The organism is Saccharopolyspora sp. CA-218241, from assembly GCF_050954615.1.
Taxonomy (GTDB): domain Bacteria; phylum Actinomycetota; class Actinomycetes; order Mycobacteriales; family Pseudonocardiaceae; genus Saccharopolyspora; species Saccharopolyspora cebuensis.
Genome location: NZ_CP191860.1, coordinates 1,685,378 through 1,742,296, shown reverse-complemented (window position 1 = coordinate 1,742,296; position 56,919 = coordinate 1,685,378). Strand labels below are relative to the sequence as shown.

The window sequence follows — 56,919 nt, the reverse complement described above, 5'->3', positions numbered from 1 at the left end:
TTCATGCGGCTCAGCAGCGCGCGGTGGGGCGAGGCCGACATCGCCGCCGGTGCGGGCCCGGAGCGGGCGCGGGCCGCGGCCGAGCGCACCGCCGCCTTCTACACCGGCTCGACCCAGTAGCGGCGGCGCGGCGAGGCATCGCCGCAGGGCGCCACCGATTCCAGCCGACCGCCGCAGCGCTCGATCACGGCCGCCGACGCCGCGTTGCCCTCGGCGCAGGTCACCAGCACCCGCTCGACGCCGTGATCGCGGGCGATCCGGAGGCCCCGCCGCAGCAGTTCGGTGCCGTACCCGCGCCGTCGGAACCGCCGCAGCACGGCGTAGCCGATGTGCCCGCCGATCCGGCGCAGGTGGTCGTTGAGCTCGTGCCGGACCGACAAGCCGCCCGCGATCTCGCCGTCGACGACCGCCAGCAGGAACGTCCCGGGCACGAATCCGGGCAGCAGGGGCGGGGCGCCGGGGGCCAGCACGGCCACGCACTCGTCCCAGGGCATGTCGGGCGTCAGGCCGGGGCCGAAGTCGAAGTCCTCGGCCGCCAGCTCCCGCTGCGCCGCCCGGAACGCCACCTCGTCCGCCGCGCGCACCGCCCGCAGTTCCAGCACGTGGTCCACGGGCGCGACGATGCCACGCGCCCCGCGCGGCGTTCGAGCGAATATCCGGTCGGGCACCCTGCCGACCAGCCGGTCCCCGCACGTCAGCGGCCCCGTGTGAGGATCGTCGGCGTGATTCCCGACCTCTCCGCGGACCGCATCGACCGGCTCCGCGACGCGTTCCAGGCGGCCCGCTACGACGCCGACGGCGTCCTCGACCTGCTCGGACCGGAAGCCCACGCCGCCCTGGGGCGCGGCGAGCCGGTCCCCGCCCACCGGGCCACCGCCGACGCGGGCGCGCTCGGCACGCTCGTCCGGTTGTTCCTGCTCGGCGAGCCCCAGCCGCGCGGCGCCGTCGAGGCCGCGCTGGCCCCGCTGCCGCTCGACGAGGCGCGGGCCGCCGGGATCGTCGTGGCCGACGGCGACGCGCTGCGCCCCGGGCTCGACGTCCGCCCGCACGGCGCCGGGGACGACTCGTGGTGGGTCGTCTCGGACCTGGACTCCGACCTGCGCGGCGGCCACCCGGTGGCGCCCGACCACGTGCTCGGCGTCGGACACGCCTCGCTGAGCCTGGTGCGGGCCACCTCGCGCCGCCCGGTCGGCTCGCTGCTCGACCTGGGCACCGGCTGCGGGGTGCAGGCGCTGCACGGCAGCGCCCACGCCCGTCGGATCACCGCCACCGACGTCTCGGAGCGGGCCCTGGCGCTGGCCGGGGCGACGTTCCGGTTGAACCGGGTCGAGGCGGAGCTCGCCGCGGGCGAGTGGTTCGAGCCGGTCCAGGGCCGCCGCTTCGACCAGGTCGTGTGCAACCCGCCGTTCGTGGTCGGGCCGCCGCGCACCGACTTCACCTATCGCGACTCCGGGCTCGCCGGGGACGACGCGAGCGCCCTGGTGGTCCGCCAGCTCCCGTCCTTCCTCGAACCGGGCGGTACCGGTCAGCTCCTGGCGTCCTGGGTGCACCGGCGCGGCGAGGACTGGCGCGAGCGGGTCGCCGGGTGGCTGCCACCGGGCGGGGTGGACGCCTGGTTCGTCCAGCGCGACATCGCCGACCCGGTGCTCTACGTGGGGACCTGGCTGCGCGACGCCGGGTACGACCCGCGCTCCCCGGAGGGCGTGCGCAAGGCGAACGAGTGGCTGGACTGGTTCGCCGCCAACGGGGTGGAGGGCGTCGGCTTCGGCTTCGTCACGCTGCGCCGCACCGACGCGGCGCAGGGGGACGTGGTGTGCGAGGACCTCCGGCACGCCTACGACGACCCGCTGGGACCGGAGTCCGACGAGTGGTTGCGCCGCGTCGACTGGCTGCGCGCGCACGGCTCGGACGAGGGCCTGCTCGCGGCCCGGCTGACCACCGCCGAGCACGCGGTGCTGGAGCAGGTCTCCGAACCCGGCGACGAGGGCTGGCGGCCGATCGTGCACCGGCTGCACCGCACCGACGGGCCGGGCTGGCAGCACGAGGTCGACGAGCTGGGCGCGCGGCTGCTGGCGGGCTGCCGGGGCGCTCTGCCGCTGGGCGACCTGCTGGAGCTGCTCGCGCTGGGCGGCGGGCTGGGCCCCGCCGAGCTGACCCGTTCCGCGCTGCCGGTGTTCCGCGAACTGATCCGGCACGGAATGGTGCTTCCCGCGGAATGGCGGGAGCAGCGATGAGGGCGGTCGCCACGCGGGTCACGCGGGCCTCGGTGAGCGTCGAGGGCACCGAGGTCGGTTCGATCGCGGAACCGGGGCTGCTGGTGCTTTTGGGCGTGACGCATTCCGATGGTTCCGGCGAAGCCGTCGCAATGGCGCGGAAACTGCACGAGTTGCGGGTGCTGCGCGACGAGGAGTCGTGCGCGACCACCGGCGCACCGCTGCTGGTGGTCAGCCAGTTCACGCTCTACGGCTCGACCAAGCGCGGGCGGCGCCCGTCCTGGACCGAGGCGGCCCGGCCCGAGCAGGCCGAACCCCTGGTCGACGCGGTGGTCGCGGAGCTGCGGCGGCGGGGCGCGGAGGTGGCCACCGGGGTGTTCGGGGCGATGATGTCGATCGAGAGCGTGAACGACGGTCCATTCACACTTTTGGTTGAGGTTTAAAAGTAACGAGGGCTCTCAGGAAAACCTCAGGCTTTGGCGCGCAACCGATGTGACCGCCATGACGTCCACCAGTCGCCGAGAGCGGGAACGAATTCGGAGCACGAGTCGTTTTCCCAGTAACGAAGCTTCGGCGCCAGGTCCTCCGCCCAGGTGGGTACTCCACCCGGTAGGAGGGTCTGGAACCCCTACAACACAGACGTCGACGTGGCACTCGGAACCCTTCACCTCCGAGCGTACGCGTCCGCAGCACCCTCGCCGTCCGGCGAAGGTGTGATTGCGCCCGCCAAGCCAGCCCGCCAGGGAGGGAGCACAATGACCGTCCCGCAGACCGCCAACCCGACCACCACCGCCCCCGAGGACCTGGACAACCAAGGCCCGTCGGCCGACTTGGTGCGCGTGTACCTCAACGGGATCGGGCGGACCGCGCTGCTCACCGCCCAGGAGGAGGTCGACCTCGCCAAGCGGATCGAGGCGGGTGTGTTCGCCAAGCACCTCTTGGAGACCGACGACACGCTGTCCCGGGAGCGGCGCTCGGACCTCAACGCCGTGGTGCGCGACGGCCGCCGGGCCAAGAATCACCTGATGGAGGCCAACCTCCGCCTGGTGGTCAGCCTGGCCAAGCGCTACACCGGCCGCGGCATGCCGCTGCTGGACCTGATCCAGGAGGGCAACCTCGGCCTCATCCGCGCGGTGGAGAAGTTCGACTACACCAAGGGCTTCAAGTTCTCCACGTACGCGACCTGGTGGATCCGGCAGGCCATCACCCGCGGCATGGCGGACCAGAGCCGCACCATCCGGCTTCCCGTCCACCTGGTCGAGCAGGTCAACAAGCTGGCCCGGATCAAGCGCGACCTGCACCAGAAGTTCGGCCGCGAGGCCACCGACGAGGAGCTGGCCGAGGAGGCCGGCATGACGGTGACCAAGGTCATCGACCTGATGGACCACTCGCGCGACCCGGTCAGCCTGGACATGCCGGTCGGTTCCGAGGAGGACGCCCCGCTCGGCGACTTCATCGAGGACTCCGAGTCCGCGGACGCGGAGAACGCGGTGATCTCCGGCTTCCTGCAGGACGACCTCCGCCGAGTGCTGGGCACGCTGGAGGAGCGCGAGCAGGCGGTGATCCGGATGCGCTACGGCCTCGACGACGGCCAGCCGCGCACCCTCGACCAGATCGGCAAGGCGTTCGGGCTTTCCCGCGAGCGGGTCCGCCAGATCGAACGCGAAGTCATGGCCAAGCTGCGCCAGGGCGACCGGGCCGACCGGCTCCGGGCCTACGCGAGCTGACCGGCGCGCCGGACGGGTTGCACCCGTTCGGCGCGTTGACGCCCCACCGCCGGGCCCCCACCCTGGGACCCGTCTCCGCACTCGCCTCGGCTCTTCGAACTCGACGAGCCGTAGAACTCAGCGGCCTCCGCGCCCTCGGACCGCGTCCTCGCGAGAAGGCCCCGCGGGACCGCGGCGCCACCTCTCGCGGGTGGCGGCGGCCCCCGTTCGTCGAAGCCCGCGGTGACAGGTCCTGAGCGGTCCGGCGCAGGAGCCCCGCGGCGAGGGCCCACCTCGTCGCCATCCCCGGGAGGCCGGACCCGCCTTCGTCGCGGGTCCGACCTCCCGATTCGCGCGTCAGGCCTCGGTCAGGAACCGCTCGCGCCACCGCTGCAGCTCCGCCTCGGTCACCCCGTGCGCCCGCAGCCAGCCCGCGGCCTGGTCGGGGTGCTCGGCGAAGCACGCCAGCACCGCTTCGATCGCGTCGACCGGCGTCGAGGCCAGCTGCATCACGTCCTCCTCGTCGACCCCGGGCGGCAGTTCGGGGGCGACGTCGAGCCGTTGCAGCACCCGGTACATGTTGCGATCGGTGCGCACGTAATCGGCGACGATCGCGTCCTCCCGGACCCCGGCCGCGCTGAGCAGCAGCGCGCTGATCACACCAGTGCGATCCTTGCCCGCGGCGCAGTGCACCAGCACCGGACCCTCGGCGGCCAGGGCGATCCGGAACACCTCGGCGACCCGCTCCCCCGCCTGGCGCAGGATCGCCCGGTACATCGCGGTCAGCTCGTGATCGCCGTCCTCGGCTTCCGCGGTGGGGTCGATCCCCGCGAGCAGCGCCATCGGGCGCACCTCGGCGATCCCGGCCAGCGGGTGCACCGCCCCGGACAGCTCGGCGGGTTCGCGCAGATCGATCACGACCGCCGGCGGCCACTCCGGGACCACCTCGGGTTCGCGGTCGCCGTCGTGCGGCGCATCGCTGCGGTACACCACGCCGGTCCGGGTCACCACGCCGTCGGACACCGGCTGACCACCCAGGTCCCGCAGGTTGACCAGGCCGCTGAGCGGCGATTCCGTGGTCGACAAGGGCACTTCTCCTCGATGTCGCGCGTCTTCTGGGCTGCCAGCCTCGCAGCCCCGCCCACCGGCGACCAGACCCACCCGGCGCATTCCCCGGCAGTTACCAACTCCACATCCCCTTGACCAGCGGCTCCGGAACACCTCCGAGTGCGCTCGCGGAGCCTCCGACGTCGTGCGACGCGCTTCCGGCCACCGCAACCCCGGGCTGGGCGCCCCGCCGCGCGCGGTGTTTATTGGGTCGGCGTACCCGAACGCGCGCAAAGGAGCGGCGACGTGACCACCACCTTCGACTTCACCGAGGTGCTGCCCCTCGGTCCCGATCCCACCGAGTACCGCCTGCTGACCGAGGACGGGGTCCGGCTCGTCGAGGCGGCCGGGCGGAAGTTCCTCGAAATCCAGCCCGGCACGCTCACCGCGCTGGCCGCCGAGGCCGTCAAGGACATCCAGCACCTGCTGCGGCCCTCCCACCTGGCCCAGCTCAAGGCCATCGTCGACGACCCCGAGGCCAGCGCCAACGACCGGTTCGTGGCCACCGACCTGCTGCGCAACGCGTGCGTGTCCGCAGGGGGCGTGCTGCCGATGTGCCAGGACACCGGCACCGCGATCGTGATCGGCAAGCGCACCGAGGCCGTGCTCACCGGGGGCGGGGACGAGGAGCTGCTGGCCCGCGGCGTCTTCGACGCCTACCAGGATCTCAACCTGCGCTACTCCCAGATGGCCCCGCTGAACTTCTGGGAGGAGCGCAACACCGGCAGCAACCTGCCCGCGCAGATCGAGCTGTCCCACAAGCCCGGCACCGACCCGGCCTACGAGTTCCTGTTCCTGGCCAAGGGCGGCGGCAGCGCGAACAAGACCTTCCTGTACCAGGAGACCAAGGCGCTGCTGAACCCGACCCGCCTCGGCCGGTTCCTGGAGGAGAAGCTGCGCTCCCTGGGCACCGCGGCCTGCCCGCCGTACCACCTGGCGATCGTCGTCGGCGGCATGTCCGCCGAGTACAACCTCAAGGTCGCGAAGCTGGCCTCCGCCCGCTACCTCGACGAGCTGCCGCGCGCCGGATCGCCCTCGGGGCACGCGCTGCGCGACGTCGAGATGGAGCAGCAGGTGCTGGAGATGACCCGGCAGTTCGGCATCGGCGCGCAATTCGGCGGCAAGTACTTCTGCCACGACGTGCGGGTCATCCGGCTGCCCCGGCACGGCGCCTCGCTGCCGGTGGGCGTGGCGGTGTCGTGCTCGGCGGACCGGCAGGCCAAGGCCAAGATCACCCCGGAAGGCGTGTTCCTGGAGCAGCTCGAACGGGATCCGGCCCGGTACCTGCCGGAGGTCGACGACGCGCAGCTCTCCGACGAGGTCGTGCGCATCGACCTGAACCAGCCGATGTCGCGGATCCGGGAGGTGCTCTCGACGCTGCCGGTCAAAACCCGGGTGTCGCTGACCGGTCCGCTGGTGGTGGCGCGCGACATCGCCCACGCCAAGATCGCCGAGCGGCTCGACGCCGGCGAACCGATGCCGCAGTACCTGCGCGACCACCCGGTGTACTACGCCGGCCCGGCCAAGACCCCGGACGGATACCCGTCGGGTTCGTTCGGCCCGACCACCGCGGGCCGGATGGACGGCTACGTCGAGCAGTTCCAGGCGGCGGGCGGCTCGCACGTCATGCTCGCCAAGGGCAACCGGTCGAAGCAGGTGACCGAATCCTGCCGCGCGCACGGCGGGTTCTACCTGGGCTCGATCGGCGGGCCCGCCGCCAGGCTGGCCCAGGACTGCATCCGCTCGGTCGAGGTCCTCGAATACGCCGAGCTCGGCATGGAGGCCGTCTGGAAGATCGAGGTCGAGGACTTCCCCGCGTTCGTCGTCGTGGACGACAAGGGCAACGACTTCTTCGCCGAAGCCACCACCCCGACCCTGCAGATCTCCTTCAACCGCTGAGCGGACCGCACCCGGCCCCGCACGGGGCCGGGTCCGCGCACCCACCTCGGCGGTTCCCCGCTGCGGGGCCGTCCTCGCGGCGGGACCGCCGAGGTGGGTGCGTCCGGAGGGACTGCTGGGGCCACCGATCGGACCGGTGGGCGCACCAGGCGGTCAGCGCGGCACCTTCACGTCCTGCTGCTCCAGGACGACGGTGCGCTGGTCCAGCGGAGCGTCCAGGCGCACCGCCACCGGCGGGTAGCGGAGATCCATCGTGCACATCCCCGGTGGCTCCGGTGTTTCCTCCACGAACCGGACGGTGACGTGCTGGGCGGTCTGCTCGGCCACTTCGGCGTGCACCTGGCTGCACCCTCCTTCCTGGCCGGTGGCGACCACCACGGTCCCCCCGTCCTGGGTCCAGACCTGGCGCGGATATCCTCGCGGCAACCGTTCGGCGTCCACTGCGGATTCCGCGATCGGTGTCCGTTCGGCCTCCGGTTTCGGTGCCACCGGCCCGGGTGGGGCGGGCGGCTGACCGCCGAAGCCGATGTCCTCTGCGGGCTGTTGAGCGCAGGCCGTCACCCCGAGGAGCAACGCCGCCGCGCCCACTGTGGTGTGCAGGCGTCTCATGCCGGGAAGACGGAAGCCGCCCCCGCACGGGTTGCGCGGCCGGGGATCCCGGTTTTCCCAGATTCCGGAACGGGTGGAATCGGGCCCGCCGCTCGTGGTGTTGTCAACGGCGGTCATCCCGTTCCGCTTGGAGTGCGCCCATGTCCTCGTCCGCCCCAGTCGACCCGCGCGTCGCTGCCGAATCGCAGGCCCCGGCCGCGACCGAACCGGCCGCGCAGGCCCTGCCGCGCCCGCAGTGGGTTCCGCTCACCGTCGGGATCGTCGCGGGCGCCGCGCTCATCGCGGGCGCCGGTGCGGTCGCCGGGGCGCAGGCCGCCGTGCTGGCCGTGCTCGGCCTCGCACTCGGCCTGACCCTGTTCCACTCCCGGTTCGGCTTCACCTCGGCGTGGCGGCAGCTCGTCTCGGTGGGCCAGACGTCCGGCATCCGGGCGCACCTGCTCATGCTGGGCGCCGCGACGGTGCTGTTCGCGCCCATCCTGGCGGGCGGGGTGACGTTCTTCGGCGGTCAGCCGGAGGGCTACGTCGAGCCGCTCGGGCTGAGCCTGGTGGTCGGCGCAGTGCTGTTCGGCATCGGGATGCAGCTCGGCGGCGCCTGCGCCTCGGGCACCCTGTTCGCCGTGGGCGGCGGCAACACCCTGCTGGTCATCACGCTGTTCTTCTTCATCTGCGGATCGGTGCTCGGCGCCCTGCACATGCCCTTCTGGAGCGCCGACGCGATCACGATGGGCTCGTTCTCGCTGGCCGAGGACACCGGGCTCGGCTACGCCGGTGCGGCGGTGCTGCAAGTCGGGGTGCTGGCGGTGATCGGCTTCATCGCCGTGCGCTGGGCCCGCCGCCACGACGCGCCCCAGGCGGGGCGTCCGCCGTCGGCGCGCGGGTTGTGGCGGATCGTGCGCGGTTCGTGGCCGCTGTGGGTCGGCGCGCTGCTGCTGGCCGCGCTCAACGCGGTGGTCCTGCTGACCCGGGGCACGCCGTGGGGCATCACCTCGGCTTTCGTGCTGTGGGGTTCCAAGGCGTTGCAGGCGCTCGGCGTCGACGTGGCGAGCTGGCCGTACTGGCAGGGCGAGAAGGCCGCGGCGCTGTCCCAGCCGGTGCTGGCCGACGCCACCTCGGTGCTGGACTTCGGGATCATCGCCGGCGCGCTGGTGGCCTCGGCCGCGTCCGGGGCGTTCGTGCTGGCCAAGAAGCTACCGCTGCGGGTCGTCGCGGCCGCGGCGATCGGCGGCCTGCTGATGGGCTATGGCGCCCGGCTGGCCTACGGCTGCAACATCGGCGCCTACTTCGGGGGCATCGCCTCGTTCTCCGCCCACGGGTGGGCGTGGGGCCTGCTGGCCCTGGTCGGCACCTGGATCGGGCTGAAGCTGCGCCCGCTATTCCGCCTGTCGGTGCCCAAGCCGACCGACTCGGTCTGCTGATCCGCCCACCCACTCGCCGATCCAGCGGGCGAGCTCGCCGGATCGGCGGGTCCAGGCGAAGTGGCCGAGGTCTCCGGGACCGGCCTGCTCCGAGGTGTAGTGCCGGTGCGTGCGCGGGGCTCGGGGCGCCTTGCCGACCAGGTGGTCGACCGACGTGGGCGGCGCCAACCAGTCGTCGGCGACGCTGACCGTCAGCAGCGGCAGCCGCAGCCGGGACAACGCGGCCTCGTAGTTGTAGGAGGAGCCGGCCAGCGCGTACCGGCCGGTCCGCGCGTTGCGGGCCCAGTCGCGCATCAGGTGCCCGGCCTGCCGCCCGCCGAACCCGAACCGGTGGCCGGGCCAGAAGCCGAGCACCGCGGAGACCCCGGCGACGAGCTGCGTGGCGGCCAGGACGCCCGCGCGGCGCGCTCGGGGGAAGCCGCGGAACCACACCGATCCGGCGGCGACCAGCACCACGCCCCGCACCCGGTGCGGGTAGCGGGCCGCGTGCAGCATGGCGACCTGGCCGCCGAGGCTGTGCCCGAGCAGGTAGCGGGGTGCGCGCGGGTAGAAGGACTCGACGAGCCCGAGCACGTCCCCGAGGTCGTCGACCAGGTGCTGGTAGCCGTAGCGCACCCGGCGCGCGGCCACCGGGGTGCTCTCCCCCTGCCCGCGCAGGTCGAAGGTGACCGCGGTGAGTCCCCGCTGGTGCAGTTGCCCGACGAAGGCCCGGTAGTACCGCGCGGGCACGCCCATCGCGGGCAGCACCACCACGACCGGCGCGCTGGCGTCCTCCTGGGCGAGGGCGCGGACCTTGAGCCGGTGCCCGCCTGCCGGGACCATGCCGAGCACGACGGGGGCGGGGGCGTCCACAGTGGTGTCGTCAGCCACGGCGCCAGATTAACGAAACTCTGTTGTTTCGGACAGGGGTGCGGGGGTCAGCGGAGTCGGCGCGGCCCGACGTCCCGTTCCCCCGGCGACGTCCCGATGCAGATCCGGGCCCCGGTCACCGCCACTCCCGCGGCCGAGGCGAGCACCGGCTGGAGCTGCAGGTCGCGCACCTCCGGCAGGTCCTCGGCGAGGACCGCCACCCGCAGCACCACGTCCTCCAGCGCGGCGAGGTCGGCCGGCTCGTCACCCCGGTACCCGGCCAGCAGCGGAGCCGCCTTGGGCGCCCGCACCAAGGCGTGCACGTCGACGTCGGTGAGCGGCACCGCGCGGTAGGCCTTGTCCCCGAGCAGCTCGCTGGCCACCCCGGCCAGGCCGAAGGACACCAGGGCGCCGAAGGACGGGTCCTCGACCAGGTCGATGACGCAGGAGGTGCCGCGGGCGGCCATCCGCTGCACGTAGACCCCGTCGCACCCGGCGAGCCGGGCGAGGTCGTGGTAGGCGGCGCGCACCGCCTCCGGCCCGCCGAGGTCCAGCCGCACCCCGGCGAGGTCGCTGCGGTGGCGCAGCTGATCGGTGCTGGCCTTGAGCACCACCGGATAGCCGAGCCCCTCGGCGGCGCGAACGGCCGCCCCGGCGTCGGCGACCATCCGGAACGGCTCGAGGTCGATGCCGTAGCAGGCCAGCAGCGCCACCGCCTGCTCATCACCGAGCCGCTCCACCCCGGCCGCCACCCACTCCTCGACCAGGGCCCGCGCCCGCTCGGCGTCGAGGCCCGGGGGTCGGGCGAAGTCGCCCTGCGGCGCGCTGCGCCACCGCGCGTACCGGGTGGCCCTGGCCAGCGCCAGGACCGCGCGTTCCGGGCTCGGGTAGGACGGCACCGACCCCTTGTCCGCAGCGGCGTCCGGGCCGGGGACGGCGAGCTCGTCGGGCACGCCCTCGGCACCGAGGAAGGTGGTCACGACCGGCTTGGAGCGGGCCGCGTCGGCCTCGTGCAGCGCCTCCCGCAGCGCCCGCGCGTACGCCGCGCCCGGCACCGCCACCGGCGGGGCGAACACGGTGACCAGGGCGTCCACGTCGTCGCGCAGCGCGGCGTCGCGGACGGCGGCGGCGAACTCGACGGGCCCCGCCGAAGCGCCCACGTCGACCGGGGTGCCCGCCAGCCGCAGGTCCTGCGCCTGCGCCACGTCGGCGGCGAGCATCCCCAGCGCCGAGGAGTTGCCGACGATGGCGACCCGGTTGCCCGCGGGCAGCGGCTGGTGCGCGAGCAGCAGCGCGGTGTCGAACATCTGCGCCACCGACTCGACGCGGATCACCCCGGACTGCTCGAACAACGCCTGCACGCTGGTCTCGTCGATCTGCACCGAGGTGGCGGCCAACCCCGCGCGCACCGCGTTGCGGCCGGACTTGACCACCACGATCGGCTTGGTGCGGGCCAACCGCCGGGCCAGCCGGGCGAACTTGCGCGGGTTGCCGAACGACTCCAGGTACAGCAGCACGACGTCGGTCGAGGGATCGGTCTGCCAGTACTGGAGCAGGTCGTTGCCGGAGACGTCGGCGCGGTTGCCCGCGGACACGAACGTCGACAGGCCGAGCCCGCGTTCGGTGGCGGTGGCCAGGATCGCGACGCCGAGCGCGCCGGACTGGCAGAAGAAGCCGGTGCGCCCCCGGCCCGGCAACCGGGGCGCCAGGCTGGCGTTGAGCCGGTGGTCGGGGTGGGTGTTGACCACGCCGAGCGCGTTGGGGCCGACCACCCGCATCCCGTGGACCCGCGCGGCGCGCACCATGTCGCGTTCCACCTCGCGTCCCTCCGGGCCCGCCTCGCTGAAGCCCGAGCTGACGATGACGAGGGCCTTCACGCCCTTGGCGAGGCAGGCGTCGAGCACCTCGACGACCCCGGCCGCGGGGATGGCGACCACGGCCAGGTCAACCTCGTCGGGGATGTCGAGCACCGAGGGGTAGGCGCGCACCCCGCGCACCGCCCGGTGCTCCGGGTTCACCGGGTAGACCGGCCCGGTGAAGTCCGCGGTGAGCAGGCTGGTGAGCACGGCGTGCCCGATCTTGGCGTGATCGGTGGAGGCACCGATGACCGCGACCGACCGGGGATGCAGCACGTTGTGCACGCTGCGGGCCTCCGCCGCCTGCTCCCGCGCCCGGGCGACCTCCAGGGACTTCTCCGTCGGGTCGATGTCGAACTCCAGGTGCACGACGCCTTCCTCCATCGCCCGGCTCACCTGGTAACCGGCGTCCCGGAAGACCCGCACCATGGTCGAGTTCTCCGCGAGCACCTCGGCGACGAAGCGGCGCAGTCCGCTCTCCCGCGCCGCTGCGGCGAGGTGTTCCAGCAGGATCGACCCCAGCCCGCGCCCCTGGTGCTCGTCCTGCACCACGAAGGCCACCTCGGCGGAGAGCTGCTCGCCGAGCCGGTCGTAGCGGCCGACCGCGACGATGTCCTCGCCGAGCATGGCGATGAGCGCGACCCGGTCACGGTAGTCCACGACGGTGAAGCGCTCGACGTCGCGCCGGGGCATCCGCGGGTACGGGCCGAAGTAGCGGAAATAGCGGGTCCGCATGCTCAGCCGACCGTGGAAGGCGATCACCTTCTCGGCGTCGTCCGGGGTGATCGGGCGCAGGTGCACGGTGCCGCCGTCGGAGAGCACCACGTCGGCTTCCCACCGGCGCGGGTACTCCGCCGGGGTCCCGTCCGGCGGCGGACCGGCACCCGGCGCGCCTTCCGCCCCCGGCGACCGGTCGGCGTTTCCTCCGGCGCCCTCAGTCACGGCTGTCCACCGGGTCCAGCCCGTGCAGCGGGAACACCGCGTGCCGGGTGTCGCGGATCGCCGTGTCGACCGGGGAATCGGTGACGCCGGCCCATGGCCGGAACTCCGGGTTCCCGCCGTCGGTCATCGACGTCGGCAGCGCGATATCGGGCGCGACCGAGACGGCGTGCGCTATCCAGTCGTCCGGCACGGTGGTGTTCGGCGCGACGTCCCGGTCCAGCAAGGTCGCCAGCAGATGCGTCCACGCCCGCGGGACCACGCGGAACAGCGAGTACCCGCCCCCGCCGAGCGCGAGCCACTTGCCGCCCGCGTAGCGCTCCGCCCACTCCCGCATCGCCTGGTAGCTGGCGCGCTGCCCGTCCACCGTCAGCCCGAGGTCGGCCAACGGGTCCTCGCGGTGCGCGTCAGCGCCGCTCTGGGTGACCAGCACCTGCGGGCGGAAGGCGTCGAGCAGCGACGGGACCACGGCGTGGTAGGCGCGCAGCCACTCCGCGTCTCCCGTACCCGGCGGCAGCGCGATGTTCACCGCCGACCCGTCCGCCGCGTCCCCGCCGACCTCGGTCGGGAACCCGGTCCCCGGCCACAGCGTGAGCGGGTGCTGGTGCAGCGACACGGTCAACACCCTCGGGTCGGCGTAGAACGCCGCCTGGACGCCGTCGCCGTGGTGCACGTCGACGTCCAGGTAGGCAATCCGTTCGACGCCCTGCTCCAGCAACCACGCGATGGCCACCGCGCAGTCGTTGTAGACGCAGAAGCCCGCGGCGTGCCCGGCCATCGCGTGGTGCAGCCCGCCGGAGAGGTTCACCGCCCGATCCGCCCGGCCCGTCACGATCTGCTCCGCGGCCGTGATCGAGCCGCCCGCGACGCGCGCCGACGCTTCGTGCATCCGGTCGAAGATCGGGTTGTCGCCGGTGCCCAGACCGTGCCCGACGTCCCAGCCGGTGTGCGGGGCTTCGCGCACCGCCGCCAGGTAGTCCGCGGTGTGCACGCGCTCGAGCTCGGGATCGGTGGCGAGCCGCGGCTCGATCACCTCGATGCCGTCCAGCACGCCCAGCGACCGCGCCAGGCGCATCGTCAGGTCGAGCCGGACCGGGTGCAGCGGATGATGACCACCGAGGTCGTAGTCGAGGAGTGCCTCATCCCACACCACGGCGCACGGAGTACCCATACCCGGACGCTACCTCTCCGGTGGTGTCCGACACAGCCTCCGGAATCGGCTCACCCCCGTTCCCGACCGGTGGCGGCCGGACGAGCCGGGTCGGCCGCCCAGTGCGACCAGGACCCCGCGTACAGGGGCGCGGGCCGGTCCGCGCTCGTCACCCCGGCGTGTTCGAGGGCGAGCACCACCGAGGAGGCCGTGATGCCCGAGCCGCAGTAGGCGCCCACCGGCTCGCCGGGTCGCACCCCGAGGTCGGCGAACCGCGCCGCGAGGTCCGCAGGCGAGCGCCAGCGACCGCGCTCGTCCACGTGCTCGGCGAACGGGGCGTTGACCGCGCCGGGGACATGCCCCGGACGCGGGTCCACCGGCTCGACCTCGCCCCGGTAGCGCTCCGGGGCCCTGGCGTCGAGCAGGCTGCCCTCCCGGGCGAGCTCGGCGGCGGCATCGGCGTCGAGCACCGGCATCGAGCCGGGGCGCACCCGGAGGTCACCGGGCGCGGGACTCGGAACGGCCGCCTCGGTGGGCAGGCCCGCGTCGAGCCAGGCCGCGTAGCCGCCGTCGAGGACGGCGACTTCGCGGTGGCCCGCCCAGCGCAGCAGCCACCACGCCCGGGCCGCCGCGGATCCGTTGTCCGCGTCGTAGACCACGACCGGCCGGTCCTGGTCCACCCCGGCGCGCCGGAGCACCGCCTCCAACGCCTCCGGATCGGGCAACGGGTGCCTGCCTGCCGGGCCGGGCGGCGCCGCCAGTTCGGTGTCCAGATCGACGAACACGGCACCAGGCAGGTGACCGCGTTCGTAATCCTGCCTCCCGGGTGGGCCGAGCAGGCTCCACCGGACGTCCAGCACGGTCGGGCGAGGCTCCCGACCGAGTCGGTCCATGAGATCATTGGTCCTGATCAACGGTTGCATGACGACCTTTCGTAGCCCGGACGGGGTCCGTCTGAGAACCGGCTAGTCAACTCCCCGACCACTGACCGCTGTCGCCCGGTGGGACTAGCATCGTGGTTGGGACTTGAATGGGGAGCCGACGTGAACGATCTCATCGATACCACCGAGATGTACCTCCGCACGATTTACGACCTGGAGGAAGAAGGCGTAGTTCCGCTGCGGGCACGGATCGCCGAGCGCTTGGAGCAGAGCGGCCCGACGGTGAGCCAGACCGTCGCGCGGATGGAACGTGACGGACTCCTCACCGTCGCCGAAGATCGCCACTTGGAGCTCACCAAGGCCGGGCGCGCCCGGGCCATCAGCGTGATGCGCAAGCACCGCCTCGCCGAACGCCTGCTCGTGGACGTGATCGGCCTGGAGTGGGAACACGTGCACAACGAGGCCTGCCGCTGGGAACACGTGATGAGCGAGGCGGTCGAGCGCAAGCTCGTCAAGCTGCTGGGCAGTCCCACCACCTCCCCGTACGGCAACCCGATCCCCGGTCTCGACGAACTCGGCGTCGACTTCACCGACATCACCGCCGAGACCGATCTCCAGCGCGTCGACGAGATCGCCCGGGCCGGCGGTGGCCGGGTCAAGGTGTGCCGCATCGCCGAGCACGTCCAGCTCGACCCCGATCTGATGACCGAGCTCAGGGAAGTCGGCGTCGTCCCCGGCAGCGAGGTCGAGGTCATGCCCGTGGTCGGACCGAACAAGCCGATCCAGCTCCGCGGTGACAACGGCGGCGCCACCGAGCTGTCGGTCGGCATCGCCCACGCGGTGATGGTGCGCGCGAAGTGACCGCCGCCGAACGCGCCGCGGAACTGTTCACCGCGGAACACGGGCACGAGCCCGACGCGGTGTGGTCGGCCCCGGGTCGGCTCAACCTGATCGGCGAGCACACCGATTACAACGACGGTTTCGTGCTCCCCTGCGCGCTCCCGCACCGCACCGCCGTCGCCGTGCGGGCGCGGGCGGACGACGTGCTGGGCATGGCCACGTTCGGCGACGATGGTCGACTGCACCGCGCGGCCGACGTCCGGCTCGCCGAGCTGCGCCCGGGCCAGCCGTCCGGTTGGGCGGCTTACCCGGCCGGCGTCGCGTGGGCGCTGCGCGAGGCCGGCTTCGCCCTCCCGGGCGCCGATCTGGTCCTCGTCGGCGAGGTGCCGACCGGTGCGGGCTTGTCCTCCTCGCACGCGTTGGAGTGCGCGGTGGCGCTGGCCCTGCTCCAGCTGGCCGGCCGGGCTCCCGGCGACCCGGGTGCGCCGAGCCGCACCGAAATCGCCCGCTTCGTGCAGCGCGCGGAGAACGACTTCGTCGGTGCCTACACCGGATTGCTCGACCAGACCGCTTCGCTTCGCTGCACCGAGGCGCACGTGCTGTTCTACGACGTGCGCTCCGGGGACTCCGAGCAGATCCCGTTCGACCCGCTCAGCGCCGGGCTCGAACTGCTGGTGATCGACACCCGCACCAAGCACTCGCACGCCGAATCCGGTTACGGCGACCGGCGACGGGGCTGTGAGCGGGCCGCGGAGCTGCTCGAGGTCGCGGCCCTGCGCGACGTCGCCGAGGCGGACCTGGGCGCGGTGCTGCCCCGGCTGCCCGAGGAGCTGCGCCCGCTGGTCCGCCACGTGGTGACGGAGGACGAGCGGGTGCTGCGCACCGTCGCGCTGCTGCGCGACGGGCACTACGCCGAGGTCGGCCCGCTGCTCACCGCCTCGCACACGAGCCTGCGCGACGACTACCGGGTTTCCAGCGCGGAACTCGACCTCGCGGTGGACGGTGCCCTGGCCGCCGGCGCCCTCGGTGCCCGGATGATCGGCGGCGGCTTCGGCGGGTCGGCGATCGCGCTGGTTCCGACCGTGTCCCGCGAGGTCATCGAGGACGCCGTCGTCGCGGGCTTCGAGCGCCGAGGGCTGGCGAGCCCCCGTCTGTTCGCAGCGATACCCTCCGCCGGGGCGGGCCGTGATCGCTGAGCGGTGCGCGACGTCCCGCTCCCGCCGCACGGCGGTCCCCCTGATCTCGCACGGAAGGCAGTACGCAGGTGAAGCTCCTCGTCACGGGTGGCGCAGGCTACGTGGGCAGCGTCAACGCGGCCCGCTTGGTGGAGGCCGGTCACGAGGTCGTCGTCGTCGACGACCTCTCCACCGGGCACGCCGACGCGGTCCCCGACGGTTGCTCGTTCGTCCGGGGCGACATCGCCGAGGTGGCCGGTGAGGTCCTGGCCAGCTCGTTCGACGGGGTGCTGCACTTCGCCGCCAAGTCGTTGGTCGGCGAATCGATGGAGGACCCGGGCAAGTACTGGCGGGGCAACGTGGTCACCTCGCTGCGCCTGCTGGACGCGATGCGGGAGCACGGCACGCCTCGGCTGGTGTTCTCCTCGACCGCCGCGACCTACGGCGAACCGGAATCGACGTCGATCCGGGAGGATGCCCCGGCACGGCCGACGAACACCTACGGCGCGACCAAGCTGGCCATCGACCACGCGATCACGTCCTACGCGACCGCGCACGGCATCGCCGCGACCAGCCTGCGGTACTTCAACGTCGCGGGTGCGCACGGTGCGTTCGGCGAGCGGCACGCGGTGGAGACCCACCTGATCCCGATCGTGCTCCAGGTCGCCTTGGGGCAACGCGACCAGGTGCAGATCTTCGGTGACGACTGGCCGACCGAGGACGGCACCTGCGTCCGGGACTACATCCACGTGACCGACCTCGCCGACGCGCACCTGCTGGCGCTGGAGCACGCGGTCGCCGGGGAGCACCGGATCTACAACCTCGGCAACGGCACCGGGTTCTCCGTCAAGCAGGTGATCGACACCTGCCGCCGGGTCACGGGCCACCCGGTGCCCGCGGCCGTCGCGCCACGCCGCGCCGGGGACCCCGCTTCGCTGGTCGCCTCCAGCGAGCGGGCCCGGCACGAGCTCGGCTGGCGGCCGCAGCGCGCCGAGCTGGACACCATCGTGCGGGATGCCTGGGAGTTCGCCCGGCAGCGCCACACCGGCTGAGCCGCGCCGCACGGCGCGGGCGATGAGCACGGCGATCACCACGCATCCTCCTCGTCCATCATGATCCGGGCGTCCTCGGCCGCATCGCGGGCGACGACCGCCAGATCGGCGGGTGTGATCCCCGCGTCCATCGCGTGCCGCAGCAGCGTTCCGAGCCGGTGATCGGGCCGGACCTGCTCGATCCGTTCCAGGGCGACGCTGGCCAACCCGCCTTCACCGCGCATGTACGCGGCGAACGCCAGCAGTGCGGCGGCGTCGGCGACCTCGGGTTCCGGTGCCTTGCGGACCAGTTCCAGCCAGAGCTGCTCCGCGGCTCCGGCCTGCTCGCTCAGCACGGTGCCGAGCATGGTGTCGCGGACCCTGGTGTCCGACAGCGCGAGCAGCACCCGGACCACGTCCTCCTCGGTCAGCGCGGCACCGGTCGCGGTGCGCTGGATCGCCCCGAAGACGGTGTTCACGTCCCGGTGCAGGATTTCGGACCCGGTTGCCTCGTCCTCGCGCTCTTCGGTGAGCGCGTCGAGCCTGGCGGCACGGCGTTGCACCGCGTCCGGATCTTCGGTCGCGACCAGCGAGCACAGCTCCTCCCGGCTCCCGAAGGTCACCGCTCCGGCCGTGGCCATCGCGGTGCCGACGGGCGAGATCAGCGGGTCGTCGACTTCTCCGGTCTCGCCGTCGAGGTAGCCGTGGTACGCGGCACCGGCGCGGATCTCCGGTGCCCACAACGCTTGCAAGACCGTGATGCCCCGGGCGCGGAACCGCCGCACGAGGTGGTCGACGAGCACCGCGTTCGGTGGTGAACCCGGCTCGTCGGGTGGACAGCACGTCTCCCCGCACGGGTCGCGTTCGGGCGGGTGCCCGACCACGACCAGGAACACCGCGCTGGTCCGCTGGGTGCGCAGCGGGCCGCGCAGCAGCATCTCGGCGACCGCGCCGCGCCCGCCCGGGCACGGCAGGTCCACGCGCACGGTCACGCCGAAGGACGGTGCGCCCCCGGGGTCGTCCACGGTGATGACGATCAGCGAATCGGCCGGCGCGAAGCCGACCAGGTGCGGAACGGCGGCGAGCAGTTCCGCGTCGGAGGTGACGGGAATGGGTGTGTTGATCCGAGCAGCCATGACACGACGATGCGCGCTCCGCGATGGCCAGCGGTAGGCCCATTTCCAAATCTGTGGACGAAGACGGTCCCCTGTGGATGGCCACTTCGGAGGACAGCATCATCTCCACTGTGGAGTGTCACCGGATACGGTATTGTCATCACCACAACAGGTGCACACTCAACGCAACTCACCCATCAGGGTAGTCGGCCGAGCACCGGCAGCGCGAGGCTGCTCCGACGCAACTCCAACGCCAGCTCCGTTCCCGGCGGCGGCCGCAGGGTGAAGTCGTGATCGCTGGAGAGCACCGCGAAACCGATCCGGTGGCCCGCGCCGAAGACGTGGTCGTCCGGTTGCAGCGCGACATCCACGGAATACCGCTTGCCCGGCACGACGGGGGACGTGCGGTCGAGGGCATGCCGGTTCTGCGGATCGGTCCACCCCCGAGTCACGATCTCCACCGTGCCGTCCGGCGCGTGGTCCACCAGCAGCGCGGTGACGTTCGCGGCGGGCGCGCCGAAGCGCAGGGCGAGCTCGGCGCGCGCGGTTCCGCTCAACCGCACCGGCGCGTCCAGGGGCTCGGTCGTGTAGGAGAGCCGGTGCGGTGAGCTCGCGGCGGTGACGAGGTCCTCGGCACGCATCGCGGCGTCGTCACGCAGCACCTCGACGACCGGGCGGCCGCCCCGCTCCGCGGTCAGCCCGCCTCGCCGGTCACCACCCGCGGTGGGCCGCAGCACCACCTCGCGGGCCCCTGGTGCGGGCCACTCCGGCTCCTCCACCCAGCTCCCGTCCGCGCGCTGGATCGTCGCGCGGGGTTCCTGCTCGACGCCGTTGCGCACGCCGTGCAGGTACCGGGTGAACCAGCGGTTCAGCGTGCGCAGCCATTCCCGCTCGCGCAGCGAGATCGGATCGACGTGCCCGCCTTGGTGCCACCAGATCCGGTGCGGCACGTCGTGCTCGCGCAGCGCGGCGTACCACTGGGCGGCCTGCCGCGTCTTGACGTTCCAGTCGTTGAGCCCGTGCACCGCCAGCACCGCGGCACGCACCTCGTCGGCGTCGTCGAGGTAGTTGCGCTCGTCCCAGAACTCGTTGTAGTCCCCGGTGATCCGGTCCTGCGCCGCGGTCAGCCCGTCGATCACCGGACGGCACGGCTCCCGGTCCTCGCGGGTGTGCACGTACTTGGCCAGCACGTCGGCGTCCTCGCCCTGGTACCCACCGGGTGCCACGACCGCCCCGTCGGAGCGGTAGTAGTCGTACCAGTTGGAGATCGCCGCGATGGGGACGATCGCCTCCAGCCCCTCCACCCCGGTGGTCGCCACCGCGTTGGGCAGCGTTCCGTTGTAGGAGACGCCCATCATGCCGACCCGTCCGGTCGCCCAGTCGGCCTCGACCGGACGTCCGTCGCGGTTGCGGGCGGAGGCCCGGCCGTTGAGCCAGTCGACCACGGACTTGGCCCCGATCGTCTCGTTCTCCCCTCCCGCGGTGGGGCACCCGGTCGACTCCCCGGTGCCCAGCGATTCGGCGTAGACGACGGCGTAGCCCCGGGCCAGCAGGTAGTCCTCGTAGCGCCAGTCGATCTCCACCGCCCGCCGCGAGGACGACGCGACCCGCGGGCCGGGACGCGACGGCACGTGCAGTTCGGTGTCGACGTCGTGGTGGGGCACCTCGTTGGTGTCGGCGAAGTACGGGCTCATCCGGTAGACCACCGGAACGCGCAGTCCGCGCTCGGTCCCGGCCGGTCGCACCACTTGCACGTGCACCTCGTCCGGCCGCCCGTCGCGGTCGGAGTCGGTCGGTGCGGCGACGAACAGCTCCTCGCGCGCCGCGCGGGCCGGATCGAAGACCGGCTGGGCTTCCCCGTCCTCGAACACCGGCCCGCCCGGAGGCGCGGCGGCCGCGGGTACCGCGGACAGCGGAAGGGCGCACAGCAACGCCAGCAGAACACCTCGGACACGACGCATGCGGCCTCCCTCGGTCTCCGACATCAGCACCCTTCTCACCTGCGGCGGAGAAGTCAACGACCACCGTGGCGGGTTTGCGCCAAGACCACGCGGCCGGATGCTGAGTACAGTCGGCCGCAGCCGTCGGAGGAGAGCGCATGTCCGTACCGCCCAGCCTGCTGACCTCGACCGGACTCATCGGCGGCTTCGCCGTCGCACGAGCCGCTCGGCACCGCCGCTGGAGCGGCGCGGTCGCCGCCGCGGGCGGCCTGGGCGCAGCCGAGCTCTGCCGCAGGCGCAGCGGACTCGGGCCCGCACTCCTGCTGGGCACGACCTACGGCGCGGCGCTGGCCGGATCGCACCCGCTGGCCAGGAAGATCGGTGCCTGGCCCGCGGTGCTCACCGCGACCGCGACCACCGCTGCCGTGGCCGGGTTGCTGTCCCGGCGGAACCGCCCGACGAGGTAGCGCGGTGCTGCGGCACGGACGCGATCCCCGCCGGGACCACGCCGCGCACGGTCGAGCCGCGCAGGCGCTCGGCGGACGACCTCGCCGACCGAGCCACCGCCGGGGCCGTGGCGCCGTGGGCTCGCGGTGCGCCACCACTGGGCCCGCTGCGGACGAACGCACAGCACCGGACGTGCGCCGCGGCGTCGAGGACCAGACCGGCCACCGCCCCGGTGCCCGCGAGGCTGCGGATGTGCCCGCGGCCGGGCCGCACCACCACGCAAGCACCGCCGAGGTCCGGCGCTACGTCGCCGACCGGCTCGAACGCGAGCAGCCGGTCTTCCGCCGCGCCGTGGCGCGCGGCGAACTGGCCGCCGACGTCGACCCCGCGCTCCTGGGCGACCTGCTCGCCGGAGCCGCCTGGCTGCGCGTCGTCTTCCGGCACGTCCCGGCAGGCGACGACTTCGTCGTCCGAGCCGTGGACACCGTGCTCGCGGGGGCGGCGAACCGTGGTTGAGCCGAGGTGGGCACGCGCGCTGGCGCACGTGGCGGCCGCCGCACGGGGCGAACCGGTACCGCCGGACGCGCGCGTGACGGTGAACTTCCACCCGGACCGGTCGGCGGGCGGGCGCCCCTTGCTCGCGCGGCTGGCCGAAGACGGCCTGTACCGCTCGCAGTTCGAGACCGGCACCAGCAACGGCGGGCTCACCGCGCATCCCGGCGGCGACCGGTGGCGTTGGGAGAGCCGCATCTTCGGCGGTGCCTACGACGACGGCCCGCCGGCAGCGCGGCCGCGTTACGGAGCGCTGAACTTCCGCGCGGCCCCGGCCGGGGCCGCGCCCCGGTTCGGCTCAGCGCACCTCCGGCTCACCGCGGACGTGCTGGAGCGCTCCACCTTCTGCTATCCCGACAGCGTGACCGAACCCGTCCACTTCGGAGTCGCCGCCCGGATGCCGCTGATCGCGCTGGCGGAGGCCGCCGCGGGCGAGGTGGACGCGCTCGACGACTACGTCGAAGCGCACGTCCACGGACCGGTGCGGATCGACCGGGACGTCGAGGCGCTGGTGCTCGACCCGTGCTTCCGCGGGACCGAGGTCGCCGACCTGGCCGCGGCGCTGCCCTGCCCGCTCGAATGGCACCGCGGTTTCCGGCTCACCACCGGCGAACTGCGCCGCCACCCCGACTACCGCGGACCGGGCATCGTCGCGCTCGGCGAGCGGCTCGCCGTCGACGGGCACCTGGACGCCCGCATCGTCGGAGCGGCGGCGCTCACCGGTGAGCACCACCCGCAGGAGCTCAAGTACCTGTGGCACGCCATCGCCCGGTTCGGTTGATCGCCGCCCCGGTCGCCGCGGCGACGTGGTGACGCAGGCGTCCGTCCAGCGCGGCCGGTCCGGATCGGCGGCGAGACCCGCCGCCGATCGCGGGCGGTCACGACGGCCAGCGGTACCCGAGCTGCGCGGCCCACTCCTGCGAGCCGCCGCACACCTCGCCGATCTCGCGGGGATCCGACGCCAGGAGCAGGCCGGCGATCCGCTCGGTCTGGGCCGCCGGCTCGGCTTCGAAAACGCGCAGCACGAGCCTGAACTGCAACCAGGGACAGCCGCGCTCCCACCGACGCGGATGCCGGAAGTACAGGGTGATCCGGTCGCGCTCCCACGGATAGGCGCGCACCGAAGGAGAGCGGCCTTCCCACCGTTCGAGCCATTGGACCTGCCGGTGGAGGTCCTGCTCCAACAGCCGCGCCACGGTGGCCGCCGACCATTCCCAGCTGCGATCCGACCAGGCCCGGTCGAGCTCCGACTGGTACTGCTGCGCATCGAACCGGAACTCGGGCAGGCTGTTCTCGCGGATGGCGGGAGAGTCCCATCCGGACCAGACGACGTGCTCGCCATCGCGCCGGATCGTCACGTACAGCGCACCGCAGCACTGCTCGGTGCACTCGGCCTCGGCGAGCCGCACCTCGTGCGGTTCCGCCGCGGCCATCAGCGGGCCATCCGGCCGCAAGAGCTCATCGGGACCCGCGGCCCGCTCCTCGGGGCAGTCCACGGCCACGACGTCCACGCCATCGACCATCGGCCGGACCTGGACGACCGCACCCGCAGCCGACGGGTCGGGGACGACGATTCGCAGGGCGAAGTGGCTGATCTCCTCGGTCACCGAAGCAGTGTGCTGCCCGGGACACCGCCGACGCCACGCGGCGGCGGGACGGACGCGGAAGGCACCCCCGAACCGGTGGACTTCGCCCCGCACCGCGCTGAGGGCGACACGCGCAGAGGGTGGCCCGGCGTGACACCGGACCACCCTCTGCCCTGCCTACGTCCTGCTGCTCGCGGTTGACCGGCGTGGCATCACACGCCGACCGGCGTCAGCTGCAGCCGGAAGTGGAGCCGCAGCCCTCGCACAGGTAGCACGAGCCGGACGGGCGCATCTTCGTCCCGCAGGTCATGCACAGCGGAGCGTCGGCGGCCTTGCCCAGCCGCAGCTCCAGCAGCTCGGTCGAGCTGCCCGCCTGCCGCTCGTCCGACGCCGGTTCGGCCTGCGGGTAGTCCACCGTGGACCGCATGGTGTCCATGTCGTCGTCCGCGGGCGCCGGCTCGATGCCGGAGACCTGCGCCTCGCGTTCGGCGGCGGTGAACACGCCGAGCTGAGCGCGCTTCTCGTAGGGCAGGTAGTCCAGCGCCAGCCTGCGGAACAGGTAGTCCAGCACGCTGCTGGCCATCCGGATGTCCGGGTCGTCGGTCATCCCGGCCGGCTCGAACCGCAGGTTCTGGAACTTGGCGACGTAGAACTCCAGCGGAATCCCGTACTGCAGGCCCACCGAGATCGACATCGAGAAGGCGTCCATCACGCCGGCCAGCGTCGAACCCTGCTTGCCCAGCTTCACGAAGATCTCGCCGAGCCCCGCGTCCGGGTACGACCCCGCGTGCAGGTAGCCCTCGGCACCGCCGACCGTGAACGACACCGTCTGGCTCGGGCGCTTCTTGGGCAGGCGCTTGCGGACCGGGCGGTACTCGATCTGCGTCTCGACCTTCTTCTCCGCCTCGCCCTGCTCGCCCTTGCCCGCCGACAGCGGCTGGCCGACCTTGCAGTTGTCCCGGTAGATCGCCAGGGCCTTGAGGCCGAGCTTCCAGCCCTCGAAGTAGAGCTGCTCGACGTCCTCGATGCTGGCGTGCTCCGGCATGTTGACGGTCTTGGAGATCGCACCGGAGATGAACGGCTGCACCGCGGCCATCATCCGGACGTGGCCCATCGCGGCGATGGAGCGCTCGCCCATCGCGCAGTCGAAGACCTCGTAGTGCTCCGGACGCAGACCCGGCGCGTCGACCACGTGGCCGTGCTCGGCGATGTACTCCACGATCGCCTCGATCTGCTCGTCCTGGTAGCCCAGCGACTGCAGCGCGCGCGGCACGGTCTGGTTCACGATCTGCATCGAACCGCCGCCGACGAGCTTCTTGAACTTCACCAGCGCGAGGTCCGGCTCGACCCCGGTGGTGTCGCAGTCCATCATCAGCCCGATGGTGCCGGTCGGCGCCAGCACCGACGCCTGCGCGTTGCGCCAGCCGTTGCGCGCCCCGACCTCCAGCGCCTCCTGCCACACCTTCGTCGCGAGGCGGTGCACGGCGACGTCGTTGCGGTGGTAGGTGCGGACCAGGTCGTTGGCCGCCGCGTGCTTGCGCATCACCCGCTGGTGCGCCTCGGCGTTGCGGGCGTAGCCCTCGAAGGGCCCGACCACGCCCGCCATCTCCGCGGACCGCTTGTAGGCGGTACCGGTCATCAGCGAGGTGATCGACGCCGCAAGCGCCCGCCCGCCGTCGGAGTCGTACGCGTGCCCGGTCGCCATCAGCAGCGCGCCGAGGTTGGCGTAGCCGATGCCGAGCTGGCGGAACTTGCGCGTGGTGTCACCGATCGACTCGGTCGGGAAGTCCGCGAAGCAGATCGAGATGTCCATCGCGGTGATGACGAACTCGACGGCCTTCTCGAAGGTCTCGGCGTCGAAGGTGAGGTCCTCGCGGAGGAACTTCATCAGGTTCAGCGAGGCCAGGTTGCAGCTCGAGTTGTCGAGGTGCATGTACTCCGAGCACGGGTTCGAGGCGGTGATCCGGCCGGTCTCCGGCGCGGTGTGCCAGTCGTTGATCGTGTCGTCGTACTGGATGCCGGGGTCGGCGCACTCCCACGCCGCCTGCGCGAGCCGGCGGAACAGGTGGCGGGCCTGGACGGACTCGATGACCTCGCCGTCGGTGCGCGCGCGGAGGCCGAACCCGCCGTCGCTCTCCACGGCCCGCATGAACTCGTCGGAGACGCGCACCGAGTTGTTGGCGTTCTGGTACTGGACCGAGGAGGAGTCGGCACCACCGAGGTCCATGTCGAAACCGGAGTCCCGCAGCGCGCGGATCTTGTGCTCCTCGCGCGCCTTGGTGGAGATGAACTCCTCGATGTCCGGGTGGTCGACGTCGAGCACGACCATCTTGGCCGCGCGGCGGGTGGCGCCGCCGGACTTGATCGTCCCCGCCGAGGCGTCCGCCCCGCGCATGAAGGACACCGGGCCCGACGCCGTGCCGCCCGAGGACAGCAGCTCCTTCGAGGAGCGGATGCGGGAGAGGTTCAGCCCCGCGCCCGAACCGCCCTTGAAGATCAGGCCCTCTTCCTTGTACCAGTCGAGGATCGACTCCATCGTGTCGTCGACGGAGAGGATGAAGCAGGCGGAGACCTGCTGCCGGGACGCGGTGCCGACGTTGAACCAGACCGGGGAGTTGAAGCTGAACACCTGGTGCAGCAGCATCCAGGTCAGCTCGTGCTCGAAGACCTCCGCGTCGGTCTCGGTGGCGAAGTAGTCGTGCTCCACCCCGGCGGCGACGTAGGTCTTCACGACCCGGTCGATGAGCTGCTTGAGGCTGCTCTCCCGCTCCTCGGTGCCCACCGCACCGCGGAAGTACTTGCTCGTCACGATGTTGACCGCGTTCAGCGACCAGGACTCGGGGAACTCGACGCCGCGCTGCTCGAAGTTGACCGAGCCGTCCCGCCAGTTGGTCATCACCACGTCGCGGCGCTCCCAGCGCACCTCCTCGTAGGGGTGCACGCCCTCGGTGGTGTAGACACGCTCCACCCGGATGCCCTTGCGGGCACCTGCTTCCGGCTCCCCCGCTGCGCCGGCCGGGCTACCGACGGTCTCTGTCATGACCTGACCCTCTTCTCTGTTGCTCACTCGTGTGCTGCCCCCGTCCGGGCTCCCCGTCCGGTTCGGTCGTGCCTCTCCGCCCGGCGGCGTCCCACCCCGGGACCTCCGCCTGCGTTGCGCTCCGGTCGACTGGTGCGACGACCGACGTCGCGATCTACCCACTGCTGCGCTCCAGGTCCTGGGCCTCCTCCGGTCGCGTCGCCGCGTCGGAACCGGTGAGCCGCTCGGCACCGGTCGCGCCGCAGGCCTCGCGCAGGTCGGCGATCTCCCGCTCGAAGTCCTCCACCGAGGAGAACGCCCGGTACACGCTGGCGAACCGCAGGTAGGCGACCTGGTCGAGGTCGCGCAGCGGCCCGAGGATCGCCAGCCCGACCTCGTGGCTGGGCAGCTCGGTCACCCCCAGCGCGCGCACGCTCTCCTCGACGCGGTGCGCGAGCTGCTGCAGCGCGTCCTCCTCGACCGGGCGCCCCTGGCAGGCGCGCCGCACGCCCCGGACCACCTTCTCGCGGCTGAACGCCTCGGTGACGCCGGAACGCTTGACCACCGAGAGCACCAACTGCTCGATGGTCGTGAACCGGCGACCGCAGGCCGAGCACGACCGCCTGCGCCGGATCGCCTGGCCTTCCTCGACCTCGCGCGAGTCGACGACCCGGGAGTCCTCTCCCCGGCAGAACGGGCACCGCACCGGCACTCACCCCCTCCGGTTGCCGACTCCCAGCGCACCGCGGCGGAGCGCGCTCCGCGCAGGCGAGCTGGATGACCGGACACCTTACAAGCCCAACCTGTGCGGGAAGCACATGGGCGTAACTACTAGATGTTGTGGTCGACTCTAATCGTCACCCGAACGCCGCGCAAACCGACACACCGAGCGAGCACGTCCGTGCGACGCCGGTGAGCGAAACCGGCGCCGCGAGCACGAGCCGTGCCCGGGCGGTCACTCCCGGCGCGTCGGCACCACCAGCACCGAGCCCGCCGCGACCCGCTCGCCGTCGAGCCCGTTGAGGTCCGCGATCCGCTCCGCCAGGAGCACCGGGTCCGCCCCGGGCGCCACCCGGGCGGCCAGCGACCGGAGGTCCTCGCCGGGGCGGACCTCGACGACGTCGGTACCCCCGGGCGCCGCGGTCGATCCGACCGACACCCCGTCGGCGCCGGGAGCGATCGGACGGCCGAAGAGCCCCACCAGCATGACAATGGCGAACGTGACGACAGCGACCGAGGCCAACAAGAGCGCTTCGCCCTCACGGCGCGTGCCTGCGCGCCCGCGCCGCGTGGGCGGCACCGAGGTGCCGCGCGGCGCCCGGCCGCCGTGCCGCGCGTCCGCGGACCGCTCCGGTAAGCCCGCCGCGCCACGACCCGACCGGGCGAATCCCGCCCACCACCGGATCGAGCGCGCTCCCGCCCGCTCGCCGCACGCGCTCCCCCGCTCCACCCGGCACGGCGCCGAGCGGGCCCGACTCGGACCCCGGCCGCTGCGCCCCGAACGGCCCCGACCGTCGGCATCGGCGAACGTGGCCATGACACCTCCCGCACGACGTGGTGGAACGCGTCGCGACCCCGCGCGACGCGATCGAATGAGTGTTCGATCGAACCTCCGTGCGATTGTGTACCAGGAAACCGCCCCGACGCGAGACCTCGAGCCGGAAATTCGCTCGAACAGGTGTTTGATCTCCGGGTTCGGCCGGTCTACTGTGGAAACCGGGCACCGAGCGGGATCAGCCTCCCGCGCCCGCCAGGCGCGGACACCGCGGAACGCAACGAGGTTGTGACGGACAGGAGGCAGTGGTGGCAAGTAATGCGACCGGCTCCATCGAGGGCCGACTAGACGAGGTCCCGGACGTCCCGGAGCCGCAGGCCGACGTGCCCACCCTGCCCCAGCAGGCGAACGGGACCGACGGGCTCAGCGAGCGCCAGCTGAAGGTACTGGACGCGATCCGGACCTGGATGCGGGAGCACGGCTACCCGCCGAGCGTCCGGGAGATCGGCGACGCCGTCGGACTCACCTCCACGTCGTCGGTGGCCTACCAGCTCCGGGTGCTGGAGCGGAAGGGCTATCTGCGCCGCGATCCGCACCGGCCGCGCACGGTCGGCGTCCTCGTCGCAGGTGAAGGCGACGACGGCGAGCTCGCCGGGCAGACCAAGCCGGCCTACGTCCCGGTCGTCGGCCGGATCGCCGCCGGTGGACCGATCCTCGCGGAAGAGGCCATCGAAGACGTCTTCCCGCTGCCCAAGGAGATCGTCGGCGACGGGACCCTGTTCCTGCTCCGGGTCGTCGGTGATTCCATGACCGACCTCGCCATCACTGATGGCGACTGGGTCGCCGTGCGCCAGCAGCCCGACGCGGAGAACGGCGACGTGGTGGCCGCGATGATCGAGGGCGAAGCGACGGTGAAGACCTTCAAGCGCACCGACGAGCACGTCTGGCTGATGCCGCACAACTCGGCGTACGAACCGATCCTCGGTGACGACGCCAAGGTCCTGGGCAAGGTGGTGGCGGTGCTGCGGCGACTCTGAGCCTCGCGAGGGCGGCCCGAGCGCCGGGCTCAACCCGGGATCGCTGCGGCGGGCCCATGCAGACCCGGACGGATGCGCGACCAAGTCCGCGGACGCATGGGCTGGCCGACGCGATGCCCGAGCGGACCCCGGCGTGGGCACGGGGTGTGCAGACGTGTGGGGAGATGCCCTCGGCATCTACCCCGGCCCTGTCCCGCCGGTGTCAGATGTCCCGCCGGTGTCAGACGTCCCGCCGGTGTCATGCTCCGCCGGTGGTCCGAAGCGGGTCTCGGCCAGGCGGGACTGCCCGCCGGTCGCAGCGCCGCGGTGCTCGTCACCGCTCTGACGCCTTCGCCTTGGCGCCCGGCTGATGCCCGGGTCACTGACCGCGCCTGGTCGATTCCCGGCGCCGAGGTCCGAAGCGCCAATGCCCTGGGCGCTGACGCCCGGAGCGCTGATCCCGGCTGATGCCCTTGACGCTGACGCCTGGCGGGAGGAGCGGGATGAGCAGGGCATTGGCGGCGGTCGGGCGGTCCGCGCCGATCGGCTTCGCGGACCGTTCCCGCGCCACCGGTCAGCTTCGGCGGAGGCGCCCGATGACGAGCATCACCACCGTCGCGAGGATGCCCGCGGCGAGCAGCGCACCGCCGGCCGAGGTCTGCTGGCCGGAGTCGACGGCGGGTGCGGCTCCGTCGTCCTGCGGCGCGGCCGGGGGCGGCTCCGCTTCGGCGCGCTGGGCCAGCGCGGCCTGCTCCGCGCCCGGGACGGCACGCACGGGCTCGTTGCCTTCCGAAGCGGACAGCAGCGTGCCGTCCGGGCCGAACGCGATGGACTCGCCCTGCTCCTCGTTCGGCAGCGGGACGCGCAGCGGCTCCCCGGCCAGCGCCCGCACCACGTCGCCGTCCTCCGGTATCCGGTAGAGGTAGGCGTCGGTGTAGGTGCGCAGCGCCGCCACGGTGCCCGCCGCGTTCACCGCGCCACCGGTCACCGCCGTCGTGCCGAAGCCCTGGTCCCACGGCCCGCCCGGCGTGTCCGTCGAGGTGAGGCGCACCGAGCCGACCCGCTCCAGCGGCACCGTGCGGTCCTCGGCCAAGGGCGCCGCCGCGCGGTAGATCGCCGCGGACCCGAACGGCGCCTTGGTGACGACGTGCGGCACACCCCGCTCGTCGAACAGCAACGCCTCGGCATCGTGCGGACCGTCCGGGTAGCTCATCCGGTAGAGGTTCGCGCCGCCGCCGGGTGGCATTTCGTGCAGCGCGATGTCCTCCCGAGCCCGTCGGTTGTCCCCGGTGTCGGCCAGCCACAGGGTGCCGTCCGGGGACAGCGCCAGGTCTTCGACGTCGTAGGGGTTCGTCGACGCCGTCCGGACGTCGCGCACCGAACAATCCGCGGGATCGAGCACGAAGACCCGCAGCGAGCTGCCGCCGTCGCTCACCGCGTACCAGGAGTCGCCGTCCGAGGCGAAGCCGGACAGCTCCGCCAGTCCGGGCTCGGTGACGGTGCAGCGCTGCTCGGGCACCAGCGCCTCGGTGCTCGCCGGTGACGCCGCGGCCGGGCCGGACGTCACCGGCAGCAGCGCGAGGAGTGCCGCGCCGCCGAACCGGCTCCGCCTCATCCCACGCCGACGAACTGCTGCAGCACGCCCGCGAGGTCCGTCCGGACCTTGGCGCGCAGCCGCGTCCCCTCCGGGGTGTGCTCCTCTTCGACGATCTCGCCCTCGGTGTGCGCCCGGGCCACCAGATCGCCGCGCGTGTAGGGGATGAGCACGTCGACGAACACGTCCGGCCGGGGCAGCCGTTCGGCGACCTCCGCCCGCAACTCCTCGATGCCGTCGCCGGAATGCGCGGAGACGAAGTGCGCATCCGGCAGCAACCGGCGCAGTTCGGCGATGCGGGTCCCGTCCACCTGGTCGATCTTGTTCACCACGAGCAGCTCCGGCGGCATCGAATCCCGGTGCTCCTCGGCGATCTCGGCCACCACCTCGCGCACCGCCGTGACCTGCTCGTGCGGCGCGGCCTCGGCGCCGTCGACCACGTGGACCAGCAGGTCGGCCCCGGCGACTTCCTCGAGCGTCGACCGGAACGCCTCCACGAGCTGGTGCGGCAGGTGCCGCACGAACCCGACGGTGTCGGTGAACGTGAACGGCCTGCCGTCCGGCGTCACCGCCTTGCGGGTGGTGGGGTCGAGCGTGGCGAACAGCGCGTCCTCCACCAGCACCCCGGCGCCGGTCAGCGCGTTGAGCAGGCTCGACTTGCCCGCGTTGGTGTAACCGGCGATCGCCACGCTCGGCACCGCGTTGGTCTCGCGGCGACCGCGCTTGGTGTCGCGCACGGTGCGCATCGCGTGGAGCTCCTTGCGGAGCTTGCTGATGCGCTTGTGGATGCGCCTGCGGTCGGTCTCCAGCTTGGTCTCACCGGGACCGCGCGTTCCGACGCCGCCGTTGGCCCCGGCCCGACCGCCGGCCTGCCGGGACATGGCGTCACCCCAACCGCGCAGGCGCGGCAGCATGTACTGCAGCTGCGCCAGCTCGACCTGGGCCTTGCCCTCCTTGGACCGGGCGTGCTGGGCGAAGATGTCGAGGATCAGCGCGGTCCGGTCCACGACCTTGACCTTCAGCTTGTCCTCCAGCTGCCGGAGCTGGCCGGGGGAGAGCTCACCGTCGCAGATGACGGTGTCGGCCCCGGTGGCCACGACCGTGTCCCGCAGTTCGCGCACCTTGCCGGACCCGATGTAGGTGCCGGGGTCCGGGCGGTCGCGACGCTGGATGAGGCCTTCCAGCACCTCGGAGCCGGCGGTCTCGGCCAGCCTGGCCAGCTCCGCCAGCGACGCCTCGGCGTGGGCGGCGTCACCCTCGGTCCAGACGCCGACCAGCACGACGCGCTCCAACCGGAGCTGCCGGTACTCGACCTCGGTGATGTCGGCGAGCTCGGTGGACAGGCCGGAAACCCGTCGCAGCGAGGCGCGCTCGGCGAGGTCCATCTCGCCGGTGGAGGGCTCATCGCCGTCCACGGCGAGGATCGGTTCGAATTCGTCGGCTTCGACCACGTCCGGGTCGACGTCGGCGGACCACATCAAGGATTTCTTCATATCGGTTCCATTGTCCCACGCCGTGCGACCGATTTTCACCCTTCGCGCCCGGGGTGCCCGATCCGGCGTCAGAGGCCGTCCCACCAGCCCTGGTCGAGCCACCCGGTCGCCACCAGCACCGCGGGCCCGGTCAGCGTGCTGCCACCGCTGGTCACCTCGACCTCGACCGTCCCGCCGGGCACGTGCACCACGCGCGTCCCGGTGGTCCGCCCGGCGGCGCGCAGCGCGGCGACGGTGGCGGCGACCGTGCCGGTCCCGCAGGAGCGGGTCTCGCCCACGCCGCGCTCGTGCACCCGCATCCGCACCTGCCCGTCGTCGAGCGGCCGGACGAACTCCACGTTCACCCCGCCGGGGAACAGCTCCTGGTCGTGCGGCGGTGCCGCGGTGAGGTCGAGGGCGTCCAGGTCGACGCCGGTCACGCAGGCCAGGTGGGGATTCCCCAGGTCGACGGCGACGCCGGTGAACTCGGTTCCGCCGACGGTGGTGGTCGATTCCCCGAAAACCTCGGCCGCGCCCATCCCGACCGACACCCCGCCGTCGGGGTGCGTCCGGACCGGCCGGAGCCCCGCCCGGGTGCCCACCGGGATCTCCCCCGGCTCGGCCAGACCCGACTCGACCAGGTAGCGCGCGAACACGCGCACCCCGTTGCCGCACATCTCGGCGACCGAACCGTCGGCGTTGCGGTAGTCCATGAACCACACGTCCGGGTCGACGTCGGCCGGTGCGCTCGCGGGGTCGCCGAGCTCGCCCGCCCGCACCACCCGGAGCACCCCGTCGGCGCCGATCCCGCGCTGCCGGTCGCAGAGCGCGCGCACCCGCGCGGCGGACAGGTCGAGCCCGCCGTCCGGATCGGGCAGGATCACGAAGTCGTTCTGGGTGCCGTGGCCCTTGCTGAACTCGACACCGCGCTGGGAAGGCCGCACGCCTCCAGTCTACGGAGCGGCGGCCGCCCGAACGGCCGGCACCAGCTCGGGGTCGGAGGCGTCGAACCAGCGGATCCGGTCGTCCCGGCGGAACCAGGCCCGCTGCTTGCGGACGAAGCGCCGGGTGGCCCGCGCGGTCTCGGCCGCCGCGGCGGCCATGTCACCTGCGCCGTCCAGCTCGGCGAGGACCTGCTGGTAGCCGAGGGCCCGGGACGCGGTGCGCCCGGTGCGCAGCCCGACCTGCTCCAGCGCCCGCACCTCGTCGAGCAGGCCCGCGTCGAACATCCGGGTCACGCGTTCGTCGACCCGCGCGTCGAGCTCGGCGACCGGGCGGTCCAAGCCGATCAGCACCGCGTCGTAGCGCGGTGGGCCCGGCGCGGGCAGGTGCGCGGAGAAGGGGCGCCCGGTGATCTCGACGACCTCCAGGGCACGCACGATCCGCCGCCCGTTGCTCGGCAGGATCGCCTCGGCCGCGACCGGATCGACCTCGCGCAACCGGCGGTGCAGCGCGGCCGCGCCCACCGCGGACAGCTCGTCCTCCAAGCGGCCCCGCACCTGCGGGTCGGTGCCGGGGAACGACAGCTCGTCGACGACCGACTGCACGTAGAGCCCGGAACCGCCGACCAGCACCGGCATCCGCCCGCGCCGTCGCACGTCCTCCACCGCCGCGCGGGCGTGGCGCTGGTAGGCGGCCACGGAAGCGGGCTCGGTGACGTCCAGGACGTCGAGCTGGTGGTGGGCGACCCCGCGCCGCTGCTGCGGGGTGAGCTTCGCGGTGCCGATGTCCATCCCCCGGTAGAGCTGCATGGCGTCGGCGTTGATCACCTCGCCCTCGCCTCCGGCGGCCAGCTCCACGGCGAGATCGGACTTGCCGGTGGCGGTCGGGCCGACGACGGCGACGAGGCGGGGCGGGGACGTCCTGGACACGTCCGCGACCCTACGAGCCGCTCCGCCGGGGCGCCGCCGCCGGGGCTCAGCCCAGCCGCGACCAGACCGCCACGTGGTAGCCGATGCCGAACGGGGCCGCGGAGTGGAGCGGTTCGGCGTGCCACCGGGCTCCCGAGGCCGCCACCACCCCGGGCATGGTCTGGAGGGCCGCGCGGCCGCGCACGCCGAGTTCGGCGAGCGCCGGGTCCAGGTCGCGCAGCGCCGCCGCGTCGGCCTCGGCCAGGGCGGTGCCGATCCGCTCGTCCAGCGGGGCGGCCCGGTCGTCCACCGGACGCGGTGACCGCTCGTCGCGGCAGTCGGTCCCGTCGGCCAGCACCAGCAGCCCGGTCGGCGCGCTGCCGGTCGACCGGTCGAGATCGGCCCCCCACCGCGCGCACCGATCCGCCGGGGCAGCGGGCTCCAGCAGGTGCGCTGCGACCGACGACGCCCCGGCGCGTTCCCGCAACCAACCCGCGATCAGACCGGGCAGCGGCAGCTCCGGATCCGGCGCCGCCGGTTCTCCGAGCGAGACCCGGACGTCGACGCCGTAGCCCGCGAAGGTGCCCGCGCTCGCCGGGGGCAGCACCCGGGGCCGGTGGGATCTGCCGCGACCGCCACCCATTCGGGGGCAACGTCGGTCAAACTGGAGGCGGCGCGCGAACAGGCGCCCCGCAGTTGCGCGAGCTCCGGGCCCGACCCCGCGGTCAGCTCCGGGACCAGCAGCGGCGGGCAGGGCACCACGGCGATACGGGTGATCACATCCGTGCACGGTAGAGGGCACGTCCGGCACCGGCCGGAGCAGGTGGGCGCGGGCGGCGCCACCCTGCCCGCTGCACCGGAGCGGGCCGCTGATGACAATGGTGCCGTGCAGGTCATCACCCGATCCCGGCGGCGCCGCGCCGCGGCGATCGCGCCGCGGAGTACCGCAGCGGGTCGTGACCTGTTTGAATGCGCCAACGGAGGCCGGACCGGTGCACGGTCCGGGTCACCGCTTGCTGGGCCCCGCCGCCGCGGGGCGCCCGTGCCCGGCACGGGCATCGGAGCGGGCACGCTAGGAGGAAGCCGGCCATGACGCACCAGGACACCACCCCCGACGCCGCCGCGGCCAACGCGGCGACCACGGACTCGGCGACGGGTCCGGCGACCGCGGACGGGTCCACCACGGCCGCGCCCGCAGTGCCGCCCGCCTCGCAGAACCCGGCGCGGTGGGGCCGGGTCGACGAGGACGGCACCGTCTACGTGACCACGCCCGACGGGGGCGAGCGCGCCGTCGGGTCCTGGCAGGCGGGCGAAGCCGCCGAAGGGCTGGCGCTCTACGCGCGCAAGTTCGACGACCTGCGCACCGAGGCCGAGCTGCTGGAGAAGCGGCTCAGCTCCGGCTCGGGCGACCCGAAGCAGGCGCTGAGCAGCGCCGAGCACCTGCGCGACGGGCTGGCGGAGGCCGCCGTGGTCGGTGACCTGGCTGCCCTGGGCGCGCGGCTGGACCACGTCGTCGGCCGCGCCAAGACCGCCGTGGACAACGCCAAGGTGGAGAAGGACCGCGCCAGGGCCGACGCGGTGGCCCGGAAGGAAGCGCTGGTCACCGAGGCCGAGGAGATCGCCGCCGAGGCCACCCACTGGAAGACCGCGGGCGACCGGCTGCGCGCCATCCTCGACGAGTGGAAGACCGTCCGCGGCGTCGACCGCAAGACCGACGAGCAGCTCTGGCGCCGGTTCTCCAAGGCCCGCGACGCGTTCAGCAGGCGCCGCGGCTCGCACTTCGCCGAGCTGGACCGGCAGCGCGCCGCCGCCAAGACCCGCAAGCAGGAGCTGGTCGAGGAGGCCGAGGGCCTCATCGACTCGACGAACTGGGCCGACACCGCGAACCGCTACAAGCAGCTCATGGCGGAGTGGAAGGCCGCCGGGCGGGCGCCGAAGGACAGCGACGACGCGCTGTGGCAGCGGTTCCGCACCGCGCAGGACACGTTCTTCAGCAGGCGGTCCGAGGCGTTCTCCGAGCGCGACGCGGAGTTCGCCGAGAACGCCAAGCTGAAGGAGGAGCTGCTGGCCGAGGCCGAACGGCTGGACCCGGCCGCCGATCTCCAGGGCGCGCAGCAGGCGTTGCAGCGCATCCAGGGCCGCTGGGACGAGATCGGCAAGGTGCCCCGGGAGCGGATGCGGGAGCTGGAGGGCAGGCTGCGCGCGGTCGCCGACTCGGTGCGCGACGCCGCCGACGCCCGGTGGCGGCGCACCGACCCGGAAGCCCAGGCGCGGGTCGACCAGTTCCGGGAGCGGGTCGAGCAGTTCCAGGCGCAGGCGGACAAGGCCCGCGCCGGGGGCGACGAGCGCCGGGCGAAGAAGGCCGAGGAGCAGGCGCAGCAGTGGCGGGAATGGCTCGCCGCCGCGGAGCAGGCCCTGGCCAGCCGCTGATCAGCCGGGCGGCGGGTCCGCCGGGACTCGCCGCCCCCCGCCCGGATCGCGGCGGGCGATCAGCTCAGTCCTGGCTCCAGACGATCTTCATCCACTGCACGCCGAGCACCAGCATGCACAGCACCGCCAGGACCAGTCCGAACGACGGTCCGGCGACGCCGCTGGTCTGGCGGGACCAGATCGCGATCATGCCCTCGAAGGTGACCATCAGGCCGCCGAGGCCGGCCAGGAAGGCGATCACCCACCGCCGGGTGATCAGCGCGAGGGAGCCGAGCCCGACACCGACGACGGTGGCGTTGGTGGAGAACAGCCAGGGCAGGAAGCCGATGTCGAGGTCCGGATCGGCCTGGCCGGTGAGCACCTCCCACCCGGCGGCGTCGCCGACCCACGGCAGCACGGACGAGAACACCAGCACCAGGATCACACCGGCCAGCACCAGCGCCCGCGAACCGGGGTCGAAGGTGCGCAGGACCTCCCGCTCGCTGCGGGACAGCGCTCGGGTGCCTTCTCGGGTCTTCTCCGGTTCGCTGCTCAACACGCACATCCCTGCTGCACTGCGGTTTCCTGGGTCGGGGCGCCGAAGGACGGCAGTCCCAGGGTCACCCCGGAGGTCTTGGGCCGGACGCCTTCCTCCCAGTGGTCACCGGCGCGGGTGCGGCGGTGCTGGTGCAGGTCGGCGTCGGCTACCAGGTGGTGCGGAGCGGCCTTGGTGATGGTGGTGCGCACGACGTCACCGGGCCGGATCTCCCGGTCGATCGCCCCGCCGGGCGCGAAGTGCACCAGCCTGCCGTCCCGGGCGCGGCCGGAGAGCCGGCGGGTGGCGGTGTCCTTGCGACCCTCGCCCTCGGCGACCAGCAGCTCGACCTCGCGGCCGACCAAGGCGCGGTTCTCCGCCCACGAGATCTCGTCCTGCAACGCCACCAGCCGCTCGTAGCGCTCCTGCACGACCTCCTTGGGGAGCTGGTCGGGCATGTCGGCGGCGGGGGTGCCGGGGCGCTTGGAGTACTGGAAGGTGAACGCGCTGGAGAACCGGGCCTGCCGGACGACCTCCAGCGTCTGCTCGAAGTCCTCCTCGGTCTCGCCCGGGAAGCCCACGATGATGTCGGTGGTGATGGCGGCGTCGGGCATCGCCTCCCGCACGTCGCGCACGATGCGCAGGAAGCGGTCCGAGCGGTAGGAGCGGCGCATCGCCTTGAGCACCCGGTCGGAACCGGACTGCAGCGGCATGTGGAGCTGGTGGCAGACGTTGGGCGTCTCGGCCATGGCGGCGATCACGTCGTCGGTGAAGTCCCTCGGGTGCGGCGAGGTGAACCGGACCCGCTCCAGCCCCTCGATCTCGCCGCAGGACCGCAGCAGCTTGCCGAAGGCGTAGCGGTCGCCGAACTCGACGCCGTAGGCGTTGACGTTCTGCCCGAGCAGCGTCACCTCCAGCACGCCCTCGGCGACCAGCGCCTCCACCTCGGCCAGCACCTCGCCGGGGCGGCGGTCCTTCTCCTTGCCGCGCAGCGCGGGGACGATGCAGAAGGTGCAGGTGTTGTTGCAGCCGACCGACACCGACACCCAACCCGAGTAGGCGGATTCGCGCCGGGCGGGCAGCGTGGAGGGGAAGACGTCCAGCGACTCGAGGATCTCGACCTCGGCCTCGTCGTTGTGCCGGGCCCGCTCCAGCAAGGTCGGCAGCGAACCGAGGTTGTGGGTGCCGAAGACGACGTCGACCCACGGCGCCTTCTTGACGATGCTGTCGCGGTCCTTCTGGGCCAGGCAGCCGCCGACCGCGATCTGCATGCCGGGGTTGGCGTCCTTGGCCGGGCGCATGTGACCGAGCGTGCCGTAGAGCCGGTTGTCGGCGTTCTCCCGGACCGCGCACGTGTTGAACACGACCACGTCGGGTGACGCCCCGGTCACCGCGCGCACGTATCCGGCGTCCTCCAGCATTCCGGCCAGGCGCTCCGAATCGTGCACGTTCATCTGGCAGCCGTACGTCCGGATCTCGTAGCTCCTGGCGCCACCGCTCGTGCTCACCGTTCCACCGTAGCTCCTGGTCAGTTCCGCCGTTCACCCGCCCGGACGCGCTGCCGCGGTGCCGAGCCGCGACCGAACCCCCGCGGCGACCCCGGGGCCCGGCGCGGCATTTGCCGGATTTCTCGAAGTAACCGAGTTGCAACCGGTGTTTGCCCGATCCGTCTGGACTAACCGGTTCCGGCGGCTTAGGTTCCTGCCAACGAAATCCGATTCGTACCAGGAGAAAGCATGGCCGAAGCTCCCCCGGACGCGCCGATGATCCGGATGTCCGCGGTCGACAAGCACTTCGGCCCGTTGCACGTGCTGCGGGACATCACGCTGGAGGTGCCGCGCGGACAGGTCGTGGTGGTGCTCGGGCCGTCGGGCTCGGGCAAGTCGACGCTGTGCCGCGCGATCAACCGGCTGGAGCCGATCGACTCCGGGACCATCGAGATCGACGGCGTCCCGCTGCCCGTCGAAGGTCGCGCGCTCGCCGGGCTGCGCTCCGACGTGGGCATGGTGTTCCAGCAGTTCAACCTCTTCGCGCACAAGACGATCCTGGACAACGTGACGCTCGGGCCGATCAAGGTCCGCGGCCTCGGCAAGGAGGCGGCGCGCGAGGAGGCGATGCGGCTGCTGGACCGGGTGGGCATCGCCGACCAGGCGGCCAAGTACCCGGCCCAGCTCTCCGGCGGCCAGCAGCAGCGGGTGGCCATCGCCCGCGCGCTGGCGATGAAGCCGAAGGTGATGTTGTTCGACGAGCCGACCTCCGCGCTGGACCCGGAGATGGTCAACGAGGTGCTCGACGTGATGACCGCGCTGGCCGACGAGGGCATGACCATGCTCGTGGTCACCCACGAGATGGGCTTCGCCCGCCGCGCCGCGCACCGGGTGCTGTTCATGGCCGATGGCGAAGTGGTCGAGGACGCCTCCCCCGACACGTTCTTCAGCGCGCCGGAGAGCGACCGCGCCAAGGACTTCCTCGGCAAGATCCTCACCCACTAGCGTCCAGAGAGGGGCACGCAATGCGAGGCAAGAAGGTTCGGTTCGCCGGGGTGCTGGCGGCATCGCTGGCCCTGGTGCTGACCGGCTGCGGGGGCGGCGGCGAGAACCGGCTCGCCACCGGCGGCACCGACGCCCAGGCCGAGGTCGACGCGAACGCGCAGTTCGAACCCGGCACCACGATGGCGGCGCTGCAGCAGCAGGGCACCATCCGGGTCGGCACCAAGGTCGACCAGCCGCTGTTCGGCCTCAAGGGGCTCGACGGCCAGATGCAGGGCTTCGACGTGGAGATCGCCGAGATCGTCGCGGGCAAGCTGGGCATCGCCCCGGAGAACATCGAGTGGGTGGAAACGCCCAGCAAGACCCGCGAGGAGGTCCTCGAGCAGGGCCGGGTGGACATGGTGGTGGCCACCTACACCATCAACGACGCCCGCAAGGAGCGGATCAGCTTCGCCGGGCCCTACTACCAGGCCGGGCAGGACCTGATGATCAAGGCCGACGACACCTCGATCACCGGCCCGGAGTCGCTGCGCCCGGCCGGCGCCAAGGTCTGCTCGGTCATCGGCTCGACGCCCGCCGAGGAGATCAAGAAGTACGTCGACGCGTCGAACCTGGTCCTGTTCGACGTGTACTCCAAGTGCGCCGACGCGCTGCGCACCGGCCAGGTGCAGGCCGTCACCACCGACAACGTGATCCTGCTCGGGCTGGTCGAGAAGAGCGGCGGCGAGTTCAAGCTGGTGGAGAAGCCCTTCACCGAGGAGCCGTACGGCATCGGCATCAAGAAGGGCGACGTGGCGTTCTGCGAGTTCATCAACCAGTCGCTGACCGAGGCGGCGCAGGACGGCGCCTACGAGGCGGCCTGGAAGGCGACCGCGGGCACCGTCTCCGAGCGGACGCCGCAGCTCCCCGAATTCGATCCCTGCAGCTAGTTCACCGCGGAAGGGTGCCGCCCGGTCCGGACGGCACCCTTCCTCATGGCCGGAGTTGACCCGTGGACGTCATCATCGACAACCTCCCGCTGTACCTGGACGGGCTGGTGCGCACGCTGCAGATCTGCGCGTACGCCGCCGCCCTCGCGCTGGTGCTCGGCGTGATCATGGCCGGTTTCCGGGTGTCACCGCTGCCGCCGCTGCGCGGCTGCGGCTCCGCCTGGGTGACCGTGCTGCGCAACTGCCCGCTCACCGTGGTGCTGTTCTTCATGGCCTTCGGGCTGCCCGAACTGGGCTTCAACGGCTCGTACTTCTGGTTCGGCACGATCGGTCTGGCCCTCTACACCTCGGCGTTCGTCTGCGAGGCGATCCGCAGCGGCATCAACGCGGTGCCGCCCGGGCAGGCCGAGGCCGCCCGGTCCATCGGGCTGACCTTCGGGCAGTCGCTGACCATCGTGGTGCTGCCGCAGGCGGTGCGGACCGTCGTCCCGCCGCTGGGCAACGTGTTCATCGCGATGATCAAGAACTCCGCGATCGTCGGCGCGTTCGGCGTCGGCGGCGACCTGTTCGCGGTCGGCGACACGCTGACCTCCGCGCGCGGGTTCGCGGCGCTGCCCGTGCTCACCGGGGTGGTGCTCGGCTACCTGGTGATCACCATCCCCGCCGGGCTGCTGCTCAGCTACGTCGAGCGGAAGGTGGCGATCGCGCGATGACGACGAACTCGGTGCTCTACGAGACGCCCGGGCCGCAAGCCAAGCGCCGGTCCCTGATCGGCAGCGCGGTGGTCGGCCTGGCGCTGGCCGGGGTGCTGGCCTGGGTCCTGGTCCGGCTCGGCACGCAGGGGCAGCTCACCGCCGAGAAGTGGGGCCCGGTGCTGAACCCGGCCGACGGCACGTTCACCGCGCTGTGGTCGCTGCTCGGCCGGGGCCTGGCCAACACGGCCGCGGCCGCCGCGCTGGCGATGGTGTTCTCGCTGGTCATCGGCACCCTGCTCGCGGTGACCCGGCTGGTCAGCGCGCCGTGGTACCGGTGGATCGTGGTCGGCGTGGTCGAGGTGCTGCGCGGCGTGCCGGTGGTCATCGCGATCTTCTTCGCCGCGCGGGTGCTGCCGGAGTTCGGACTCCAGCTGCCGACGCTGTGGTTCCTGGTCATCGGGCTCACCGCGTACAACTCGGTGATCATCGCCGAGATCGTGCGGGCCGGGATCCTGGCGCTGCCCAAGGGGCAGAGCGAGGCCGCCTACGCCATCGGCCTGCGCCGCGGGCAGGTGCTGACCACCGTGCTGCTGCCGCAGGCGTTCCGGGCGATGATGCCCGCGCTGATCAGCCAACTCGTGGTGATCGTGAAGGACACCTCGCTGGGCTTCATCATCGCCTACGTGGACGTGCTGCGGCAGGCGCAGGTGATCATCCAGAACCTGAACAACCCGATCCAGATGTTCTTCGTGGTCGGCGTGCTGTTCATCGTGATCAACTACGCGCTGAGCCGGGTGGCCACCTACACCGAGCGCAGGCTCAGCCGGGGCCGCAAGGGCAGCACGGTGGTCACCGCCGAAGTCGACTGATCTGCGCCCCCACCCGGACGAGTGAGGGGCACCTTCGTCCGACCATGCCGGATGAAGGTGCTCCTCACTCGGATCAGGTGGCCGGGGCGGGTTGGGCGCAGGTCGGGCAGCGGCGTTGGACGCCCTGGAGCAGGGCGCTCAGCGCTTGTGGCCCGGGCGGGCCGAAGGAGATCGTGAGCGCCACCGCACCGGCGACCCGGAAGACCTCCTCGTTGCGGACGTCGGTGAACCACCACAGCACGGGGCCAGCGGTCCGAGGACCCGGGAGAGCTCCTCCTGGTGCTGCATCGCCCAGCGGAACAGGTCGGTGAGCTGCTTGAACCGGCGTTCGCCCGAGGTCGGCACCAGCCCGCGCCCACCCGCGACCCGCTCGCCGTGGTCCAGCGCGACCTGCTCGGCCGCGCCCCACTCCCGGTCGTGCACCGGCCGGTGGTCCAGCCGACCGGCGCGCAGGTCGACCAGGTAGGCCGCCCACTCACCGGTCCCGGGGTTGCCGAAGTCGTCGGCGCCGGGCCGACGCGCCACGACGAGGCTCCGCTCGAGCGCTTCGAGCAGCCCCGAGCCGGTGACCGCCAGCCAACTGCCCGGGTCGCCCACGCCCCAGTCGCGCTGCGCGTCGAGCACCGCCGCGATGGCCGCCCAGCGCCGGAAATCCCGCTCGTACCGGGTGCCGTACCGCTGCACCAGGCGGACGAAGTGGGCCCGGTCGGCCACCGGCATCCGGGCGATCTCGCCGAGATCGCAGCGCAGCGTGGTGGCGCAGTGCTCCGGCGAGGGCGGAGCGGCAGCGGTGGCCGGGACGGCGAGGCCGACCGAGGCGACCACCACCAGCACGAGGGTGGCCAGGCGGCGGAACAGCGGCGGACCGGACATGGGGCCTCCGAGGACGACGCGGCGGGATCGCGATCATCCAACCGCCGCCCCGCACCGCCGTCCATCTCCCCGGCAGGTGAGTCGGCCCCTCGACCAGGTGATCTCGCGGTGGCCCCGGACGCGGCCCGGGTCAGCGCGGGCGTGCGGGGATGCCCTCGCGGCCGAGGGTGGCGTCGTAGGCGCGCTGCCAGGAACCGTCGGCCACCGCGGCGTCCAGGATCCCCTCGAACTCCTCGACCATGGCGTCGTCCCCGCCGCGGACCACGACGAAGCGGGGTTCGTCGGTGACCGCGTACGGGCCGACGTCGGCCAGATCGGCCCGGCCCCCGGCCTGCCAGCCGATCACCGCGTCGACGCTGCCGCTGGCCAGCGCGTCGTAGAGCAGGCTCGGCGGCAGCATCCGGTAGGTGACCTCGGTGTCGGGATCGAGACCGAGGCGGGTGGCCAGCAGCCCGGCGATCTCCACGTCGAATCCCGCGTACTCGCCCGGTCCGACGCGCGCGGCGAAGGCGGGCGCGTCGTTGCGCACCCCGACGTGGAACTGGCGGTGCTGCTTGATCTCCTCGATGGTCGGCGAGGAGTCCAACCCGACCGAGGTGTCCGCCGACGGACGCGGTACCGGGGGCGCGCTCGACGGCGCCTCGCGCGGCGGGAAGGCGTTCGACGCCGAGGGCACCTCCTGGCCGCAGGACGTCAGCACCGCGACGACGGCCACCACTCCGGCCAAGGCCCGGATCCGCATGAGCACTCCTTCCGCCGGTTCCATGATCGCGCACCGGAGCGGGCGTCGGGGAACCCCTCGCGGAAAAGGCGCGCGCGGCTGGGGCGGTCACCGGCTGGATCGATTTTGAAATCCACGACTGACCCATTAGTGTGGCTGCCGTCACCCGGCGCCAGCGTTGTCGCCTCCCACCACGTGTCCGGAGGCAACCATGACGCCGATGAACCGCGTCGTCGACCAGGTCACCCGGCGCATCGTCGAACGCAGCAGACCCACCCGCGAGGCCTACCTCGCGCGCCTGCGCGACGCCGCGTCCACCCGCCCGGCCCGCACCGAGCTGCCCTGCAGCAACCTGGCGCACGGCTTCGCGGCCTGCTCCGGCCCGGACCGGCTCGCGGTGCGCGGTGCCACCAAACCCGGCGTGGCGATCGTCTCCGCCTACAACGACATGCTCTCGGCGCACCAGCCCTACGCCGACTACCCGGGGCTGATCAAGGACGCCGTGCGGGAGGCCGGCGGTGTCGCGCAGTTCGCCGGCGGGGTCCCGGCCATGTGCGACGGGATCACCCAAGGCCGCACCGGGATGGAGCTCTCGCTGTTCTCCCGGGAGGTCATCGCGATGGCCACCGGGGTCGCGCTGTCCCACGAGATGTTCGACGGGGCCCTGCTGCTCGGGGTGTGCGACAAGATCGTGCCGGGACTGCTCATCGGCGCGCTGTCGTTCGGCCACCTGCCCGCGCTGCTGGTGCCCGCCGGACCGATGCCGTCCGGGCTGCCCAACGGCGAGAAGAGCCGGATCCGGCAGCTATTCGCCGCCGGCGAGGCGACCCGGGACGACCTGCTGGCCGCCGAATCCGCCTCGTACCACTCCCCCGGCACCTGCACCTTCTACGGCACCGCGAACTCCAACCAGCTCGTCGTCGAGGTGATGGGGCTGCACCTGCCCGGCGCGAGCTTCGTACCGCCCGGCACGCCGCTGCGCACCGCGCTGACCGAGCACGCCGCCCGACGGGTGGTGGAGATCGGGCCGAGCACCGACGACTACACGCCACTGGGCGAGGTCCTCGACGAGCGCGCCATCGTCAACGGCGTGGTGGCGCTGCTGGCCACCGGCGGGTCGACGAACCACACCCTGCACCTGGTCGCCATCGCCGCCGCCGCGGGCATCGAGCTCACCTGGGACGACTTCGCCGAGCTCTCCGCCGAGGTGCCGCTGCTGGCCCGCGTCTACCCCAACGGCTCGGCCGACATCAACCACTTCGCCGCCGCGGGCGGGGTGCCCACGCTGGTGGGCTCGCTGCTCGACGCCGGGCTGCTGCACCCGGACGTGCGGACCGCGGCGGGCCCGGGCCTCGACCGCTACCGCGAGCAGCCGTTCCTGGAGGACGGCGCACTGGTCTGGCGGCCCGCGCCGCGCCGCAGCCTGGACCCGGACGTGCTGCGCGACGTCGACGAGCCGTTCGCCCCCGAAGGCGGGTTGCGGGTGCTCGACGGCAACCTCGGGCGGTCGGTGATCAAGGTGTCGGCGGTGGCCGCCGACTACCGCTCGGTCACCGCCCCGGCGCGGGTGTTCACCGACCAGCACGAGTTCACCGCCGCGTTCCGCGCCGGGGAGCTGGACCGCGACGTCGTCGTGGTGATCCGGGGCCAGGGTCCGCGCGCCAACGGGATGCCCGAGCTGCACGGGCTGACCCCCTCGCTGGGCGTGCTCATGGACAAGGGGTACCAGGTCGCGCTGGTCACCGACGGCCGCATGTCCGGGGCCTCCGGCAAGATCCCGGCCGCGATCCAGCTCACCCCGGAGTCCGCCGCCGACGGGCCGCTGGCCCGGATCGCCGACGGCGACGTGGTCCGCCTGGACGCCGACCGGGGGACCCTCGAAGTGCTCGTCCCCGACGCGGAGCTGGCCGCCCGCACCCCCGACCTCGGCGCGGCCGGACCGCAGTTCGGCACCGGCCGGGAGCTGTTCGGGGTGTTCCGCGACGCGGTCGGCCGCGCCGACCAGGGGGCGAGCGTGTTCACCGCACCGCGGACGTCCACGGCGGACGTGACAGCATGACGGCAACTCGCTCGGAGGAAGGGACGTGGACGTGAAGGCAGCTGAGGTGCTGGAGCTGAGCCCGGTCGTACCGGTCGTCGCCCTGGACGACGCGGGGCAGGCCGTGGACCTCGCGCGGGCGCTGGTGCGCGGTGGGATCGGCACCATCGAGGTCACCCTGCGCACCCCAGCGGGCCTGCCCGCGATCGAGCGGATCGCGGCCGAGGTCGAGGACATCGTGGTGGGCGCGGGGACGGTCACCGAGCCGGGGCAGGCGGCGCGGGCCGCCGAGGCCGGGGCCGGGTACCTGGTCACGCCGGGCGGCACCGACCGGCTGCTCGACGATCTCGACGAGGTCGGCCTGCCCTACCTGGCCGGGATCAGCACGGTCTCCGAGGCGATGCGGTTGGCCGAACGCGGGGTCTCGGCGATGAAGTTCTTCCCCGCCGAGGCCAGCGGCGGCGTGCCCTACCTCCAGTCGCTCAGCGGGCCGCTACCGGGACTGCGCTTCTGCCCCACCGGCGGGATCGGGCCGGACAACGCGCGGGACTACCTGGCGCTGCCCAACGTCGGTTGCGTCGGCGGCTCGTGGATCACCCCGAAGCGACTGCTCGCGGCCGGGGACTGGGGCGGCGTCGAAGCGCTCGCCCGGGAGGCCGCCGCGCTGCGGTGAACCGGCGGATCGCGGTGCCGTTCCGGACGGCACCGCGATCCGCCGGCGCGCCGGGTTCAGCCGGTCCGGCCGTCGACGCGGGCCAACGCCTCTGAGATCGAGTCCACCACCGGGCAGCCCGCCTCCTCCAGCGCGGTGCGGGACATCACGCCGGTGGTGAGCAGCACGCAGTCGGTGCCCGCCCGCTGCGCCGCGTGGGCGTCGTCGAGGACGTCGCCGATGAGTACCACGTCCCGCGGGTCGAGTTCCAGGGCGTCCATGTGCCGCACCAGGTGTTCGGCCTTGGACCCGCCGCCGAGATCCTCGCGGAGGCCGTCCACCCGGCTGAAGTAGCCGTCCAGGCCCATGCTGCTCACCAGCGGCACCAACTCGTCGTGGAACCACATGGACAGCAGCGATTGGCTGCGCCCGGTTCCCGCCCAGTCGGCGAGCAGGTTCGGGACCCCGTCGGCGAGGCGGCAGCTGTGCAGCAGGTCCCGGTACGCGTCGTGGTAGAGCACGTCGATGCGCGCCCAGTCCTGCTCGTCGAGCGAACGCCGCAGCAGGCGCTCGTAGCACTTCTGCAGCGGGCGGCCGAACAGCGAACGCCACTCGTCGATGTCGATGTGGTCGCGCTCGAACGCCGTGCACACCACGTTCACCGCCTCGACGACGGCGTGATTGTCGGACAGGAGTGTTCCGTTCCAGTCCCACACGATGTGGCGCGGGACGCGCGTGGCCAGACTCGTCACGGTCGTCGACTCTACGAGCCGGCGGCGAGGAAGCGAAAGCCGCTCCGCGTCACGGCTCCTCGCCCGCCTGCGGCTCGCCGTCCACACCCGAGCGTTCGAGTTCCTCGCGCACCACCCGGAAGGCGAGCCCCTCCGAGTAGCCCTTGCGCGCCAGCATCCCGACCAGGCGGCGCATCAGCACCGCGCCGTCGGTGGAGGTGGTGGAGCGGAGCTTGCGCCGCACGGCCTCGCGGGCCCGCTCCACCTCGTCGTCTTCGTCCACGGTGGACAATGCCGCCGCGACGAGGTCCTCGGACACGCCCTTGCGGCGCAGTTCGAAGCCGAGCGCCTTGCGCCCGAGGCCGCGGTTGCGCTGGCGTTCGTGCACCCACTCCGCGGCGAACGCCGCGTCGTCGACCAGACCGGCGTCGACGAACTTCCGCAGCACGCCGTCGGCGACCTCGTCTTCGAAACCCTTGCGCAGCAAGGCTTGCCGCAGCTCATCCCGGCTGCGGGCGCGCACCGCGAGCAACCGGTAGACCACGTCCCGCGCACGCTGCTCGGGAGTCCGCTGGGCCTCGTCGGCCGCCGGGGCCGGGTCGTCGCCGGAGGAACGGCCGCGCGCGCCGCGCCCCCGGCGATCACCACTGCCGTGCACCGGGATCAGAAGTCGACCGGAGCCGGCTCGGCCGACTCCTCGGCGTCCACGGTGGCGCCGATGCCGAGCTTCTCCTTGATCCGCTTCTCGATCTCGTTGGCGATGTCGGGGTTGTCCCGCATGAAGCGGCGGGCGTTCTCCTTGCCCTGGCCGAGCTGGTCGCCCTCGTAGGTGTACCAGGCCCCGGACTTGCGGACGATGCCCTGCTCCACGCCCATGTCGATCAGCGAACCCTCGCGGCTGATGCCGACGCCGTAGACGATGTCGAACTCCGCCTGCTTGAACGGCGGCGCCACCTTGTTCTTCACCACCTTGACCCGGGTGCGGTTACCCACCGCGTCCGAGCCGTCCTTGAGCGTCTCGATGCGCCGGACGTCCAGCCGCACCGAGGAGTAGAACTTCAGCGCCTTGCCGCCGGTGGTGGTCTCCGGCGAACCGAACATCACGCCGACCTTCTCGCGGAGCTGGTTGATGAAGATCGCGGTGGTCTTGGCGTTGTAGAGCGCGGAGGTCAGCTTGCGCAGCGCCTGGCTCATCAGCCGGGCCTGCAGGCCGACGTGGCTGTCGCCCATCTCGCCCTCGATCTCGGCGCGCGGCACCAGCGCGGCCACCGAGTCGATGACGATGACGTCCAGCGCGCCGGAGCGGATCAGCATGTCCGCGATCTCCAGCGCCTGCTCGCCGGTGTCCGGCTGGGCCACCAGCAGCCCGTCGGTGTCCACGCCGATCGCCTTGGCGTACTCGGGGTCCAGCGCGTGCTCGGCGTCGATGAAGGCCGCCGTGCCGCCGAGCTTCTGGGCGTTGGCCACGGCGTGCAGCGCCACCGAGGTCTTACCGCTGCTCTCCGGGCCGTAGATCTCCACGACGCGGCCGCGCGGCAGACCGCCGATGCCCAGCGCCACGTCGAGCGAGATGGACCCGGTCGGGATCACCTCGATCGGCGCCCGGGTCTCGTCGCCGAGCCGCATGACCGAGCCCTTGCCGTACTGCTTGTCGATCTGGGCAAGCGCGAGTTCCAGCGCCTTGCCTTTGTCGGGAGTCGTCGCTGCCATCGGGGGCCACCTCGGGGAGTCGGACTGCGTCGGGTCAGGGCCGACGCTACTGGCTGGGACCGACGATTTCCGCAGGGGCCGGGAGGCCGCGGGGAGATCGCGATCCGTTGCGCCACCATCATAGGCGAACGGGTGTTCGATCATCGGACCGACACGCCGGTCCCGTCGCTCGTCGGTGTGACGGTGCGATCACCGCCGACCGCGCGGACACTGGGACTCCCGGACACCGACCGGGGCACGGACCGCTGGAGCACCGGGGGCGCGGAGCCGCCGGTTCCGCCGATCGACGGCCACCGCGAGGAGGTGCCGATCATGACGACGCGCCGTTCCCTGCCGCCCGAACATCCGCTGAGCCGGATCTACCGGATCGTGGCAGCCCTGCTCGGTGCCGCACTGGTGGTCTACGGCGCCCTCGTGCTGGGCGGTCGGCCACCGCTGCTGGGGGCGGAGGGCGCCCAGGTCTACTTCTGGCTCTCCGGCAACGGGATGCTCGGGTACCTGTCCGTCGCCTTCGGCGCGGTGCTCGTGCTCGCGGCGGCCTGGGGCGGCAAGGTCGCCTCGACCACCAGCACGGTGGCCGGGGTGCTGTTCTTCCTCGCCGGGCTGGCGCACCTCGTGTTGTTCGCCACGACGTGGAACCCGCTCGGGTTCAACGCGGCGAACGTGGTGTTCAGCCTCGCCGCCGGGGCGCTGCTGGTGTTCCTGGGGGTCTCCGGCCGGGTCGGCGGCCCGCTGCCGCCCGACGACCCCCGGCACCGCGCCGCGGACCGGTTCCCCGAGCAGCGGACCGGCGAACGGCCGCCCGCCGGCTCGGCGCAGCAGCGGCTGGCCGACCTGCAGCCGCTGTCCCGGGACGAGGCCGCCGTCGCCGCGGGCACCTCCACGCCGCAGCAGCAACGGCGGGTCCGCGCCGAGGCGTGGCGCCACCAGCAGGAGGAACGCCGCCGGGCCTACGAGCACTACGCCGAGCAGCACCGCACCGAGGCCGACGAGATCAGCGCGCAGAACCCCTGGCAGGACGAGTACCCGGAGCCCCGCAGCGCGCCGCCCACCCGGGACCTGAGGTTCCCCCAGCGCGGCGACACCTGACCCCGGCGCACGACCGCTCCCGCACCGGGGCCCGAGGTCAGCGCCGCTCCGGCGGCACCTCGAACGCGTCGCAGACCGCCTGCCAGACCTCCTTGGGGGTGAACCCCGCCTCGAGGGCCTCGTCGATGGTCCGGCCGCCCAGCACGGCGAACACGTGGTCCTGGGCCATCATCTCGGCGCGGACCCGGCCGAACTCCTCGGCGAGCCGGTTGCGGAAGTGGGTGTGGCGCATCACCGCTGAGCCTACGCGCCGCCCGTATGCTGGGGGCGTGCTGCTCCTGCAAGCCGATCCGACCGGGCTGTCGTCACCGCTGGGCAAGCTGGTGATCGCGGCGATCCTGCTGACCGTCGTCGTGCTCGCCCTCCGGCACCTGTGGAACCGGCGCGGGCGCTGAGCCCGGCGGGACCGCGCCGCACGGCCGTTCGGGTGAGCGCCCGCTCCGCTGCCCGCTGTCGGTGCCGTGGTCCAGCATGGAGGGGTGAGCGATGTGCTGGAGGTGTTCTCCCCGCCGACCCGGGACTGGTTCCGCGGCGCGTTCGCCGGGCCCACCGAGGCCCAGCGCGGCGCCTGGCAGGCCATCGCCGACGGCGAGCACGCCCTGGTGGTGGCGCCCACCGGTTCCGGCAAGACGCTCGCCGCGTTCCTCTCGGCGCTGGACCGGCTGGCCGCCGAAGGACCCCCGGAAGACCCCCGGCGGCGCTGCCGGGTGCTCTACGTCTCGCCGCTCAAGGCGCTGGCCGTGGACGTCGAGCGCAACCTGCGCGCGCCGCTGGCCGGGATCCGGCAGGCCACCCAGCGCGCCGGCGGCGAGCCGCCGGACATCGCCGTCGGCACCCGCACCGGTGACACCCCCGCCGACCAGCGCCGCGCGTTCCAGCGCACGCCGCCGGACGTGCTGGTCACCACGCCCGAATCGCTGTTCCTGCTGCTGACCTCCGCCTCCCGCGAGTCGCTGCGCGGGGTGGAGACGGTGATCGTCGACGAGGTGCACGCGGTGGCGGGCACCAAGCGCGGCTCGCACCTGGCGGTGTCGCTGGAGCGGCTCGACGAGCTGCTGCCCCGCCCGGCGCAGCGGGTCGGCCTGTCGGCGACGGTGCGGCCGGTCGAAGAAGTGGCGTCGTTCCTGGCCGGCGGCCGACCGGTGCGCACCGTCCAGCCGGCCCACCCGAAGGAGGTCGAGGTCCGGGTCGAGGTCCCGGTGCCGGACATGGCCGAGCTGGGGGCGCAATCCGGTGACGTCGAGGGCTCGGCGGCGGGGGCGGCCCCGCGCACCTCGATCTGGCCGTCGGTGCAGGAGCGCGCGCTGGAGCTGATCCGGCAGCACCGCTCGACCATCGTGTTCGCCAACTCGCGGCGGCTCGCCGAACGCCTCACCTCCGGGATCAACGAGCTCGCCGCGGAGCAGGAGACCGGGGTCGCACCCGAGCCGTCCCGGTTCCCGGCCGAGGCGGTCGGCGGCTCCGGCATCACCGCGGGCGCGCCCGCCGTGGTCGCCAAGGCCCACCACGGGTCGATGTCGAAGGAGCAGCGGGCGGTCGTCGAGGAGGAGCTCAAGTCCGGCCGGCTGCCGTGCGTGGTGGCGACCTCCTCCCTGGAGCTGGGCATCGACATGGGCGCGGTGGACCTGGTGGTGCAGATCGAGACGCCGCCGAGCGTGGCCTCCGGCCTGCAGCGCATCGGCCGCGGCGGGCACCAGGTCGGCGCGGTGTCGCGCGGGGTGGTGTTCCCCAAGTTCCGGGGCGACCTGATCGGCTGCGCGGTGGTGTCCGAGCGGATGGCCGACGGGCTGATCGAGGCGCTGTCCTACCCGCGCAACCCGCTGGACGTGCTGGCCCAGCACGTGGTGGCGATGGTGGCGATGGAGCCGTGGTCGGTGCCGGACCTGGCCGCCGTGCTGCGCCGCGCCGCGCCGTTCGCCGGGTTGCCCGACTCGGCCCTGCACTCGGTACTGGACATGCTGGCCGGGCGCTACCCCAGCGAGGAGTTCGGGGAGCTGCGGGCGCGGATCGTGTGGGACCGGGTCAACGACGAGCTGCGCGCCCGGCCCGGGGCGCAGCGGCTGGCGGTCACCTCCGGCGGGACCATCCCGGATCGCGGGCTGTTCCTGGTCACCACGCCCGGCGAGACCGGGACCGGCGGCGCGCGGGTCGGCGAGCTCGACGAGGAGATGGTCTACGAGTCGCGGGTCGGCGACACCTTCCTGCTGGGCACCTCGGCGTGGCGGGTGGAGGACATCACCCACGACCGGGTCGTGGTGGTGCCCGCCCCCGGCGCGGCGGCGCGGATGCCGTTCTGGAAGGGCGATTCCCCCGGCCGTCCGCTGGAACTGGGCCGGGCGCTGGGCGCCTTCGTCCGGGAGGTGACCGGTTCGGCGGCCGAGACCGCGCGGGAGCGGATGGCCGCGGCCGGGCTGGACGAGTGGGCGCGGGACAACCTGCTGTCCTACTTGGACGAACAGCGGGAGGCGACCCGGCACGTGCCGGACGACCGGACGATCCTCGTCGAGCGCTTCCGCGACGAGCTGGGCGACTGGCGGCTGGTGGTGCACTCGCCGTTCGGCGCCAAGGTCAACGGGCCGTGGGCGCTGGCCATCGGCGCCCGGATCCGCGAGCGCCGCGGGGTCGAACCGCAGGTGGCGTCCTCCGACGACGGGATCGTGCTGCGGCTGGCCGACGCGCTCGACGAGGCGGGGTCCGAGGTGCTGCCCACCGCCGAGGACGTGCTGCTGGACCCGGACGACGTGGCGCGGGTGGTGACCGACGAGGTCGGCGGCTCGGCGCTGTTCGCCTCCCGGTTCCGGGAGTGCGCGGCCCGGGCGCTGCTGCTGCCGCGGCGCGATCCCGGCCGCCGCTCGCCGCTGTGGCAGCAGCGGCAGCGCTCGGCGCAACTGCTCGCGGTCGCCGCGCAGTACGAGCAGTTCCCGATCGTGCTCGAGGCGATGCGGGAATGCCTGCAGGACGTCTACGACGTGCCGGGGCTGACCGACCTGATGCGGCAGGTGGCCGCGCGCCGGGTGCGGGTGGTGGAGGTGCAGACCCCGACGCCGTCGCCGTTCGCCCGCAACCTGCTGTTCGGCTACATCGGGATGTTCCTGTACGAGACCGACGCGCCGCTGGCCGAGCGCCGTTCCGCCGCGCTGAGCCTGGATCCCGCGCTGCTGGCCGAGCTGCTGGGCTCCGAGGAGCTGCGCGAGCTGCTCGACCCGGAGGTGGTCACCGAGGTCGAGCAGCAGTTGCAGCGGCTCACCCCCGAGCGGCACGCCAAGGACGCCGAAGGCGCGGTGGACCTGCTCCGCTTCCTCGGCGACCTGTCCGCCGAGGAGGCCGAGGCGCGCGGCATCCGCCCGGAGTGGCTGGCGGAGCTGGCCGCGCAGCGCCGGGTGCTGTCCGTGCGCATCGCCGGGGAGCCGCGCTGGATCCCGGTCGAGGACGCGGGCAAGGTCCGCGACGCGCTCGGCGTGGCGCTGCCGGTCGGCGTGCCGGAGACGTTCACCGAGCCCGTTCCGGACCCGCTGGGTGAGCTGCTGATCCGCTTCGCCCGGTGCCGGGGGCCGTTCACCGCCGAGGCCGCGGCCGGGCGGTTCGGGCTCGGCGTCGCGGTGGTGCACGGGGTGCTGGACCGGTTGACCGGCACCGGCAGGCTGGCCCGGGGTGAGCTGCGCCCGCTGGACGCCGGTGGCGGTGGTGCGCTGGAGTACTGCGACACCGAGGTGCTGCGGCGGTTGCGGCGCGGTTCGCTGGCCCGGCTGCGGGCCGAGGTGGAACCCGTCGAGCCCGCGGCGCTGGGGCGGTTCCTGCCCGCGTGGCACGGCATCGGCGCCCGGTTGCGCGCCGCGCCGACGGTGGACGACGTGTACTCGGTGGTGGAGCAGCTCGCCGGTGCCCCGGTCCCGGCCAGCGCGCTGGAATCGTTGCTGCTGCCCGCCCGGCTGCCGGGCTACTCCCCCGCGCTGCTCGACGAGCTGACCGCGACGGGCGAGGTGACCTGGGTCGGGTCCGGCGCCCTGGCCGGTGGGGACGGCTGGATCGCGTTGGCGCCCACCGACGTCGCGGACCTGCTGCTGCCGGACCCGCCGGAGGCGACCGGGGACGACGCACCGCTGCACCGGGCGCTGCTGGACGCGCTGGGCGGCGGGGCGCTGTTCTTCCGGGAACTCGCGGAGCGGGGCGGGTCGGCGCTGGTCGAGCAGGGCGAGCAGGCCCCGGCCGACGACGCGGTGATCGCCGCGCTGTGGGACCTGGTCTGGGCGGGCCGGGTCAGCAACGACACGCTGGCCCCGCTGCGTTCGCTGGTGTCCGGCCGGGGTGCCGCGCACAAGCCGCGGCGCAGCGCGCCCCGGGGCCGCTACGCGCGGTTGCGCGCGGGCCGCCCCGCGATGCCCAGCCGCACCGGACCGCCGACCGTCTCCGGCCGCTGGTCCCTGGCGCCGCGCCCGGAAGCGGAGCCGACGCGTCGCGCGCACGCCCGCGCCGAGGCCTTCCTGGAGCGGCACGGAGTGCTGACCCGGGGCGCGCTGGACGTCGAACGCGTCGCAGGCGGGTTCTCCTCGGTCTACAAGGTGCTGCGGGCGATGGAGGAATCGGGGCGCTGCCGCCGCGGCTACGTCGTCGAGGGGCTCGGCGCGGCGCAGTTCGCGGTGCCGGGCGCCATCGACCGGCTGCGCGCCCTGTCCCACCCGCCGGAGGAAGCGCCGGAGGCGGTGGTGCTCGCCGCCGCCGACCCGGCCCAGCCGTACGGCGGGGCGCTGGAGTGGCCCGCGGCGATGGGCGGGACCCGGCACCGGCCGGGGCGCAAGGCCGGTGCCCTGGTGGCGCTCGTCGGCGGGGAGGCGGTGCTCTACGTGGAGCGCGGCGGGAAGTCGCTGCTGTCGTTCACCGACGACGAGGACGCGCTGCGGCGGGCGGCGGCCGGTCTGGCCCGGGTCGTCCGGGAGGGCTGGCTGGACCAGCTCGCCGTGCAGCGCGCCGACGGCGAGGGCGCCTGGGGCTCACGACTGGCGGAGATCCTCACCGAGGCCGGTTTCCGCGCCACGCCGAAGGGTCTGCGGCTGCGGGCATGAGGCGTCGGCGGTCTCCTCGCGGGCGTTGGGCCGCGAGGAGACCGGTTCCGCCGCGGCGGGACGCGTTCACAGGTGCGGCGCCACGTGGTCGTGGAACGTGGTGATGCGGGTGTAGCCGGTCAGCACGTCGGCGAGGCGCGGCTCGGCGCCGCGCGGGATGGCCATCGCGGTGACCCCGACGAGCTTGCCGTCCACGACCAGCGGACCCCCGCTGTCGCCGCCCGAGCTGGCCACGCCGCCCTGCTCGTACCCGGCGCACACGTAGTGCTCGGGGTGGAACGCCACCGGCCACGGCGAGCCGTGCAGCGCCGCGTCCCGGCAGGCCTCGTCGGACATCAGCGGGAGCTGGGCCTCCTGGAGCAGCGGGGTCGCCGACTCCGCCGGTGGTGCGCCGAGCTGCTCCTCGCTGCTCACCCCCCACCCGAGCACCTGGGCCGGTGTGCCGGGCCGGTACAGCTCCTCGGCCTGCTCCGGGGTGGCGACCGGGAGCGTCCGGTACGGCATCGGCCGGTCCAGCGTCAGCACCGCGATGTCGCCCCCCGGGTAGCTCTGCCCGCCCTCCGGCGGGGGCGGACCCGCGACCTTCTCGTGCGGGTCGATCGCCACCACCTTCCTGACCTCGCCCGCACCGGTGCGCAGATCGGTCCGCCCGCCCACCACGTCGAGGTCGCCGAGCCGCGTCTCGTCGACGCAGTGCGCTGCCGTGACCACCTTGGTGGGGGCCACGAGCGCGCCGCCGCACTGGTGGTTCGACGGCCGTTGCGGGTAGGCGTGCGGGTCGGAGAGGAACACCATCCACGGGTGGTCGGCGACCGAGACCGGTCCGCCGCCGATGATCCGGGTGCCGATCCCGTCCTCGGCCGCTGCCACCGGACCGGCCAGCGCCGTCGTCGCCATCGCGGTGGCCCCCAGCGCCACCGCCCACGTCTTCGCTCTGCTCATGCGACCAGGCTCGCGCGGCGGTGCGACCACCGGTACCGGGACGAACCCGGAGACCGGTCCGGCCGCCCGTCCGCCCCGGAGCTGATGCCGAACGGCGCAACCGCCGCCCCCGCTCGGCGCAGCACCGCTCGTCGGCGCTGGTCGCGGGCACGCCCGGAGCCCTCGAACGTCCTACCCGGGTCCGATCCGTGATCGGGCATCCTGGGTGGGTGGACTGGCCCCAGCTCGCCGCGCTCTCCGTCGCCGTCGGTGCGGGGGCGATCGTGTTCCTCCGGCGCCGACGCGGATCGGTGGTGCACCGCGCCGTCTCCGCGGTGCTGGCCGCGACGCTGGCCTACTTCGGGGCCATCGTCGTGCTGACCGTCCTGACCGGACTCGCCTGGCTCACCGCTCCCTAGACGCCTCCGCCGCGGAATCCGCCCGCGCACCCGCACCGGTGGGCCATGCTGCGGAGGTGGACTCCTCCTCGGTGGTGCTCGTCGGTGCGTCGGTCGGCGCGGGCGCGGTCGTGCTGGTGCGTTCGCTCCGGCGCACCGGCTGGCGCGACGCCTGGACGTTCGGCAGCTCGCCGGAGCGGCGCTGGCCGCCGTGCTGGCCTACTGGACCGCGTTCGCACTGCTCCTGCTCGGGTACGCCGCCGCGCTGAGCTCCGGTTCGTGACACCCGCCTCCGAACCGGTACGCCGGGGCGGAACGCGTACGGCGTCCCGGTAACCGCGGGAACCCACCACCGCCGACCGCGGTCCGGAAGGCGCAGCACCCGCCGAGGCCCCCGAGGACCGCCCAGGCCTGCCCGTCCGGCCCGGGGAGCGATCCGCACACCGCGGGTACCCGGCGGCCTTCTCGCCGCGGGGTCGCCGAGACCGTCAGCGACCGTTCACCACGTCGGCACCGTCCGCCCGAGGGACCGCCGAGTTCCCACCGCGCTCCGCTGTCCGATTTCCGGTGGGTGAGGGGCACCTTCATCCGGCATAGTCGGATGAAGGTGCCCCTCACCCGGTGCACTGCGCGGGAGCCGCGTCAGCGGGTGGCGAGCCGCAACAGCCCCCAGAGCTGGGCGATCGCGTCCGGATCACCGCTGGTCTCCACCGCGCGGTCCGGGAGCCTGCCCCACAACCAGAGGTACACCGCCGCCGGGTCGCCGCCGACGACCGCCTCCGGCGTGGTCAGCGCGACGTCGGGCGTGCTCACCACCGCCGTGCCCGCCGGATCGGCGGTGACCAGCCAGTTCCGGTCCGCCGCGTGCACGCCCACGGAGCAGGCGCGGGTGGCCGTCACCCCCAGGGCGTGCAGTCGGTAGTCGAACCACACCCGCAGCACCTCGTCGATCCCGTCCACCGCGATGTCCGGGTCGATCGGGGTGAGCTCGATGCCCGCCGCGATCTGGAGGTCGACGCGCTGCACCACGACGGCGTGCAGCAA

The 56,919-nt window shown here is 73.1% G+C and carries 53 protein-coding genes (2 of these 53 only partly in view); 25 read left to right on the top strand and 28 right to left on the bottom strand.

Going from position 1 to position 56,919, the window contains the following annotated elements; genetic code table 11:
• A protein-coding gene (locus ACQP0T_RS08495) for an SRPBCC family protein (protein WP_433872067.1) crosses the window boundary here: on the top strand, positions 1–120 show its final stretch. The gene continues 495 nt to the left of window position 1, outside the view; the window shows 120 of its 615 coding nt (coding positions 496–615); its start codon lies beyond the left edge, outside the window; the stop codon is at positions 118–120.
• Here the strand turns inward: ACQP0T_RS08495 and ACQP0T_RS08490 are convergent.
• Entirely contained in the window at positions 99–611 is a 513-nt protein-coding gene (locus ACQP0T_RS08490) for a GNAT family N-acetyltransferase (RefSeq protein ID WP_433872066.1), read from the bottom strand. The two genes, ACQP0T_RS08495 and ACQP0T_RS08490, sit on opposite strands and share 22 nt — an antisense overlap.
• Before the next feature lie 111 nt (positions 612–722).
• Between ACQP0T_RS08490 and ACQP0T_RS08485 the strand changes: the two genes are divergently transcribed.
• The 3 genes from ACQP0T_RS08485 (at position 723) to ACQP0T_RS08475 (ending at position 3,940) form a co-directional block, all read left to right on the top strand.
• The gene (locus ACQP0T_RS08485; RefSeq protein WP_433872065.1) at positions 723–2,234 is read left to right on the top strand and encodes a DUF7059 domain-containing protein; all 1,512 of its coding nucleotides are present in this window, start codon (positions 723–725) and stop codon (positions 2,232–2,234) included.
• Complete coding sequence (dtd, locus tag ACQP0T_RS08480; protein WP_433873633.1) at positions 2,231–2,656, top strand: D-aminoacyl-tRNA deacylase; 426 nt, start codon at positions 2,231–2,233, stop codon at positions 2,654–2,656. Before ACQP0T_RS08485 ends, dtd begins: the two co-directional genes overlap by 4 nt.
• A 312-nt stretch (positions 2,657–2,968) precedes the next feature.
• Positions 2,969–3,940 (top strand): sigma-70 family RNA polymerase sigma factor, encoded by a 972-nt coding sequence (locus ACQP0T_RS08475; RefSeq protein WP_433872064.1) that lies wholly within the window; start codon positions 2,969–2,971, stop codon positions 3,938–3,940.
• 336 nt (positions 3,941–4,276) lie between these two features.
• On the opposite strand, the gene ACQP0T_RS08470 is transcribed toward ACQP0T_RS08475, so the two are convergent.
• On the bottom strand, positions 4,277–5,005 hold the full coding sequence (locus tag ACQP0T_RS08470) for a tyrosine-protein phosphatase (RefSeq protein ID WP_433872063.1): 729 nt from the start codon (positions 5,003–5,005) through the stop codon (positions 4,277–4,279).
• Positions 5,006–5,272: 267 nt separating this feature from the next.
• On the opposite strand from ACQP0T_RS08470, the gene ACQP0T_RS08465 reads away from it, so the two are divergent.
• Positions 5,273–6,925 carry a fumarate hydratase gene (locus ACQP0T_RS08465; protein WP_433872062.1) on the top strand — a complete coding sequence of 551 codons (1,653 nt, stop codon included), beginning with the start codon at positions 5,273–5,275 and terminating at the stop codon, positions 6,923–6,925.
• A 153-nt stretch (positions 6,926–7,078) separates the two neighbouring features.
• On the opposite strand, the gene ACQP0T_RS08460 is transcribed toward ACQP0T_RS08465, so the two are convergent.
• Positions 7,079–7,534, bottom strand: coding sequence for a hypothetical protein (locus ACQP0T_RS08460; protein WP_345365309.1), 456 nt, complete (start codon positions 7,532–7,534; stop codon positions 7,079–7,081).
• A gap of 140 nt (positions 7,535–7,674) precedes the next feature.
• Here ACQP0T_RS08460 and ACQP0T_RS08455 point away from each other — a divergent pair, with 140 nt between their 5' ends.
• Positions 7,675–8,949 carry a YeeE/YedE family protein gene (locus ACQP0T_RS08455; protein ID WP_433872061.1) on the top strand — a complete coding sequence of 425 codons (1,275 nt, stop codon included), beginning with the start codon at positions 7,675–7,677 and terminating at the stop codon, positions 8,947–8,949.
• Here ACQP0T_RS08455 and ACQP0T_RS08450 read toward each other — a convergent pair.
• The 4 genes from ACQP0T_RS08450 to ACQP0T_RS08435 form a co-directional block, all read right to left on the bottom strand.
• Entirely contained in the window at positions 8,905–9,819 is a 915-nt protein-coding gene (locus ACQP0T_RS08450; protein ID WP_433872060.1) for an alpha/beta hydrolase family protein, read from the bottom strand. The genes ACQP0T_RS08455 and ACQP0T_RS08450 overlap by 45 nt on opposite strands.
• Before the next feature lie 47 nt (positions 9,820–9,866).
• Positions 9,867–12,479, bottom strand: coding sequence for a GNAT family N-acetyltransferase (locus ACQP0T_RS08445; protein ID WP_433873631.1), 2,613 nt, complete (start codon positions 12,477–12,479; stop codon positions 9,867–9,869).
• A 109-nt stretch (positions 12,480–12,588) separates the two neighbouring features.
• Positions 12,589–13,764 (bottom strand): acetoin utilization protein AcuC, encoded by a 1,176-nt coding sequence (locus ACQP0T_RS08440; protein WP_433872059.1) that lies wholly within the window; start codon positions 13,762–13,764, stop codon positions 12,589–12,591.
• Between the two features lie 50 nt (positions 13,765–13,814).
• The gene (locus ACQP0T_RS08435; RefSeq protein WP_433872058.1) at positions 13,815–14,666 is read right to left on the bottom strand and encodes a sulfurtransferase; all 852 of its coding nucleotides are present in this window, start codon (positions 14,664–14,666) and stop codon (positions 13,815–13,817) included.
• A 120-nt stretch (positions 14,667–14,786) separates the two neighbouring features.
• Here ACQP0T_RS08435 and ACQP0T_RS08430 point away from each other — a divergent pair, with 120 nt between their 5' ends.
• From ACQP0T_RS08430 to galE, 3 genes are all read left to right on the top strand, one after another.
• Positions 14,787–15,485 (top strand): metal-dependent transcriptional regulator, encoded by a 699-nt coding sequence (locus tag ACQP0T_RS08430; RefSeq protein ID WP_345365300.1) that lies wholly within the window; start codon positions 14,787–14,789, stop codon positions 15,483–15,485.
• Positions 15,482–16,660: a galactokinase gene (galK, locus tag ACQP0T_RS08425; protein ID WP_433872057.1), complete on the top strand. Its 1,179-nt coding sequence runs from the start codon at positions 15,482–15,484 to the stop codon at positions 16,658–16,660. The genes ACQP0T_RS08430 and galK overlap by 4 nt, the downstream gene beginning before the upstream one ends.
• A gap of 68 nt (positions 16,661–16,728) precedes the next feature.
• Positions 16,729–17,691, top strand: coding sequence for a UDP-glucose 4-epimerase GalE (gene galE / locus ACQP0T_RS08420; protein ID WP_433872056.1), 963 nt, complete (start codon positions 16,729–16,731; stop codon positions 17,689–17,691).
• Between the two features lie 35 nt (positions 17,692–17,726).
• Here galE and ACQP0T_RS08415 read toward each other — a convergent pair whose 3' ends face one another.
• Positions 17,727–18,806 (bottom strand): DUF4192 domain-containing protein, encoded by a 1,080-nt coding sequence (locus ACQP0T_RS08415; protein WP_433872055.1) that lies wholly within the window; start codon positions 18,804–18,806, stop codon positions 17,727–17,729.
• A 176-nt stretch (positions 18,807–18,982) separates the two neighbouring features.
• The gene (locus ACQP0T_RS08410; RefSeq protein ID WP_433872054.1) at positions 18,983–20,746 is read right to left on the bottom strand and encodes a Xaa-Pro dipeptidyl-peptidase; all 1,764 of its coding nucleotides are present in this window, start codon (positions 20,744–20,746) and stop codon (positions 18,983–18,985) included.
• A 137-nt stretch (positions 20,747–20,883) separates the two neighbouring features.
• Here ACQP0T_RS08410 and ACQP0T_RS08405 point away from each other — a divergent pair, with 137 nt between their 5' ends.
• From ACQP0T_RS08405 to ACQP0T_RS08395, 3 genes are all read left to right on the top strand, one after another.
• Entirely contained in the window at positions 20,884–21,192 is a 309-nt protein-coding gene (locus ACQP0T_RS08405; protein WP_433872053.1) for a hypothetical protein, read from the top strand.
• Positions 21,193–21,364: 172 nt separating this feature from the next.
• Entirely contained in the window at positions 21,365–21,688 is a 324-nt protein-coding gene (locus ACQP0T_RS08400) for a TetR-like C-terminal domain-containing protein (RefSeq protein WP_433872052.1), read from the top strand.
• Positions 21,689–21,761: 73 nt separating this feature from the next.
• Positions 21,762–22,505: a DUF3626 domain-containing protein gene (locus ACQP0T_RS08395; protein WP_433872051.1), complete on the top strand. Its 744-nt coding sequence runs from the start codon at positions 21,762–21,764 to the stop codon at positions 22,503–22,505.
• A 97-nt stretch (positions 22,506–22,602) separates the two neighbouring features.
• Here ACQP0T_RS08395 and ACQP0T_RS08390 read toward each other — a convergent pair whose 3' ends face one another.
• The 4 genes from ACQP0T_RS08390 to ACQP0T_RS08375 form a co-directional block, all read right to left on the bottom strand.
• Complete coding sequence (locus tag ACQP0T_RS08390) at positions 22,603–23,331, bottom strand: hypothetical protein (protein ID WP_433872050.1); 729 nt, start codon at positions 23,329–23,331, stop codon at positions 22,603–22,605.
• Positions 23,332–23,539: 208 nt separating this feature from the next.
• Complete coding sequence (locus tag ACQP0T_RS08385; RefSeq protein WP_433872049.1) at positions 23,540–26,350, bottom strand: vitamin B12-dependent ribonucleotide reductase; 2,811 nt, start codon at positions 26,348–26,350, stop codon at positions 23,540–23,542.
• A 154-nt stretch (positions 26,351–26,504) separates the two neighbouring features.
• Positions 26,505–27,035, bottom strand: coding sequence for a transcriptional regulator NrdR (gene nrdR, locus ACQP0T_RS08380; RefSeq protein WP_433872048.1), 531 nt, complete (start codon positions 27,033–27,035; stop codon positions 26,505–26,507).
• A 249-nt stretch (positions 27,036–27,284) separates the two neighbouring features.
• Positions 27,285–27,536 (bottom strand): LysM peptidoglycan-binding domain-containing protein, encoded by a 252-nt coding sequence (locus ACQP0T_RS08375; RefSeq protein WP_433872047.1) that lies wholly within the window; start codon positions 27,534–27,536, stop codon positions 27,285–27,287.
• 596 nt (positions 27,537–28,132) lie between these two features.
• Here ACQP0T_RS08375 and lexA point away from each other — a divergent pair.
• Positions 28,133–28,861 (top strand): transcriptional repressor LexA, encoded by a 729-nt coding sequence (gene lexA, locus ACQP0T_RS08370; RefSeq protein ID WP_433872046.1) that lies wholly within the window; start codon positions 28,133–28,135, stop codon positions 28,859–28,861.
• 553 nt (positions 28,862–29,414) lie between these two features.
• Here the strand turns inward: lexA and ACQP0T_RS08365 are convergent.
• The 5 genes from ACQP0T_RS08365 to ACQP0T_RS08345 form a co-directional block, all read right to left on the bottom strand.
• Positions 29,415–30,455, bottom strand: coding sequence for a hypothetical protein (locus ACQP0T_RS08365; RefSeq protein ID WP_433872045.1), 1,041 nt, complete (start codon positions 30,453–30,455; stop codon positions 29,415–29,417).
• Positions 30,452–31,927, bottom strand: coding sequence for a GTPase HflX (hflX, locus tag ACQP0T_RS08360; RefSeq protein ID WP_433872044.1), 1,476 nt, complete (start codon positions 31,925–31,927; stop codon positions 30,452–30,454). The genes ACQP0T_RS08365 and hflX overlap by 4 nt, the downstream gene beginning before the upstream one ends.
• Before the next feature lie 68 nt (positions 31,928–31,995).
• Positions 31,996–32,850: a diaminopimelate epimerase gene (gene dapF / locus ACQP0T_RS08355; RefSeq protein ID WP_433872043.1), complete on the bottom strand. Its 855-nt coding sequence runs from the start codon at positions 32,848–32,850 to the stop codon at positions 31,996–31,998.
• A 9-nt stretch (positions 32,851–32,859) separates the two neighbouring features.
• Entirely contained in the window at positions 32,860–33,777 is a 918-nt protein-coding gene (gene miaA, locus ACQP0T_RS08350) for a tRNA (adenosine(37)-N6)-dimethylallyltransferase MiaA (protein WP_433872042.1), read from the bottom strand.
• Between the two features lie 46 nt (positions 33,778–33,823).
• A complete protein-coding gene (locus ACQP0T_RS08345) occupies positions 33,824–34,363 on the bottom strand; it encodes a hypothetical protein (protein ID WP_433872041.1) in 540 nt (179 codons plus the stop codon).
• A 482-nt stretch (positions 34,364–34,845) separates the two neighbouring features.
• Between ACQP0T_RS08345 and ACQP0T_RS08340 the strand changes: the two genes are divergently transcribed.
• Positions 34,846–36,186 carry a DUF349 domain-containing protein gene (locus ACQP0T_RS08340; RefSeq protein WP_433872040.1) on the top strand — a complete coding sequence of 447 codons (1,341 nt, stop codon included), beginning with the start codon at positions 34,846–34,848 and terminating at the stop codon, positions 36,184–36,186.
• A gap of 64 nt (positions 36,187–36,250) precedes the next feature.
• Here the strand turns inward: ACQP0T_RS08340 and ACQP0T_RS08335 are convergent, their stop codons facing one another.
• Together ACQP0T_RS08335 and miaB are read right to left on the bottom strand one after the other, a co-directional pair.
• Entirely contained in the window at positions 36,251–36,721 is a 471-nt protein-coding gene (locus ACQP0T_RS08335; protein ID WP_433872039.1) for an Rv2732c family membrane protein, read from the bottom strand.
• Positions 36,718–38,208 carry a tRNA (N6-isopentenyl adenosine(37)-C2)-methylthiotransferase MiaB gene (gene miaB, locus ACQP0T_RS08330; RefSeq protein ID WP_433872038.1) on the bottom strand — a complete coding sequence of 497 codons (1,491 nt, stop codon included), beginning with the start codon at positions 38,206–38,208 and terminating at the stop codon, positions 36,718–36,720. The genes ACQP0T_RS08335 and miaB overlap by 4 nt, the downstream gene beginning before the upstream one ends.
• 255 nt (positions 38,209–38,463) lie before the next feature.
• Here miaB and ACQP0T_RS08325 point away from each other — a divergent pair, with 255 nt between their 5' ends.
• The 4 genes from ACQP0T_RS08325 (at position 38,464) to ACQP0T_RS08310 (ending at position 41,682) form a co-directional block, all read left to right on the top strand.
• The gene (locus ACQP0T_RS08325; RefSeq protein WP_433873630.1) at positions 38,464–39,192 is read left to right on the top strand and encodes an amino acid ABC transporter ATP-binding protein; all 729 of its coding nucleotides are present in this window, start codon (positions 38,464–38,466) and stop codon (positions 39,190–39,192) included.
• Positions 39,193–39,212: 20 nt separating this feature from the next.
• Positions 39,213–40,118 carry a glutamate ABC transporter substrate-binding protein gene (locus ACQP0T_RS08320; protein WP_433872037.1) on the top strand — a complete coding sequence of 302 codons (906 nt, stop codon included), beginning with the start codon at positions 39,213–39,215 and terminating at the stop codon, positions 40,116–40,118.
• Between the two features lie 62 nt (positions 40,119–40,180).
• Positions 40,181–40,831, top strand: coding sequence for an amino acid ABC transporter permease (locus tag ACQP0T_RS08315; RefSeq protein ID WP_345365261.1), 651 nt, complete (start codon positions 40,181–40,183; stop codon positions 40,829–40,831).
• Entirely contained in the window at positions 40,828–41,682 is an 855-nt protein-coding gene (locus ACQP0T_RS08310) for an amino acid ABC transporter permease (RefSeq protein WP_433872036.1), read from the top strand. The genes ACQP0T_RS08315 and ACQP0T_RS08310 overlap by 4 nt, the downstream gene beginning before the upstream one ends.
• A 138-nt stretch (positions 41,683–41,820) precedes the next feature.
• Here the strand turns inward: ACQP0T_RS08310 and ACQP0T_RS08305 are convergent, their stop codons facing one another.
• Both ACQP0T_RS08305 and ACQP0T_RS08300 read right to left on the bottom strand, forming a co-directional pair.
• Entirely contained in the window at positions 41,821–42,555 is a 735-nt protein-coding gene (locus tag ACQP0T_RS08305; RefSeq protein ID WP_433872035.1) for a hypothetical protein, read from the bottom strand.
• A 130-nt stretch (positions 42,556–42,685) separates the two neighbouring features.
• Positions 42,686–43,297: a transporter substrate-binding domain-containing protein gene (locus ACQP0T_RS08300; protein ID WP_433872034.1), complete on the bottom strand. Its 612-nt coding sequence runs from the start codon at positions 43,295–43,297 to the stop codon at positions 42,686–42,688.
• Between the two features lie 190 nt (positions 43,298–43,487).
• Here ACQP0T_RS08300 and edd point away from each other — a divergent pair, with 190 nt between their 5' ends.
• Together edd and eda are read left to right on the top strand one after the other, a co-directional pair.
• Positions 43,488–45,335, top strand: a complete 1,848-nt coding sequence (gene edd, locus ACQP0T_RS08295) for a phosphogluconate dehydratase (protein ID WP_433872033.1) — start codon at positions 43,488–43,490, stop codon at positions 45,333–45,335.
• Positions 45,336–45,360: 25 nt separating this feature from the next.
• Positions 45,361–45,987, top strand: coding sequence for a bifunctional 4-hydroxy-2-oxoglutarate aldolase/2-dehydro-3-deoxy-phosphogluconate aldolase (eda, locus tag ACQP0T_RS08290; protein ID WP_433872032.1), 627 nt, complete (start codon positions 45,361–45,363; stop codon positions 45,985–45,987).
• A 56-nt stretch (positions 45,988–46,043) separates the two neighbouring features.
• On the opposite strand, the gene ACQP0T_RS08285 is transcribed toward eda, so the two are convergent.
• The 3 genes from ACQP0T_RS08285 to recA form a co-directional block, all read right to left on the bottom strand.
• Positions 46,044–46,718 carry an HAD family hydrolase gene (locus ACQP0T_RS08285; protein WP_433872031.1) on the bottom strand — a complete coding sequence of 225 codons (675 nt, stop codon included), beginning with the start codon at positions 46,716–46,718 and terminating at the stop codon, positions 46,044–46,046.
• Between the two features lie 49 nt (positions 46,719–46,767).
• Positions 46,768–47,241, bottom strand: a complete 474-nt coding sequence (locus ACQP0T_RS08280) for a regulatory protein RecX (RefSeq protein ID WP_433873628.1) — start codon at positions 47,239–47,241, stop codon at positions 46,768–46,770.
• Positions 47,242–47,360: 119 nt separating this feature from the next.
• Positions 47,361–48,407, bottom strand: coding sequence for a recombinase RecA (recA, locus tag ACQP0T_RS08275; RefSeq protein ID WP_433872030.1), 1,047 nt, complete (start codon positions 48,405–48,407; stop codon positions 47,361–47,363).
• Positions 48,408–48,719: 312 nt separating this feature from the next.
• Here recA and ACQP0T_RS08270 point away from each other — a divergent pair, with 312 nt between their 5' ends.
• Positions 48,720–49,496, top strand: a complete 777-nt coding sequence (locus tag ACQP0T_RS08270; protein WP_345365244.1) for a DUF4383 domain-containing protein — start codon at positions 48,720–48,722, stop codon at positions 49,494–49,496.
• 37 nt (positions 49,497–49,533) lie between these two features.
• Here ACQP0T_RS08270 and ACQP0T_RS08265 read toward each other — a convergent pair whose 3' ends face one another.
• A complete protein-coding gene (locus ACQP0T_RS08265) occupies positions 49,534–49,728 on the bottom strand; it encodes a DUF3046 domain-containing protein (RefSeq protein ID WP_345365242.1) in 195 nt (64 codons plus the stop codon).
• 37 nt (positions 49,729–49,765) lie between these two features.
• Here ACQP0T_RS08265 and ACQP0T_RS08260 point away from each other — a divergent pair, with 37 nt between their 5' ends.
• Positions 49,766–49,891, top strand: a complete 126-nt coding sequence (locus ACQP0T_RS08260; RefSeq protein WP_345365240.1) for a hypothetical protein — start codon at positions 49,766–49,768, stop codon at positions 49,889–49,891.
• Between the two features lie 84 nt (positions 49,892–49,975).
• Positions 49,976–54,556: an ATP-dependent helicase gene (locus tag ACQP0T_RS08255; RefSeq protein ID WP_433872029.1), complete on the top strand. Its 4,581-nt coding sequence runs from the start codon at positions 49,976–49,978 to the stop codon at positions 54,554–54,556.
• Between the two features lie 66 nt (positions 54,557–54,622).
• Here the strand turns inward: ACQP0T_RS08255 and ACQP0T_RS08250 are convergent, their stop codons facing one another.
• Positions 54,623–55,498, bottom strand: a complete 876-nt coding sequence (locus ACQP0T_RS08250; protein ID WP_433872028.1) for a S1 family peptidase — start codon at positions 55,496–55,498, stop codon at positions 54,623–54,625.
• A gap of 209 nt (positions 55,499–55,707) precedes the next feature.
• Here ACQP0T_RS08250 and ACQP0T_RS08245 point away from each other — a divergent pair, with 209 nt between their 5' ends.
• Positions 55,708–55,896, top strand: a complete 189-nt coding sequence (locus ACQP0T_RS08245; protein WP_433872027.1) for a hypothetical protein — start codon at positions 55,708–55,710, stop codon at positions 55,894–55,896.
• Positions 55,897–55,952: 56 nt separating this feature from the next.
• A complete protein-coding gene (locus tag ACQP0T_RS08240) occupies positions 55,953–56,144 on the top strand; it encodes a hypothetical protein (protein ID WP_433872026.1) in 192 nt (63 codons plus the stop codon).
• A gap of 373 nt (positions 56,145–56,517) precedes the next feature.
• Here the strand turns inward: ACQP0T_RS08240 and ACQP0T_RS08235 are convergent, their stop codons facing one another.
• Positions 56,518–56,919: the 3' portion of a maleylpyruvate isomerase N-terminal domain-containing protein gene (locus ACQP0T_RS08235; protein WP_433873626.1), read on the bottom strand. The gene runs 351 nt beyond the window's last position; only the last 402 of its 753 coding nucleotides appear in the window; its start codon lies off the right edge, out of view — the gene reads right to left on this strand; the stop codon is at positions 56,518–56,520.

Coding starts and splice junctions, on each gene's coding strand:
- dtd (WP_433873633.1), top strand. CDS start 2,231: ATGAGGGCGGTCGCCACGCGGGTCACGCGGGCCTCGGTGAGCGTCGAG.
- ACQP0T_RS08475 (WP_433872064.1), top strand. CDS start 2,969: ATGACCGTCCCGCAGACCGCCAACCCGACCACCACCGCCCCCGAGGAC.
- ACQP0T_RS08460 (WP_345365309.1), bottom strand. CDS start 7,534: ATGAGACGCCTGCACACCACAGTGGGCGCGGCGGCGTTGCTCCTCGGG.
- ACQP0T_RS08455 (WP_433872061.1), top strand. CDS start 7,675: ATGTCCTCGTCCGCCCCAGTCGACCCGCGCGTCGCTGCCGAATCGCAG.
- ACQP0T_RS08440 (WP_433872059.1), bottom strand. CDS start 13,764: ATGGGTACTCCGTGCGCCGTGGTGTGGGATGAGGCACTCCTCGACTAC.
- ACQP0T_RS08435 (WP_433872058.1), bottom strand. CDS start 14,666: ATGCAACCGTTGATCAGGACCAATGATCTCATGGACCGACTCGGTCGG.
- ACQP0T_RS08415 (WP_433872055.1), bottom strand. CDS start 18,806: ATGGCTGCTCGGATCAACACACCCATTCCCGTCACCTCCGACGCGGAA.
- ACQP0T_RS08410 (WP_433872054.1), bottom strand. CDS start 20,746: ATGCGTCGTGTCCGAGGTGTTCTGCTGGCGTTGCTGTGCGCCCTTCCG.
- ACQP0T_RS08405 (WP_433872053.1), top strand. CDS start 20,884: ATGTCCGTACCGCCCAGCCTGCTGACCTCGACCGGACTCATCGGCGGC.
- ACQP0T_RS08385 (WP_433872049.1), bottom strand. CDS start 26,350: ATGACAGAGACCGTCGGTAGCCCGGCCGGCGCAGCGGGGGAGCCGGAA.
- ACQP0T_RS08375 (WP_433872047.1), bottom strand. CDS start 27,536: ATGCTGGTGGGGCTCTTCGGCCGTCCGATCGCTCCCGGCGCCGACGGG.
- ACQP0T_RS08365 (WP_433872045.1), bottom strand. CDS start 30,455: ATGAGGCGGAGCCGGTTCGGCGGCGCGGCACTCCTCGCGCTGCTGCCG.
- hflX (WP_433872044.1), bottom strand. CDS start 31,927: ATGAAGAAATCCTTGATGTGGTCCGCCGACGTCGACCCGGACGTGGTC.
- ACQP0T_RS08340 (WP_433872040.1), top strand. CDS start 34,846: ATGACGCACCAGGACACCACCCCCGACGCCGCCGCGGCCAACGCGGCG.
- ACQP0T_RS08325 (WP_433873630.1), top strand. CDS start 38,464: ATGATCCGGATGTCCGCGGTCGACAAGCACTTCGGCCCGTTGCACGTG.
- ACQP0T_RS08320 (WP_433872037.1), top strand. CDS start 39,213: ATGCGAGGCAAGAAGGTTCGGTTCGCCGGGGTGCTGGCGGCATCGCTG.
- ACQP0T_RS08310 (WP_433872036.1), top strand. CDS start 40,828: ATGACGACGAACTCGGTGCTCTACGAGACGCCCGGGCCGCAAGCCAAG.
- ACQP0T_RS08305 (WP_433872035.1), bottom strand. CDS start 42,555: ATGTCCGGTCCGCCGCTGTTCCGCCGCCTGGCCACCCTCGTGCTGGTG.
- ACQP0T_RS08300 (WP_433872034.1), bottom strand. CDS start 43,297: ATGCGGATCCGGGCCTTGGCCGGAGTGGTGGCCGTCGTCGCGGTGCTG.
- edd (WP_433872033.1), top strand. CDS start 43,488: ATGACGCCGATGAACCGCGTCGTCGACCAGGTCACCCGGCGCATCGTC.
- recA (WP_433872030.1), bottom strand. CDS start 48,407: ATGGCAGCGACGACTCCCGACAAAGGCAAGGCGCTGGAACTCGCGCTT.
- ACQP0T_RS08270 (WP_345365244.1), top strand. CDS start 48,720: ATGACGACGCGCCGTTCCCTGCCGCCCGAACATCCGCTGAGCCGGATC.
- ACQP0T_RS08265 (WP_345365242.1), bottom strand. CDS start 49,728: ATGCGCCACACCCACTTCCGCAACCGGCTCGCCGAGGAGTTCGGCCGG.
- ACQP0T_RS08250 (WP_433872028.1), bottom strand. CDS start 55,498: ATGAGCAGAGCGAAGACGTGGGCGGTGGCGCTGGGGGCCACCGCGATG.